Consider the following 56,495-nt stretch of genomic DNA (forward strand, 5'->3'; position numbering starts at 1 on the left):
AGGCTTCACGGGTAAGGATAATCCGCACCGCAGCAACCGGTGCGATCCGGGTGCATCGCGTTCACCGGGGGACAGGCGTTATCCTCTGCCGCGAAGACAGGAGCCAACAGATGAAGATGGTCATGGCGGTGCTCAAGCCGTTCAAGCTCGATGACGTGCGCGAAGCGCTCGCCGAACGGGGTGTCACCGGGATCACGGTGACCGAGGTCAAGGGCTTCGGGCGGCAGAAGGGGCACACCGAGCTGTACCGGGGTGCCGAGTACGTGGTGGATTTCCTGCCGAAGGTGAAGATTGAAGTGGCGGTCACCGACGGCCAGGTCGACGAGGTGGTGGAAGCCATCGTCAAGGCCGCCGGCACCGGCAAGATCGGCGACGGCAAGGTGTTCGTCTACGACCTGGGCAGCGTGGTGCGGATCCGCACCGGCGAACTGGACGCCGACGCGCTTTAACCCTTGAACCACCGGTAGAACCGCTTCCAGGCCACCCGCACGCTGGCCACCCAGCGCGGGTCGGCCACCTGGGCCGCTTCGACTGCGCTGGGGCGGGTGCCGGTCAGGCGCTGGCGCATCTTCAGCAGGTTCTTGCGGTCGCTGCGCCGGAGCTGGCGCGACACGGGATGCACCGGCAGCCAGCGCGGGCTGCGCCACGCCGATGTGAAGTCCACCAGCACCGGTACATTGCCGTTGACCATCACGTTGGTGCCATGCAGGTCGTTGTGGGTGATGCCGGCCGCATGCAGGCGTTCGAGCGCCTGCTGCAGCTGTTCGAACACCTCGATGCCGACCGAATGGGCCGCGCTCAGGGTCTGGCCGGGAATGAACTCCATGCCGAGTGCCAGCCCGCCGATGGTTCCCAGCAGGGCCGGGGCATGCTTCCAACCGGCCAGGCGCTGCAGGATGCGCGCCTCGCGGCGGACCAGCAGGCGCGCGATGGGCGACAGCGGGGTACCACGGTAGCGGGTGTAGTCCTTGACCACGGCCGGCTGCCCGTTGAGGCAGGTGCGGTAGACATCGGGTTCCAGCAGTCGTTCACCGCGCTTGAGCAGCTCGGCGGGGGCGGTGTCGTCGACACACGAAGCAGTGAGGGTAGTCATGACGTTCTGGGGCGACCCGGCGGTCGGCGCAAAGCGTCAGGCGTACCGGTGCTGCTGAATGGGGGAACAGGAAGATTTCGTTAATTTTAGTACTCGGCAGTACACGAAACCAGCCTCTGTCGGAGAAATGTCGTAATCGGACGTGGAACAGTTTGTCGCGTCAGCGCGGCGTGAAACCCGGCCGGTTCGGATATCTTCTTTTAAATCAATGAATTGAATGGAAGTTACGGCGGGGCCGGAATCGCCGCAGTCGCGCGTTGCACTTCCATGCGCGCCCACCCGTGGGCAGGAATGTCCCGCGCGGCCAGCTTGACCGGGAGCGGGTGGGTGCGGACCATAGCAGTGTTGAACACGGCCTGCGCGGCAGCACCGCACCTGACGGCACGTCTCCGTCGCGCCCGGCTTTCCCCCTCTTTTTTTGGCCCCTGTGGCCGTCCGGCAGCGGCCGGTGGATGCTTGATGATCAAGATTATTGTGGTGGCCCTGTTCGTGGCATGCGTGCTTTACGTGCATTACCGCGGCAGGGTGCGCGCGCGCTGGTCGCGCCAGCTGCTCGACCATTCCAGTTTCATGGCGCCGATCAACGTGGTGATGTACCTGTTCTCCAAGGTACCGACTACACCGTTCCTCGATCCGGGCAAGGATTTTCCCCAGCTGGAACCGTTGCGCGCCAACTGGCAGATGATCCGTGACGAGGCCTTGGCGCTGCGCGATGCGGAGAAGATTGCTGCCTCCAGCTCGTACAACGACGCCGGCTTCAATTCGTTCTTCCGCCGTGGCTGGAAGCGCTTCTATCTGAAGTGGTATGGCCCTTCGCATCCGTCGGCGAAGTCGCTGTGCCCAAAGACCACCGCGCTGCTGGAGTCGATTCCGGACGTACGCGCGGCCATGTTCGCCCAGCTGCCGCCGGGCAGCGAGCTGCGCCCGCACCGCGACCCGTTCGCCGGTTCGCTGCGCCTGCACCTGGGCCTGGCCACGCCGAACGATGACCGCTGCTACATCGAAGTGGATGGCATCCGCAAAAGCTGGCGCGATGGCGAGTGGATGATGTTCGACGAAACCTACATCCACCACGCGCACAACGAGACCGATGCGGACCGGGTGATCCTGTTCTGCGACATCGCTCGCCCGCTGCACTTTGGCCTGCCGGGGCTGTTCAACCGTGCGGTGGCGGCGACGCTGCTGGCCGGTGGCGCTTCGCCGAACCTGCCCGGTGATCCGACCGGTGGGGTGAACAAGGCCTTCGGCGGCCTGTACAAGGTGCGCCTGAAGGCCAAGGCGCTGCGCGCGCGCAGCGCGTTTGCCTACCACGCGATCAAGTGGGGGCTGGTGCTGCTGGTGATCGCGGGCATCTGGGCTCTTTGAGACCCGTATCGACCCACGGTCGATACCTGCCGAAATGAAAAACCCGCGCTGTCGCCAGCGCGGGTTTCTTTTTTGGGCGTGTGACGACCGACGGTCGTCACCTACCCGGTAGGTACCGACCAACGGCCGTCACACACCCGGTAGGTACCGACCGTTGGTCGGTACGCGGTTCCATCAACCCTTCAGGGCTGCCGCCACGAACGGCGGGGTGACCAGCACGCCGGTGTGCAGCGCGGCGGTGTAGTACAGCGTGTCGAACGCCTTGGAGGCCGCATCGGCCTGGCGGAAGTCGAAGCTGCTCTGGCCCTTGCGCGCCAGGGTCACGCTCCACCAGCCGGTGGGGTAGCACGGCTGCGGGAACGGCAGGGTCTTGAACGACTGGAAGCCGGCCTTGCCCATTTCGGTACGCATTTCGTTGATCAGGTCCAGCTGCATCAGCGGCGATTCGGACTGCTGCACCAGGATGCCGTCTTCCTTCAGCGCCTTGAAGCAGCTCTCGTAGAAGGCCTTGTTGAACAGGCCCTCACCCGGACCGACCGGGTCGGTGGAATCGACGATCACCACGTCCACGCTGCCGGCCGGGCAGTTGGCCATGTAGGCCACGCCGTCATCGAACATCAGCTCGGCACGCGGGTCGTGGTTGGAATCGCACAGCTCCGGGAAGTGCTTCTCGGCCATGCGGGTGACCTGCTCGTCGATGTCGCACTGGGTCACGCTCTCCACGCCCGGGTGCTTGAGCACCTCGCGCAGGGTGCCGCAGTCGCCGCCGCCGATGATCACCACGCGCTTGGGGGCGGCGTGGGTGAACAGCACAGGGTGGCTGATCATTTCGTGATAGAAGAAGTTGTCCTTGCTGGTCAACATGATGGCGCCATCGATGGTCATCAGGTTGCCCCAGTCGGTGGTGGCGAAGATCTCGATCTTCTGGAACGGCGACTGCACTTCGTCCAGCTTGCCCTTCAGGCGGTAGCCGATGGCCGAGCCGGTGCGCTCGAAGTGCTCGATGTACCAGTTGTTGTTGTCAGTCATGGGATGACGGTCCTGTTGGGAAGGGGGGATTAAGCCGGGCAAGCCTGTTCAGGTTTTAGCCTGGGCACGGGCGCGGGCGCGCATGATAACGGAGCTGTCGCCATATAGGCGTTATCATGCACCCCCTTTTTTACCAACCAGGCCGACTGCAATGACCGATTGGTCCCTCGACCAAGCCCGCAAGACCTACTCGATTCCGCATTGGGCGGATGGCTACTTCGACGTGGATCAGGCAGGACACATGGTGGTGAGACCGACTGGCCAGGACGGCCCGGTGGTGTCCCTGCCCAAGGTGGTGGACGCTGCGCGCGCCGCCGGGGCCAAGCTGCCGCTGCTGGTGCGCTTCCCGGACATCCTGGGCCAGCGCCTGGGCAAGCTGCAGGCCGCCTTCGGGCAGGCCCAGGCCGACTGGGACTACGCAGGTGGCTATACGGCGGTGTACCCGATCAAGGTCAACCAGCACCGTGGCGTGGCCGGCACCCTGGCCAGCCACCACGGCGAAGGCTTCGGGCTGGAAGCAGGCAGCAAGCCGGAGCTGATGGCGGTGCTGGCGCTGTCGCGCCCGGGCGGCCTGATCGTCTGCAACGGCTACAAGGATCGCGAGTACATCCGTCTGGCCCTGATCGGCCGCAAGCTGGGCCTGCAGACCTTCATCGTCATTGAAAAGCCCTCCGAGCTGAAGCTGGTGCTGGAGGAAGCCAAGGCGCTGGACGTGAAGCCGGGCCTGGGCGTGCGCATGCGCCTGGCTTCGCTGGGCGCGGGCAAGTGGCAGAACAGCGGCGGCGACAAGGCCAAGTTCGGGCTGTCCCCGCGCCAGCTGCTGGACCTGTGGAAGTCGCTGCGCGACACCGAATACGCCGACTGCCTGAGCCTGCTGCACTTCCACATGGGCTCGCAGATCTCCAACGTGCGCGACATCGCCAACGGCATGCGCGAAGCCACCCGCTACTTCGTGGAGCTGTCGCGCCTGGGCGCGAAGATCACCCACGTGGACGTGGGCGGCGGGCTGGGCGTGGATTACGAAGGCACCCGTTCGCGCAGCTTCTGCTCGATCAATTACGGGCTGGATTCGTACGCTGGCAACATCGTGCAGCCGCTGGCAAATGCCTGCGAGGAACACGGCCTGACCCCGCCGCGCATCGTCACCGAGTGCGGCCGCGCGATGACCGCGCACCACGCGGTGCTGATCGCCAACGTGTCCGAAGTCGAAGAAGCGCAGGAAGGCCGCGTGCCCGACCAGCACGACGACGAGCCGGCCGCGATCCGTCACCTGCGCGAGATCCATGACGACCTGGACCAGCGCCCGGCTGTGGAGCTGTTCCAGGAAGCACAGCACTTCCACGCCGAGGGCCTGACCAGCTATGCGCTGGGCCAGATCGACCTGCCGCAGCGGGCGCGCATCGATGACCTGTTCTACGCCATCGCCCACGCCGTGCGTGCACGCCTGAGCTATGACGAGAAAAGCCACCGCCCCGCACTGGATGAGTTGAACGAACGCCTGGTGGACAAGTACTTCGTCAACTTCAGCGTGTTCGAGTCGATCCCCGATGCCTGGGCGATCGACCAGGTGTTCCCGATCGTGCCGATCGAGCGTCTGGACGAGCAGCCGCAGCGGCGCGGCATCATCGCCGACATGACCTGCGATTCGGACGGCATGGTCAAGACCTATGTCGAGAACGAGAGCCTGGATACCTCGCTGCCGCTGCATGCGGTGCGGCCGGGCGAAAGCTACCGCATCGGGTTCTTCATGGTCGGTGCCTACCAGGAAATCCTGGGCGACATCCACAATCTGTTCGGCGATACCGACGCGGTGGAAGTACGGGCCGATGCCGATGGTTACGCGATCACCCAACAGCGTCGCGGCGACACCACCGACGTGATGCTGGACTACGTGGGTTACAGCCTGGCGGACCTGCGCGCCAGCTATGCCGAGCGGGTGGCGGCGGCCAGGCTGTCGCCGGAACGCGCGCAGGAGCTGTCCGAGGCGCTGGAAGCGGGCCTGACCGGTTACACCTATCTGTCCGACGAGCCGCTGATCTGATCGGCGGGGTTGCCATCGCGACGTGCGGCGCGGCTGCCTGATGAGCAGTCGCGCCATTTTCCATCTGTTCCTGCACGCGGCCGTGCCGGCATTGCTGGCGTGGATGTTCTGGCGCAAGCGGTTCCTGTCGGCCTGGGCGCTGCTGCTGCTGGGTTGGATCATCGACCTGGATCACCTGCTGGCCGATCCGATCTATGCACCGAACCGCTGCAGCATCGGCTTCCATCCGCTGCATACCACCCCGGCCATCGCAATCTATGCGGGCTTGTGCCTACCGAAGAAGACGCGGTTGTTCGGGATCGGCTTGATGGTGCATATCGTGCTGGATGCCATCGACTGTTGGTGGATGCACTCAACCCGGTAGCGCCGTCAACCCGCTGGCAACGTCAACATCGCCTGCAACCCCGGCGTGCCATTGCGCAGCACCAGGCTGCCGCCGTAGCTCTCGGCAATATCGGCCACGATCGCCAAGCCCAACCCGCTTCCCGCGGTGCGTTCGTCCAACCTTACGCCACGCCCCAGCACGCGTTCGAGATCGTCTTCCGGCAGCCCCTTGCCGTCATCGTTGACGTCGATTGTGAGGCTGCTTCCACTCCGCGCAACCGTTACCTCCACCCGCTGCGCAGCCCACTTGCCTGCGTTGTCGAGCAGGTTGCCCAGCATCTCTTCCAGGTCCTCGCGGGCACCGGCGAACACACCAACCGCGTCGGCGTCGCAGGCGAACGCCACCTCGCGCTCGCCATGCACGCGCTGCATCAGCGAACACAGCGCCGCGATGACCGGCGCCACCGGCGTGCGCTGCTGGTGATCGGCGGCGACACCCACAGCGAGATAGCGGTCGATGCTGGTCTGCATCCGTGCGGTTTCGCCGCGCAGCGTGCTGCGCCAGTCCGCGCCGTCGCCCGCCGCCTCCGTGGTCAGTACCGTGAGGGGTGTCTTCAACGCATGCGCCAGGTCTTCAGCACTGCGCCGCGCACGCAGCACCATGCGCCCGTGATGGTCCAGCAGCGCGTTGAGCTCGCCGGCCAACGGCGCCACTTCCTTCACCAGGCCCTGCTGCGGAAAGCGCACGTTCTCGCCGTTGCGTACCTGCTCGGCGATGCGCCCCAGTTCCGCGAGAGGGCGCAGCCCGTAGTGCACCTGGGTGACCAGCACCGTGAACCACAGCGCGATCAGGACGATCAGCGCCAGCGCGGTGCGTTGGCGGAAGGCCGTCACCTGCGCATCCAGCTGGCTGCGGTCGGTGGCCACCACCACCTGCAATGGGGTGGTCGCGCGGGGCAGGGTGACCTGCTGGGCCAGCGCACGCAGCGGCTGCTGCAGAGGACCGGTCGTGTCGAATGCCTGGGCGGGCCCGGTGCGCAGCGTGGCCGGTACCGGGAGCGTTTCATCCCACAGCGAGCGCGATTGCCCAAGCGCGTGGCCCTGCGCGTCCTGTAGTTGCCAGTACGCGCCGGAGAACACCCGTCGATAGTGTTCGTCGCCCAGCTCGCCGCGCACCTGCACGCCACCGTGCGCATCGGTTTCCACCAGGGCCAGCACCGCGATCAGGTCGTTGCCCAGCTGCTGGTCCATCGCGGTCCGCGCCGACCGCTCGTACATGGCGCCCAGCCACCACGTGGCCAGTGCCGAAACCAGCACCATGCCCACGCCACCGGCCAGCAGCAGGCGGCTGCGCAGCGAGCGGGTGTTCATGGCTGCGCCGACAGCCGGAAGCCCTGGCCGCGATGGGTATGGATGAGCGTGCTGCCGAGCTTGCGGCGGATCCGCCCGATCAGCACATCGAGCGTATTGGAATCGGGATCGAAACCGGCGTCGTACACATGCTCGCCCAGCCGCGAGCGGCTGATCACCACATCGGGGTGGTGCATGAAGTAGCTCAGGATGCGGTGTTCCTGCGGGCTCAGCGGCAGCAGCACGCCATCGAGCTCGAAGCGACCGGCGTTGACGTCCAGGCGCAGCGGTCCGCATTGCAGGCGCGGGCTGGCATGGCCGGCGCTGCGGCGGATCAACGCGCGCAACCGCAGCAGCAGTTCCTCGGGCTGGAACGGTTTGGTCAGGAAGTCATCGGCGCCCGCGTCGAAGCCGGCCAGCTTGTCGTGCCAGCGCGTGCGCGCGGTCAGCACCAGCACCGGGAAGTCGCGCCCGGCCTCGCGCCAGCGTTCGATGACGCTCAGGCCATCCAGGCCCGGCAGGCCCAGGTCTACGATCGCCGCGGCGATGTCCTCCACCTGGCCCTGGTACTCGGCGTCGCGGCCCTCGCTGCTGTGGATCACCACGTAGCCGGCGTCCTCCAGCAGCAGCTGCAGCTGGCTGGCGAGCAGGGCATCGTCCTCGGCAAGCAGGAGTCGCATCAGTCCTCTTCCATCTTGAGCAGGCGGCCGCTGGTCGCATCATAGTCCAGCTCCATCACCACGCCATTGGCACAGAGGATCTCGATCTCGTACTTGCCATCATCCAGCTCCACCTCAAGCAGCTGCCCGGGGTAGCGGCGCAGGGCGTCCTGGACCACGGACTTCAGCGGCACGTAACGACCCTGCTCGACCGCCTGGCGCACCGCCTGCTGCTGGCGCGCGCCGCCATCGAGGACCCGCATGGGGTCCTGCGCGGCGGCGGTCAATAGCAGGGGCAGGAGCAGCGACAGGGCGGTCATGGCATTGGGGCAGGGAAGGGCTGGATACGGTATACGCGGCGCCCTTAAACGTTTCCTGACAATCAGGCTCATGGTCCGCTTAAGGGCGCTTGGCAGACTGGCGGCGCCGGGATGGTCCGGTGCCCCTTTCAGGAACTCCCCCATGAACAAGCTGATCCTTGCCGCCGCCCTGGCAGCCACCTTCACCACCGCTCCGGCCTTCGCCGCCGATCTCTCCGCTGCCGACGTGCAGGCCAAGCTGCGTGCCGCCGGCTACACCCAGGTCCACGAACTGGAACGCGACGACGGCGTGTGGGAAGCCGATGTGACCCGTGCCGATGGCAGCGTGGACGATGTGGTCATCGACCCGGCCACGGGCGAGATCTTCGATGCGCGCGACGGCCGTGCCCTGCTCGATGCCGGGCAGATCCTCTCGCTGGCCGGCAAGGCCGGTCTGACGAAGATCGAATCGGTCGAGCGCGACGGCGCGACCTGGACCCTGGAAGCGCGCAATGCCCGCAACCAGCGCGTCGACGTGCGCATGAGCGGTCACGATGGCCGCGTGTTGTCCAGCCAGCGCGATGGCTGGTGGGACTGAGCCGGATGGGCTCGGCAGCACATGCAGACGGCCAGGTTACCCCGGCCGTTTCGGCTGATGCACGTGGCGCTGGTTACCAGCCCACCGGGCCCGGGCCGTCCCAGTACCCCCGACCGTACCCGCCATATCCCCCATACGGTCCATAGAAGCCCGGGCCCTTGCCCTCGCTGATCTGGATGTTGAGGTTCATGTTGCGGGTCTTGCCGTCGTCGTTGGTGTAGTTCTTGTTGAGGTTCAACTCGGCCGCGTTGTAATGCGTGTTGCCGAATCCCTTGGCGTAGCCGATGCCGGTGGTGATGCTGCCGTTGACCCGCAGCTTGTCGTCGGTGACCTCGGCGATGCCGTTGGCCGCGCCATCGCGCGCAAGCGCGCGGCGGCCGCTCTTGTCGCCATAGAAGGTGCCCGGCGGGTCGCCACGCAGGGTGGGATCGTTGAGGTACTGCATCGGCTTCTGCGGCACCGAGAGGTCCAGATCGGTCGCCGACTGCGGGCCGGTGGCACCGGCAGCGGACTGCGCCAGCGCGACACCGGGGGCCAACAGGCACAGCAGCAGGGAAAGCGGGCGGATCATGGGAAGCTCCGGGGCAGGCAAGGCGGCCGACAGCGCTGACGCTAGCAGGGGTTGCTTGAATGATGCCTGTCGTGGCCCTGTAATTGAACGGGTACCGACCAACAGTCGGTACCTACCCATCTTGCGGGTCGCCGCGTTCAATCCAGCCGTTCAAACCCGAACAGGCCCGCCAGCGGGTGCTTTCGGCGCTCGATCCGGGCACGCAGCAGGCCGGCGCCGATCATCGAATAGGTGATGCCGTTGCCGCCGTAGGCCATCGCGAACAGGACCCGCGGCCCCCACTGCGGGTGCGGGCCGAAGAACGGCAGGCCGTCCTCGGTTTCGGCAAAGGTGCCGCCCCAGGAGAACGCCGGCTGCAGCGGCAGGTGCGGGAACAGCCTGGCCACGTGTTTGAGCAGGGTGCCGGTCTTGCCGGCCACCCGGCTGTCGCGCCGTGCCGGGATGTCCACCGTGTCGTCCTCACCGCCGACCAGCAGCCGGTGGTCGCCGGTGCTGCGCATGTACAGGTAAGGACGCGCGGACTCCCAGACCATGGTGTCGGCCAACGGCCCCAGCGTGGCCGGGTCGATCGGGTCGGTAATGAAGGCATAGCTGCTGCGGTTGCGGGCCACCTTCTGCTTCAGCCAGCGCTGGCCGGCATAGCCGGTGGCCAGCACCACGTGCCGCGCACGGATGCGCAGGCCTTCCGGCGTGGTGGCGGTCACCCCGCGTGCGGTGGGCTCCAGGGTATGCAGCACGGTGCGGTCGTGGACCGCACAGCCGGCCTTGGCCAGCTTCATCAGCAGCCGGTAGGTGAGCTGGTAGGGGTCCACGCGCGCGGCCAGCGCGCTGAGGATCGCGCCGGGCGCGGAAATGCCGTACTCCGCCCGCACCGCATCGGCATCCAGCCAGCGCACGTCGAAACCATGCTTGTGTCGCAGCGCGTACTCGTCCTGCAGGGGCGAACGATGGCGGCGCTTGCTGGCGTAGTACAGGCTCTGCATGGGGTGGCAATCCACCCCGCGGAAACCGGCGGCCACCTCGCGCAGCGCCGGGATCGCCTCGGCGCAGGCGCGGTAGGCGAGCACTGCATCGCGCTCGCCGTAGCGCTTGGCCAGGTCGACCAGGTGCGTATCGATCTCGTACTGCAGCAACGCGGTGCTGGCGGCGGTGCTGCCCCAGCCGATGTCGCGCTGCTCGATCAGCACCACGTCATGGCCGTGCGCGCACAGCTCGTTGGCGATCAGCGCGCCGCTGATGCCGCCGCCCACCACCAGCACGTCGCAGCTGCGGTCCCCGCGCAGTGGTGGGAAGGCGTGCATCAGCCCGTTGCTGACGGCCCAGAAGGGGTACCCGCTTTTGAGGTCCATTGGCGATCAGGCAGTGGGGTGGCCGGTCTGCGGGGTGTGAATCAGTGGCGTGAGGTCGAAGCCCTGCTGGCGCGCCTGCGCCAGGTAATGCTCCTGGGTGGTGGCATCCAGGTGCGGCTCGCGCGCCAGCAGCCACAGGTACTTGCGGTCCGGGCTGCCGACCAGTGCCACGCTGTAGTCCGGCGCCACCTGGATGACCCAGTAGTCGCCCTTTGCGAACGGAAGCCAGCGAAGTCCCTTGGGCAGGAAGCTCACTTCCAGCCGCGCCGGGTCGTTCTCGTCGACCGGGCAGGCCTCGCCCTCGGCCTCTTCAACTTCACCATCCACGCGGCATCGGTTGACGACCTTGACGTGGCCCTTGTCGTTGAGGCTGTAGTTCGCCGTTACATCGGTGCAGTCGACCGGCTCGTGGCTCATGGGCAGCCGCGCAATTTCGTACCAGGTGCCCAGGTAGCGCGGCAGCTTGAGGTCGGGAACGGTCTTCAGGTCGGGATGGGCGGTCATCGTGGGCATCGTTGGAGAGGTGGAGGCCAACATGCCCGGGCTGCCGCCATGGCGGAGTGAAGCCGCGGTGCAAGCTGGAACGGTACGTTGTGGTGCCGTCATGCCGGGAGCGCCGGCGCGGCGCTATGCTGGCCGGGACCGGTTCAATGGAGGTGCGGATGTACCAGGTGATCCTGCTCAAGAGCGACAGCGGCTTCGCCCGCGCACAATGGGAAACGGTGGACGATGTGGTGGACCACGAGGGCGTGAGCTACTCGCTGCGGGCCGGCCCGCGCCAACCGCTGCCGACCGACCATGCGTGGGACGAAATCGTGGTGTATGCGCCGGAGGAGATCAGCGAGGAGGAATTCCAGGACTGGTACGCGGCCCTGCAGCCGCAGGTCGAGGAACTGCGCCTGAAGTACTGAGCTGCATACCCGGTGTGAACGAGACCCGGTTTATAGTCCGCTGCATGTCCGCGTGAACCCTGGGTGCTGGTTTGTCCTTCCGTCATCGTTTTCCCCTGCTGCGGCCGCTGGCCGGGCTGTTGCTGTCCACCTGGCTGTGCATGGCCCCCGGGGCATGGGCGCAGACGCCCGACGACCCGGCGGCCCAGGCCAAGACCCAGCTCAACCAGGCCGACAGGGAGCTGAAGGCAATCCGCACCGCGCTGCCGGACGCGGAAACCCGCGAGACGCTCACGCCGTTGTTCGAACGGGCCATGGCCGTGCAGCGCGACGCCGACGATGCACAGGCTACGCTGCAGCCGGAGCTTGACCAGCTCGATACCCGCCTCATGCAGCTGGGAACGGTGCCCGAAGGCACCGTGGAAGCGCGCGACGTGGCCCAGCAGCGCAGGTCGCTGACCCAGCAGCGCGCCGATATCGCCGCCGCCGTGGCGCGGGCCAGGTTGCTTGCGGTGGATGCCAGGCAGCTCGGCGCGGACATCGAAAAGATGCGCGTCACCCAGCTCAGCGAGGACCTGGCCCGCAAGGTCAATTCGCCGCTGTCGCCTTCGCTGTGGCGCAAGTTCGCCCGGGATGTGCCTGCCGACCTGCAGGAACTGGGGCAGATCTATCGGCAGGCGGAAACCACCGCGCGCAAAGCGATCGCGCAGCATGGCTGGACGGCGCCGCTGACCGGACTGGCGGTGGCGTTGCTGCTGTTCTTCCCGCTGCGCCTGTGGCTGCGTGCAGCCGGACGCCGGTACGCGCAATCCGAACGGGCGCCGGATGGGCGCCTGCGCCGCTCGGGTCTGGCGGTGTGGCTGCTGCTGGTCGGCACGATGCTGCCCGGCCTGGCCTGCGTAGTGTTCTTCGGGGCGCTGGATGCGATCGGCGCGATTCCGGCGCGGCTGGAAAAAGTGGTGTTCGCCATCCAGGTGGCCACTTATATCGCGGCGTTCATCACCGCCCTGAGTGCCGCGCTGCTGGTGCCCAAGCGCCCCTCGTGGCGCCTGCTGAACCTGGATGACGCCGCCGCGTGGCGCCTGCGCAAGTACGCTTGGGGTGCGGCCGCGTTGACCTGGATCAGCATCGTGCTGATGGCGCTCAACCGCGCCGCGCGCACCAGCGCGATCACCACGGTGGCGGTAGACGGCCTTGTTGCCATCACCTACATGGCGTTGATCGTCGCCATCCTGGTCTCGCTGGCCCGCCTGCATCGGCACCAGACCGACGAGGCGGCGGCCAAGCTGGAGGCGCAGGCGCAATCGGACGGCAAGGCCAAGGGCCCCGCGCGACGCAGCGGCTGGATCGTCATCGCACGCCTGGCGGGCCATATCGTAGTGGCCGCTGCGGTGATCGCCACCCTGCTGGGCTACCTCAACCTCGCCCTGTTCGTCGCCCAGCAGCTGGTCTGGGGCGCCGTGGTGCTGCTGGCCGCATCGCTGTTGATGAAGTTTGCCGATGATCTTGCGACCTGGCTGCTGTGCCCGACCAGCAGCGTAGGCCGCACGGTGTTGCTGACCACCGGGTTGAGCGAGTCGCGGGTGGTGCAGGCCGGCGTGCTGTTGTCGGCGGGGTTGCGTATCTGCGTGATCCTGCTGGCCGTGATGGCGCTGACTGCGCCGCTGGGCAACCTCAGCGCGCTTTACGGTGGCCTGGACACGCTGTCCAAGGGCATCCCCCTCGGCAAGAACCTGACCCTCAAACCCAGCAGCGTGCTGTATGCCGTGATCGCGTTCCTGCTGGTCTGGGCGGCGATGCAGACCTTCCAGCGCTGGCTGACCGACACGTATCTGCCCAAGACCGAGCTCGATGCCGGCGCACGCAACTCCATCAGTACGGTGACGCGTTACCTGGGCATCATCGCGGCCGTGCTGTGGAGCCTGACTGCCCTGGGAATCGGGCTTGAACGGCTGGCGCTGCTTGTCAGTGCATTGTCGGTAGGTATTGGTTTCGGCCTGCAGGCGATCACCCAGAACTTCGTCTCGGGACTGATCCTGCTGGCCGAGCGGCCGGTCAAGATCGGCGACTGGGTGAAGCTGGGCGACCAGGAGGGCGACATCAAGCGCATCAACGTGCGTTCCACCGAGATCCAGGTGGGGGACAAGTCCACGCTGATCGTGCCCAACTCCGAGTTGATCACCAAGACCATCCGCAACATGACCATGGGCAGCGCGCAGGGTCGGATCCAGATCCAGTTCACCGTGCCGCTCAATACTGACGTGGCCGCGGTTCGGCAGGTCCTGCTGGATGCATACGCCGAACACGTGGGCGTACTGACCGATCCGGCGCCGTCGGTGTTCATCGACTCCATCGCCAACGGCCAGGTGGCGATCAACAGCTTCGCCTATACCTCGGGTCCGCGTGCGGTGTACGGGGTGCGCAGCGATCTGTACTTCACCCTGCTGCAGAAGCTCGCGGCGTCCGGCATCGCGCTGTCTGCGCCGACCGATATCCACCTGGTCGGCGAAGCACACGCCCCGCGTGAACCGTGACGACCTGCAACAGGACGCGCATCAGGTGCGCGCATCGCGCGGAAGGCGGCCCGGTTGGTCCGGCAGGACAATCACGGGGGGCTGGAGGGGCGACCGGTCGTCGTCGAGCTGTTCTTCGGACGCCTTGGGCCCCTGCTTGATCGGCTTGAGCGCCTTGCCGGGGGAGACATGCGGGGTGCGCGGACTGCCGCCCACCTTCATCAGCATGCCGGCGGCGCCGCTGCCGCCTTCGCCGAGTTGCTCCTGCAGCGCCGGGCCGTGCAACGTAAGCGTGCCGGGGTCGACCAGGTGCAGGCTGCGGCCATCGCCGGCCGCCGGCGCCACCAGGACATGGGGGATGTCATCCACGGTGCGGATCCTGATCTCGTGAAGTGGCGATGCCAGCGAACCGTCCTCCCTGGCAATGGCCATGCCCTCGCGCATCGCCCAACGCACGCCCACGGCACGCGCGTGCGGGCGCTGTGGGTCTACCATCGCCCAGAGAAAGCGCAGATTGCCGGCTGCAGTTCGCTGCACCACGCCCGAACCGATCCGCAGCAACGCCAGGCTGCCGGCTGCGGGGTTGAGTGCATCGAGGGTGCCGTGCCCGAGTACCCGCGACAGCTCGGCGAAGCGCGGCAGGGTCAGTTTCAGACCCGGCCGCATCAACACCTTGGCCATGCCGCCGACGACCGGGCCGACCACGATGATCGCCTCCAGGTAGAGCCCGAAAACCGCCATCGCGAACGTGTTGCGGTTCGGCGATGAGATTCCGCGCAGGTTCTCCACGAAGGGAACGAAGAAGTCCACGGTCTTCAGCCACAGCGGTGCATCCTGCAGATGCTCCTCGTAGTGCGTGGGGGCCCAGCCTTCGTGACGAAACGCGGCCGCGTCCAGCCAGAAGAAGCCGTTCCGCACCGGCTCGACCAACGCGTGGAAGGGTGATCGGGTGGCGTTGGCGTTGGCGTCGACGTCTGCCGCGCGTGACAGCAGCGGCTCGACGATCACATCCGAACACCTGCCACTGACCGGTGCGCGGTCAGATGCATACGCTTCCCAGTCCACCTCCAGAGGCGTGCCCCGAAGCACGCGGATCGTCGCGACGTTGCCGCTGCGCAGGCGCACCTTGCGGTTCTGCAGCTGCCCGCCGATGGGCAGCGGCCCGTCCAATGCCAGCGGCACGATCCTGCTCTGCAGCGGGAACAGCTGGAAATGGCGCGGCCGCCCGTCCACCTGCAGGGTATACAGCACGCCGAAGCGGCCACGGTAGGGATCGGTATCGTTGCGGGTTTCCTGCTGCGCCTCCAGATCCGGTTCATGCGTGCGTAGAGTGAATATCTCCACATCGCCACGCCGCAGTGCCGCACGCTCTTCTTCCGGCCGCTGGAACAGCGCTTCTTCGATCAGCACCCCATAGCCGCGCTGCGCCTTGCGGAAATAGGCATCGAAGCGTTTCTGGTAGCGGGCGTTGATGTCGGCCATGCGGGCCAGGCCGGGCTTCATGAGCGCAAAAGCGTCCTGCTGGGCGGCCTCGAAGCGCGGATTGCCCTGGCCCGGATTGAGCGGTGAGGGGGGCGCGAACCTTCGGCAGGGGCGCCAGTGCCCCGTCCCGTTGCGCAGCGCGCCGGCCGCCACGATCTCGAAAAACGGAAAGCTGCTGGCGAAGTGGTTCTCGTCGTCGCAGAGGCGGAAGTCCGTGGAGTTCCAGGCCTGGTCGGCGAGCACGCCGGGAAACCGTGGGAATACCCGCCGTATTTCCGCTTCGACCAGGGGCATGCGATAGGGCAGGGGTGCCAGCACATCGGTGATGGCGCGCTCGATCTCGGCCACGCGCAGGTCGAAGGCGCGCAGCGCGGCCTCGATGCGGTCCCCGACCGGCACTGGCAGTGCCGAGGCGTGCTCCAGCTGGCGCAACACATACCAGTCCAGGGTCGGCAGTCGGCGGGCATCCAGGATCAACTGCCTGACCAGGTCGGGCGTTCCGCTGTCCGCGGCCAGGTCGGCGGCGAAGCTGACCAGTTCACTGAACCGCATCTGCTGGGACAGGCCGCGCCGCAACCGTTCCGCCAGGTGCACAGCGCTGGCGTAGTGCACCGAGGCGATCGTGCTGCCGTAGACCAGATTGGCTGGAACGTCGCCGGGGAGCAGCTCCGGTGCCAGGTCCTGCAGCGCCAGGGTTTCTGCCAGCCCCAGCAGCGAGTCCGGGATGCGGCCCATGCCGCGCAGGTACTCGCGGAAATCCTCGCGGATCTGCACGAAAGTGCGTCCCTGGTTGGTGTATTTGTGCAGCCGGTAGCCGAGCAGGATCCCCGCATCGCGGCGGGACGCGGGGCCCAGGTCCAGAATGATCGCTTCGCGGGTCAGGCTGCCCAGCAGCGTCGGCGAGGTGGGCGCGGCCGCGGTGCCCATGTACCAGCCGAGATCGCGCAGCAGCGCGGTCTGCAAGGCCAGGGCCCGCGGTGTGCGGGCCATGCTCGCCACGTAGTGACTGCTGCGGTGCAGCTGCTCGGGCGCGATCTCTCCGCGCTGAAGCAGTGGAAGGGCCAGATACTCCAGCAGGGTCTGGCCGGCGGGGGCGCGCTGGGCCAGGAAGCGGGTGGTGGTCTGGCGGACCTGCTCGACATCCGTGGCACTCAATGCGTCGGCCGCGTGCAGGAGCTCGGGGCGCATGCCGAGCCGGAGTTCGCCGAGCAGGCGCTCGGCGCAGCGTTCGGCGCCATCAGGATGGGTTACCTCGTCGGGACCACACCCCCCGTGCGCGGCCAGGCTGTCGGACACGACAACCCGGCCATCAGACCGGACCTGGCCGCCGAGTCGGCCGGCCACCTCGCGAAGCCGCGCCAGGGCGCCGCCGTGCTGCCAGGACGCGCTATCGTTGAACGCATGCGCGTTGCCGAGCCGGTCCTGCAGGCGCACGTGCCCGGCTGCGTTGACCGCCACCCAGCGCAGTGGCAGGGGCAGCTCCGCCGTTGCCTCCAGCACCTCCGGGCTGGCGATGAGCTGCGCCAGGGGCTGCAGGGCGGTCTGCAGCACTGCCGCGGTCGACGTGCCCAGTGCTGGGCGATAGAGCGCCGTGCCTGCGGACGGCCGGTGCATCAGTACGCGGCCCAGGTCCTGGAGTTCATTGCTTGCCTCCTGCCAACGTGGCAACGGCGCTGCATGCTGCTGCCAGTGCTGGTGAATCCGCGCCATCGCATCGAGCAGTTGCGCCTGCGTACATGCCGCGGCTGGAGCGCAGGGTTGGCGCACGGGCAGCGGGATCGCGCCATGGAACTGCAGGGCATTGAGAAGTGGCACCGACGTGCCCGGTGAAAACCTTCCCAGGCGGTCGGTCATCCGGTACAGCGCTTCGCGTGGCTGGGCCAGTGAAGGCGCGAGCGCGGCACTGAGACCACCGATGATCACCACGCTCTGCCCGGAGCCGCGCACACTGGCGGTCAGTCCATCGGTGTTGGCCCGCAGCGACTGGTAGGACGCGTTGACCCGGCGCATCTCCAACCATACCTCGGTCTGTTCAAACACCCGCTGCAGCTGCTGCTGGGCATCGCGCCATGCCGCATGCAGTGGGGAGGGGAAGGTCGGCAGCAGGATCTGGTGTGCCATCGCGTCATCCAGGGTTGGCGGCGCAGCATCGAACCGCGCCCACAGCCGGTCCAGCAGTCGCTGGTGGTCCTGCTGCGCCGGCGAGTCGCTGCGCACGTCCCACTGCACCTCGACCCGTGCGCTTGCCCGCGGCGACGGATGCTGCAGTGCCAGCTGGGCCTCGAGCCTGGCCAGGCTGGCGTCGAAGTGGTCGTCATCCATTGGAATGGCGGGCAGTGGCGCGGCGTAGTAGGCCAGCATTTCCGGGACACGCAGGCGGCCGTCCGAGCGCACAGGCGCATGCAGCAGGGTGGCGATCCCGCGCAGCATCGTGTCGAGCGCCGCCAATGCGGCCGGGGGATGGCCCGCTTCGAACAGGGCCACGCTGCGCGCGCCCTGCAGGGCGTGGGCTTGAACCGGGCCATGCGCAGGGTAGACCAGCTGTGCCGGATCAACGTGGTGGTGCCAGCACAGGGCGATGACCTCGGCATGCTGCGAGACCTGCAGCAGCAGGCTGCGGGCCAACGCCGTGTTGTGCCCCAGGTGCGAGCGCGGGTCTGGTCGCCAGCGGCTCCACGTTGGTTCGAGCCCTCGGATCGGTATGCTCCGGGCCTGCCGCACCTCCGCGTGCAGTCGCTGCAGCGTCACCGTCTCGTTGGTGGGGGCGATATGGCCGTCCGGCAACTGCTGCACCGCGCGCTCAAGGCGTCGGATGAGCGGGTCCAGCGCGGAAGGAGTGTATGTCTGCGTGGCCACCTCCTGCCCCAGATAGAAGCCCAGCGCACAGGCCAGGCGTGCCTCGACCGCGTTGTCGAAGCAGCCGCCCGCGTCCAGTACGTTGCGGTGCAGGTCGTCCAGCAGCACCTGGGTGAGTGACGACCATGCAGGGCGGTCGGTCCCCGCCGGCGCTGGATGCAGAGCGACCACCGTTCCCGACGTGGCGCGCGTACCGCTCAGGGTGCCATTCCAGACCACCAGCGAGGCCGGGGGCAGGCGCTCGGCATACAGGGTCGCAAGGAAATCGTCCTGGCGGTACAACCATCCGAGCTGCCCGTGCACGGACAGCAGCGCACGCGCGAACGGCGAGTCCGGCGCAGGATTGAATGCAATGCGGGAAAGTGCGGCACTGCCTGCAGCGGATGCGGCATCCCGCAGCGACCACAGGGCACCGATCAGCGCGACCTGATCCTGGACGGCGGCCTCGTCCTGCACGGTCGGGCTGGACGGCTGCTCCGGTTCGGACGTGGCCAGCGAGCGGGTCGGCCGGCGCAATGCCCAGCCTGTCGCGGCGTCGATCAGCGGCCCGTCGACGTCATCGCCAAGCCCACAGAGGGCGCGCAGCGCCTGGCGGAAGTCCGGTGCACCGCGTGTCACGGGCAGGTCCAGCACCACGCGGGCCCGCGCCGCGATGTCCTCGCCCACCGGCAGCACGGCTGCGCGCAGGGCGAGTGCCTCGCCCAACGCCCTCGCTTCCCGGCTGGGTGGCTGCAGGAACAACACACGCTCGATCCGTTCGCCGATCTGCGCCACCGCTGTCTGGTAGGCGCTGTGCAGCGCCCAGGCGACCAGGCCGCCGCCCGCCGCTGCAGTGGCCAATGCACACGCCGCGGTGGCGGCGCGTGGATGCCGCAGGAGCGGAGATATCGCAGGCGACAGCGCGGCGGCCGCCAGTGCGGGCAATGCGGGGCCAAGCAGACGTGCGCGCTCTCCGGCCGAGCGTGCGGCGGGCGGAGCGGGCGGCATGAGTGTATCCGGCAGCAGCGTTACGGCTGCAGGGGGTGCCGTGAGCAGGCGGCGGGCGGCGCCGCCGATCAGGTCCAACTGGTCCAGGGCGGCCGGCAACCGCGTCAGCTGGCGGCCAACGGCCGTGGCCGGCGGGGCGGGCGGCTGCTGGCGGAACCACAGCGCCCATGTGGTGGCCAGCAGGATCACGCGCAGCGGGGACGTCGGGAGCTGCAACTGCCGATGCAGTGCGTCGTGGGCGCTGTCAGCATGCTGAAGCAGCGGTTCCAGGGCACCGGGGAGCAAGGCGATCAAGGGCTCCACCCAGGCGCCGCCGCGCAGTGAGGGCAAGGGAAGCTGGCACAACCAGCGCAGCCATGCCAGCGGTGAACCTTCCTGCAGCAGCCGGGGCAGTGCCATCGCCTGCTGCGACCACGACAGCCACTGCGCACCCTGGGCACCCACGGCAAGGTTGGCTACGGCATGCAGTGCAATGCCGGCCGCGCGCTGACACTGCAGACGGCCAATGCCGCTGACAAGGCTGGCCACGACCCGCGCGCACTCCTGCCGCCATGCATCCGTCGCACACAACGGCCCCGCATCCCGGTTGAAAAGCGCCCGCTCCAGCGCGCCCGGACGCTCGGCCAGCGGCATGTCCTTGACGACCTGCGAGACATACTTGCCCAGCGCATCGGGCGACCCCTCGCAAAGCAGATGCCGCAATCGGCCTTCGAGCAGGGAGAGTTCCGAGGGCAGCAGCGGGCAGCGTCGCAGGAAACGCGCGAGGGCCGGCGACAGCGTGTCGGTGATCGCAGGCGGTGCCGCATGGCCGGGCGAGGCGTTCGCCACGCTGGTGGGCGCGACGCAGTGCGTCGCTGCGTGCGAGGACCGCGAATGATCAAAAAAGGCGTGCGGCAGGGATTCCGCAGCCCGCAGTGGAACCACGATGATGGGCACTCCCCCGGGTTCAGTTGGGGCGCACGATTGTGCCGGTCCATTCGCGCTCAGGCTGTGCGGCGGTTCGCAGAATCAGCCGCGATTTCCACGTCGTGACGGGACCAGCGCGAAGTTGTCGACCGCCAGCTTCTCGGCATGGTTGAGCCACGCGCGGATCTCCAGATCATCCACTTCGTGGTCCAGCCCGAACGGTACGCTGATGCGACCTTCCGCATCGGGCTGCACCCACTGCTGGGCAACCACGACCTTGCGCTTGGACGACACGGCCTCGATCCAGAAACCACGGTCGGGCGACTGCTTGGCCACGAACTGCAGCATGTACTGGCCCGCACGCGTGCGCCGGCCTTTCTGCGTGATCATGTGCGCCTGGCGGATGCTCGGCCGCGGGCCGTTGAACGGATCCAGTGGCGCATCGACCGCGAAGCCGTCGCGCAGCTGGTCGTCGCGGTAGAGCTTGATGCCCTTGTCGCGATTGACCAGCATGGCGCACCAGTCACCATCGGCCGAGCCGTCTTCGAAGGCAGTACAGCGGTCCACGTAGGCCAGCGTATTGTCCGGATCGGCCAGGTCGAACTGCTTGGAGGTGTTCTCCAGATAGACCGATTTCAGGTCCCACTGCTTGTCGTACTCCAGCAGTACGGGCGGCTGCACGTGCTGCAGGCCGATCACCACCTGGTTGTCGTCATCGATGCGCAGCTGACGGGTCTTCTCGCCGAGCCACAGCGAACGCGAGAAGGCCAGGTATCGTGGGAAATCCCTGCCGTCGTCGCGGAACGCGGCCGCGCTGGCGCTGGCCGGGCGCCCGGGCTGCAGCAGCGAGCGGCCAAAGCCGATCTCGCCGATCTCCGGCTCGATCAGGCTGAGAAGCGTCGCGCCAGAATCCAGTGTGGAGCCGTGCTGCGCGTCCAGCTGACGCGGGGCGATGTCCTTGCCCAGGAACAGCAGGAGGTTCTCCCGCTCCTGGTTGGCCAGGATATGGCTCAGGTCATTGGGCATGGCCAGGTGGTCGGACGCGATGACGATCAAGGTGTCTTCGCCATACGGGCTGGCCTGGATGCGGTCGACCAGCCTGGAAATCAGGCCATCGGTGCACTTGAGCGCGTTCAGCAGACCGATATCGCCGTAGTCGCTCTTGTAGCGGGTGCGCCTGCACGCCACCGGCAGATGCCCGGCGGGGTGGTGGGTGTCCATGGTCAGCGTGGTCAGCATGAACGGCTGGCCGGCCTTGGACAGTTGCATGAAGCGGTCGTACGCCTTGTCCAGCAGCACGTCATCATGCACACCCCAGGTGGAGAAGTGCGATCGGGCGATCTTCTGCTGCTTGAACCACGCCAGGTCATCCACCGCATCGAAACCGTGGGTGGCCAGGAACTGACCCTTGCCCGCGAACAGGCCATTGGCGCCGCCCAGGTAATGGTTGGTGTAGCCCTGCTGCTTGAGGTAATCGCCCAGACACACTGCCTGCGGCAGGAAGCTGCCCATGCGGTCCATGCTGTTCTCATCGCCCTGCGCGGTGGTCAGCGGCACACCGCACATCGACGACACCAGGCCGGCGATGGTCCAGCCACCGCCTTCGGCCGAGATGAGCCCGCGCACATCCAGCGCCTGCCCGGCCAAGCGGTTGAGGTTGGGCATCAGACCGGGGAACGTGGCCTCATCCAGATACGTGCGCTCGAGGCTTTCGCCGTAGATCCACACGATGTTGCGCGGCGTGCGCAGCGGCTGTTTCGGCACGCGGTATTCCGGGGCGACCATGCTGTAGTCGACTGGACGCATCTGTTGGTAGAGGCGTTGGCCGTCGCGGTACAGCGGGCTGACGCCGATTGCCAGCACCCACACGGCGAGGAAGCCGGCGAACACGCCACGACCATGCGCGTTGCGGTGCCAGCGCGTGATACGGGGGGCCAGCAGCGGCAGCAGCGAGAGCAGGGCCAGCGCGATGAAGCCGGCGATGTACCCCTTGAAGTCCGAGACGCCGGCGCCTTCCATGTCCGCACCGAGGTGGTACAGCGTTGCCGCATTCAGGCCATCGCCGGAGAGCTTGTTGATCAACCACCATGCGCTGAGCGTCAGCAACAGCACCGTCATCAGGCTCGCCTTCCACCACGCCCAGCGACCCGACGCAAGCAACAACCCGGTGAGCAGCAACAGTGACAGCAGCAGGATCCAGAGCATGGGCATCATCGGCAGCGGAGACAGGTGCGATCGGCTGTCCAACCACACCTGCATGACAGACCGATGACTGGATCATGCCTGCACGAACCTGACTGAAATGTTTGCTGGAAATGGATTGGGCGCGCCTACACCGCGCTGCATTCAAAAGGGTAAAACATGCGTGAAGAAGGCGCGCGGACGCGCACCTTCTGCAGATGCCCGCCGGGGCGGGCAGGCCTGCTATCGATGCCCACGCTCTTCCCTGGAACGCGCGCGCCGGTCAAACAACAACGCGCTGAGGATGATGCCCAATCCAAGCAGTACGCCGATCGACATCAACATGAATGCGATGGCGGGATAGCCGAACAGGTGCCAGCCGGTGTCAACCTTCATCATCAACGCCGCCGCAAGAATCAGTGCCGCGGTGACGATGCCGGCCGACACCCGGTTGGCGATCTTCTGCAGGTTCTCCATCAGCCTGGATTCTTCCAGCCCGGTCACCTTCATCTGCAGGCGGTTCTCGGCCAGCAATGCCAGGATGTCCGACATCTTGCGCGGCCCCTCACGCAGAAGCTGCTGAACTTCCATTGCTTCGCTGGCCAGGTTGGCCGCCGACAGCGACTTTTTCAGGCGTGCCCGCATCACATGCTGGAGCTGGCGTTCGACGATGCGACGCGTGTCCAGGTCCGGCGACAGCAGGCGGCACACTGCTTCAAGATTCAGCAGCGCCTTGCCGAGCAGGCTCAGTTCCGGTGGCGTGCGCAGGCCGCTGGCGGTGGCGATGCGGACCAGGTCCAGCACCACGCGACCTTCCGAGAAGGTGCCGCTTGCGGCATAGCGCGCAATGACCTGCCCGGTCTCGCGCAGATAGCGTTCCTCGTCGAACGCTTCCAGCCGCGTACTGATACCGATGATCTCGTCCGCCACTTCTTCACCACGCCCATCCACTGCGGCGAACAACAGCTTGAGCAGCCGTTCGCGTAACCGTGGCGGCATGTGCGCGACCATGCCGAGGTCGAAGATGGCCAGGCGGCCCTCCGGGGTGACGCGCAGGTTGCCCGGATGTGGATCGGCATGGATCTCGCCGTGCACGAAAATCTGGTCGATATAGCCGCGGATCAGCGCGGCGGCCAGTGGTGCCATCGGCTCCTCGGTGCGGCGTACGTCCGGGATCATGTCCACCCGCACGCCCTGCGCCAGTTCCATGGTCAGCACGCGATGGCTGCAGTAGTCCCAGATCGGCTGCGGCACCCAAAGCGGCTTGAACGGCCGCAGATGTTGGCCGAAGCGCTGCAGGTTTTCGGCTTCAGCGTGGTAATCCAGCTCCTGCATCAGGGTCTTGGCGAACTCGTTGAGCCAGTCGCGCAGGCGTACCCGCCGACCCACTTGGGTGAGGTGGTCGGCAGCCAGTGCGAAGCTTCGCAGCACCTCCAGGTCCGACCGCAGCTGCGCCGCTACTTCCGGCTTCTGCACCTTTACGGCGACCTCGCGGCCATCGTGAAGCTGCGCGCGGTGCACCTGCGCGATGGAGGCGCAGCCCAGCGGCACCGGGTCAAAGCTGGAAAACAGCTTGGACACCGGCGCACCCAGTTCCTGCTCGATGATGGTGTAGATGCGCTCGACCGGGATCGGGGCAACCTTTTCCTGCATGCGCTCCAGCGCCGTGGCGAACTCCACCGGAACCATGTCCGGGCGGGTGGACAGCATCTGGCCCAGCTTGACGAAGGTGGGACCCAGCGACTCCAGATCGGTGACGAACTGTTCCGGGTTGCCCTCCGGCGGCAGGTCATGGACGGCGCGGGAATCCAGGTTCATTCCCGAGAACACCCCCGAATGCCGGTAGCGCAGCAGCAGGCGCAGGATCTGGCTGCGGCGGTTCATGCCTTTGACCAGCGACGGCGAGCCGGGAACAACGGGCGTGGTATTCAAGCAGGGCTCCGTGACGGGACGAACCGGCAGTGTCGCCGCAGGGCAGTGGTGGGGCGGTGAATCCTGGCGATCTTCCCCGAAGGTGGCCGGATCGGTCAGAATCGGCGCCACCCCCCGATTTCTGGATTGCCATGGCCGGTGCCAGCCTGTTTGCGTTGCTCGACGATATTGCCGCCCTGCTGGATGACGTTTCGATACTGACCAAGGTGGCGGCCAAGAAGACCGCCGGCGTTCTGGGCGACGATCTGGCGCTGAACGCGCAGCAGGTGACCGGGGTCAGCGCCAACCGTGAACTGCCGGTGGTGTGGGCGGTGGCCAAGGGCTCGCTGGTGAACAAGGCGATCCTGGTCCCGGCGGCGTTGGCGATCAGTGCGCTGGAGGCCTGGCTCAAGGGCAAGGGCTATCCCATCCCGATCGTGGTGCCGCTGATGATGATCGGTGGCGCGTTCCTCTGCTACGAGGGCGTGGAGAAGCTGGCCCACCGCTTCCTGCATTCGAAGGAGGAGGACGAGCAGCAGAAGGCCGCGCGGCTCAAGGCGCTGGCCGACGAAAAGGTCGACATGGTCGCGTGGGAGAAGGACAAGGTGAAGGGGGCGATCCGCACCGACTTCATTCTGTCGGCCGAAATCATCGTGTTGTCGCTGGGCGTGGTATCGGCCGCGCCGTTCCTCAACCAGGTCACCGCGCTGGTGGTGATCGCGTTGGGCATGACGGTGTTCGTGTATGGGCTGGTGGCCGGCATCGTGAAGCTCGACGATGCAGGCCTGTATCTGTCGCGCAAGGGCGGCGGGTTGGCCGCCTTCGGCCGCGGCCTGCTGGTGTCGGCACCGTGGCTGATGAAGTTCCTGTCGGTGGCCGGGACCCTGGCCATGTTCCTGGTCGGCGGTGGCATCCTCGTGCACAACGTGCCGGCCATGCATCACTTCGTGGTGGGCATCGCCGCCAAGGTCGCGCCGTGGGGCTGGCTGGTGGAAGCGGGCGCGAACCTGGTCGTCGGCGTGATCGCCGGTGCGGTGGTACTGGCCGCCGTGACCGCTGTCCAGAAGGCGCGCGGCAAGACTGCGGCGCATTGAGGGCGCGGCTGTGCGTGGTGATTGAATCAGCCTGCCTGTACGCGGTTCTTGCCCACCCGCTTTGCCGCGTACAAGGCTGCATCGGCGCGCTTGAGTAGTGCTTCGCCGCCTTCGCCCGGCTGCCATTGGGCCAGGCCCGCGCTGAAGTGCACCAGCACCCGGTGCCCGTCCAGCTCCAGCGGCCGCTGCGCCAGCGAGCGTTGCAGGCGCAGCACGGTGGACATGCTGTCCGCGCCCGGCGTTTCCGGCATCAACAGCACGAACTCGTCACCGCCGATACGCGCGATGGTGTCGGTGCTGCGCAGCAGCAGTTGGCAGACCGTGACCAGGTGGCGCAGGATCGCGTCGCCACCGGGGTGACCATAGCTGCTGTTGGTCTGGTGGAAATCGTCCAGGTCCAGCAGCGCCAGTGCCAGCGGATGCGAGTGCCGCTGCGCACGGGCCAGCTCACGTTCCAGCAGCTCGTCGAATCCGCGGCGGTTGAGTGCGCCGGTCAGCGGATCAGTGCGCACCAGCCCGGATACATCGCGCAGCTCCTGCTCCAGCTCGGCAATACGTGCCTCGGCCTGCTCGACCTCGCGCCGCGCGTTGCCCAGATGGTCGCGCGCCTGCAACGCCTGCTCCTGCACACGCCCGGTGTCCTGCAGCACCTCCTGCAGGAGCTGGTTGAGATCGGCGATGCTGCGAGCCTCCTTCAAGGCGAGCGCGTAGCTGCTGATCCGGTCGTGGTACTCCCCCGTGCTTACCGCCATGCCATCCAGGCGTTCGATGAAGCCGCCCATCAGGCTCTTCATGGCCGCCTTGGATTCGACGATGCCCTGCTTGAGCAGACCCTGCTTGTAGATCACTTCGCGCAGGTTGGCGCGTGCCTGGTCAACCGAATCGCGGTCCAGCGGTCCGCTGATCAGGGCACGCACCGCATGCACCTGCCCGTGCAGCCAGCTGCTGTCGTCGAGCAGCTCGCCGATGTTGTCCAGCAACAGGTCGAACAGGCTGAGCAGCAGTTCCTGCTGCTCCTGCCAGCCGTCGCTGCGTACCCCGATCTGGTGGGTCAGCTCGCGCAGCCGCAGCTCCAGCGGCTGCAGCGGCTGGCCGGGGTGCCACTGGCGCAGCTCGGCGGCCAGCTGCACCGGCTCATCCTTCAGCTCGGGCATGTTCTGCAGCAGGCTGGCCACGGTGACGCCCAGGGTCAGGCGCAGCAGCTCGCGCAGGCGCAGGCTGTCGGGCTGGCCGTCGGGGCTGTCCTGTTCGATGGTGCGGATGTACTTGTCGATCAGCTGGCGCATGGCGCGGCCATAGCTGACCCAGTCGGCACTGCGCTGCGCCGACTGCAGGCGCAGGCCCATGTCGCCCAGCTCACCGGGCAGGGTGGACATGCCGTGGGCAAACGCGGCCAGCAACGGCTCGGGCTGGTCGGCCCCGGCAAACAGGCGCTGCAGCATGGCGCTGCTGCCGCCCTTGACCGCCGCGGCGTCCACGCGCGCGCCGACCACGGTGGCCGATGCCTGGCGGCGCGACAGCAGCCGGCCCACGGCGGTGCCGGGGCTGGGGTGGGCGTCCTGCGGGTCCTTCATGCGGCGGGTCCTGGCAATGTTGGAACGATATCGGCGCCGTTGTCGCCGGCTTGAACGACAGGCTGTGCCACGATGGTAGGCAATCCGGTGGCGGGAGTATGCGATGAAGGTGATGCTGGTTGGGGCAACCGGGCTGGTGGGCGGGCACGTGCTGCGGCAGCTGCTGGACGATGACCGCTGCGATGCGGTGGTGGCGCCCACGCGGCGCCCGTTGGGGCTGACCGCCCCGGCCCTGTTCAACCCGGTGGTGGACTTCGAGCAGCTGCCGCTGGACGCGGACTGGTGGGCGGCGGATGCGGTGATCTGCGCGTTGGGCAGCACCATCAGGCAGGCCGGCAGCCGCGAGATGTTTGCCCGTATCGACCATGACTATCCCCTGCAGGTGGCAACCCAGGCCAGGGCCCACGGTGCGCATGCATTCGTGCTGAACTCGGCGATGGGGGCCGACGCCGGGTCGCGGATCTTCTACAACCAGGTGAAGGGAAGGCTGGAGCAGGACCTGCGTGGCCTGGGCTATCCGTCGCTGACCCTGGTGCGACCTGGCCTGATTGGTGGCGAGCGCAGCGAACGCCGCACCGGCGAGCACCTGGCCAGCCTGGTGCTGGGCGCGCTGGGGCCGCTGCTTCCCCGCGCGTGGCGGATCAATCCCGCCGAGCGCATCGCCGCCGCGATGGTGGACGCTGCGTTGGAACCCCGCCCTGGCGTGCACATCGTGGGATCCGCCGACCTGGCGTGACCCGGGGCGCCAAACGATGACGGCCACCCTGGGGTGGCCGTCATCGCATCCAACACATCCAGGGGATGGATCAGTTAGCCAGCGCCAGGTCGTCCAGCATCGCGCGCAGGAAGCGCGCAGCTTCGCCGCCGGTGGCGGCGCGGTGGTCGAACGTGACCGAGAGCGGAATCACCTTGTGCGCTTCCACCCCGCCCATCACCGGGGTCATCTGGTGGCGGGCGCGGCCGGCACCGACGATGGCCACGCACGGCGGCACCACGACCGGGGTCGCGTAGCGGCCGGCGAACATGCCGAAGTTGGACAGCGAGATGGTGTAGCCGCTCAGCTCGGACGCGGCAATCGACCGTGCTTCGACCTGCTCGCGCAGGCGGTTCACGCCCTCGCGGATGCCGCGCGCATCGAGCACGTCGGCGTTGCGCAGGGCGGGCACGAACAGGCCATCGTCGGTGTCCACCGCGATGCCCACGTCCACGTGCGCGTGCAGGGTGCGGGTCAGCGCATCGCCATCGAACCAGGCATTGAGCGCCGGCACCTTCTGGCAGCCCACCACGATCGCGCGCACCAGGCGGGCGGTGACGTCGTTGCCCGGCACCCAGGCGTGGATGTCGGCATCGTCGTTGAGGGTGGTCGGCACGACCTTGCTGTGCGCATCGGCCATCACCCGCGCCATGTTGCGGCGCACGCCCTTGAGCGGTTCCGGCTGGCCCTTGGCGACCACGCCCGGCGGCTGGGTACGCATCGGCTTGCCGGCGGCCGACAACGGTGCGCGGGCCTCGGCGGCGCGGGCCACCGGTGCCGCAGCGGCGACCGGGGCAGCGGCCACGGCTGCCGGCGCAGCGCCGACCTTGGCGCTGCCATCGGCGGCGGCCTGCTTGACGTCGGCCATGGTCACCGCGCCATCGGCGCCGGTGGCACGCACGCGGCTCAGGTCCACGCCCAGCTTGCGGGCGGTGGCACGTACCGCCGGCACGGCCTTCACCCCGCCGACCGCCACTGCCTGTTCGGCGTGCACGGCATTGGAGCTCTGCATCGCGCCGACCACGGTGCCGGCGTCATCGCGCTCGGCGCCCGGCTTGGCGATCTCGCCACCGTCATCGGAGGCCACCACCTTGTCCGGCTGGGCCGGGGCGGTCTGGCCGGTGCTCGGCGTGGGCGCCGGTGCGGCATGACCGTGGCTGTGGCCGGTGTCCTGGCCATCGGCGCGCTGCGGCAGGTTCGGGTCCAGTTCGAACTGGGCCAGCACGCTGCCGGTGGGAATGATGTCCCCGGCACCGCCGGCCAGCTTCAGCACCTTGCCGGAGAACGGCGAAGGCACTTCAACCACGGCCTTGGCGGTCTCCATTGAGACCAGCGGCTCGTCGAGGGTGATCACGTCGCCTTCCTTGACGAACCATTCGACGATGGTGGCGTCGGGCAGGCCTTCGCCGAGGTCGGGCAGGTGGAAATTCTTGTTCTCACTCATGTGCAGTTCTCTTCCAGCAGTTCGAGATCGCGGGCCGGCAGCCAGCCCGTCGCGCCGTTCGCGCGTTCGGACCACCACCAGCCGCCGTGTTCATGATGCAGCTTGACCATTTCACCGCTGTCCACGTCCAGTTCGCGGGCGTCATAGTCGCGCAGGGCCTCCGCGCGACCATCGTCCAGCAACTGCAACCACGCCACCGGTGCCCAGCCGGCACGCCCGTCGTCGGTACGTACCCAGGCAAACGCCGGCCATTCCTCGTCACGAACACCCAGTTCGACGATCTGGCCGGTGCGGAACCGGAGCGGGTTGGGATACTGGCTGCGGTACGGGCCCAGAAGTCTGGCCCGCATGTCAGCCCGCCGCCACCGCGCGTTTGGCCGCGCTCACGATCCGGTCCACGCTGGGCAGGTACTTCATTTCCAGGCGGAACAGCGGAATGTGGGTGTCGTAGCCGGTGACACGTTCGACCGGTGCCAGCAGGTCGTACAGCGACTCCTCGGCCAGGCGCGCGGCGATCTCCGCGCCGAATCCCGCGGTCTTCGGGGCCTCCTGCACGATCACGCAGCGGCCGGTCTTGGCCACCGATTCGGCGATGGTGGCGAAGTCGAGCGGGCGCAGCGTGGCCACGTCGATCACTTCGGCACTGATGACTTCGCCGGCCAGCTTGTCGGCCGCTTCCAGCGCTTCCTTCACCTGCGCGCCCCAGGTCACCAGGGTCACATCGGTGCCGTCGCGCAGCACGAAGCAGACGTCCAGCGGCAGCGCTTCGCCATCGTTGACCACCACTTCCTTGTACTGGCGGTAGATGCGCTTGGGCTCCATGTAGATCACCGGATCCGGCTCGCGGATCGCGGCCAGCAACAGGCCATACGCGCGCTGCGGCGAGGACGGCAGCACCACGCGCAGGCCCGGCACGTTGGTGAAGATCGCCTCGTTGGCTTCGCTGTGGTGTTCCGGCGCACGGATGCCGCCGCCCCACGGCACGCGCAGCACCATCGGGCAGTGCAGGCGGCCACGGGTGCGGTAACGCAGGCGCGCGGCGTGGCAGATGATGTGGTCCACCATCGGGTACATGAAGCCATCGAACTGGGCTTCGGCCACCGGCTTCATGCCCTGCGCGGCCAAGCCGATGGTCAGGCCGGCGATGGTGGTTTCATCCAGCGGGGTGTCCAGGATGCGGTCGGCGCCGAAGCGCTGCTGCAGGCCGGCGGTGGCGCGGAACACGCCGCCGTTGACGCCGACGTCCTCGCCCAGCACCAGCACCGACTTGTCGTGTTCCAGCTCCCACGCCAGCGCCTGGGTGATGGCTTCGATGAGGGTGATGGGCGTGGTGGTCATGCTGTCTTCTCCGCGCGCGATGGCGGCGCTGTCGGCGGCGTTGGTCTGCGCGCCGGGCGCGCCGTTCTTGATCTCATCCATGGCGCTGCTCCAGGGCAATGGCCTGTGCACGCTGGGCCAGCAGGTCCTGCGGCGGATCGGCATACAGGAAGTCGAACATCGCCTCGACCGGCTGCACCGGAGTGTTGAGGTACAGGTTCACCTCTTCATCCACGCGCTTGCCGCATTCCACGGTCCAGGCCTGTTCCTCTTCCTCGCTCCACACGCCGGCAGCGATCAGGTACTTGCGCAGGCGCAGCATCGGCTCGCGCTGCCAGGCATCCTTGACCTCGGCATCGTCGCGGTAGCGGCGCGCGTCATCGGCGGTGGTGTGGTCGGACAGGCGGTAGGTCATCAGTTCCAGCACGGTGCCACCGTCGCCGGCCAGCGCGCGTTCGCGTGCCTGCAGCATGGCGGCCATCACCGCGATCAGGTCGTTGCCGTCCACCTGCAGGCAGTGCAGGCCACCGGCCAGGCCTTTCTGCGCCAGCGTTTCGGCGCCGGTCTGGGCCGAACGCGGAACCGAGATCGCCCAGCCGTTGTTGACGATGCACAGGATCAGCGGGAGCTTGTACGCACCGGCCGAGTTCAGCGCAGCGTAGAAGTCGGTCTTGGAGCTGCCACCGTCACCGCAGACTGCCACGGCGATCTGTTTTTCCTGGTTGAGCTTGAACTTCAGCGCCGCGCCGGCGGCGTGCAGGCACTGGGTGGAAATCGGCACGCAGAACGGGAAGTCCTTGGCGGCGTTGCCGCCGTAGTCGTTGCCCCGCTCGTCACCGCCCCAGTACATCAGGACGTCGCGCGGGCGCACGCCACGCATGAACATCGCGCCATACTCGCGGTAGGACGGTGCGAACACGTCGTCCTTCTGCATGGAAGCGCCGATGCCGACATGCGCGGCTTCGTGGCCCAGGCAGGCGGCGTAGGTGCCCAGCTTGCCGGTGCGCTGCAACGCGATCGACTTGCCGTCGAACACACGCACGAACAGCATCTGCTTGAACATCGGCAGCAGCGCGCGTGGGTCGCGCAGCGCCTCGGGCAGGTCATCGCGGACGAGCGTGCCGTCCGTGTCCAGGTACTGCAGGTATTCGATCTTGAACTCAGCGGCAACCGTCATTGCGTACTGCACCTTCGACAGGAAGTTACAAATGATATGAATTGCCATGTTAAGGAAGGCGGACGAAAAAGCCGTCCTGCGGCGCAGCAACTGTCCCGGGGACATGGGCCCGGTATACCCCATGGGGGGCACCAAACGCCAATGACTTCAACGTATTCAGGTGCATCAACCGGGCATGAGTGGCCGTGGGTCGGTGGCTGTTTCGCACGCGAGCCATCCTGCCTGCAGCGCAGATTCCGGTGCCGGGCCGCCCACCACACGCCTGCGCATGGAATCGCCCACCCGCCGGCGCGGGCGGTGCGCTACCCTTTTGGCCCCCTCCAGCGGCCCCCGCCATGTCTGTCGACAAGAACCAACGCGACCTTGAAGCCGGTATCCACACCGACCTGGAGGGGCGCCTGACCTATGGCGGCTACCTGCGACTGGACCAGCTGCTTTCGGCGCAGCAGCCGCTGTCCACCCCCCCGCACCACGATGAAATGCTCTTCATCATCCAGCACCAGACCTCGGAGCTGTGGCTGAAGCTGCTGGCCCACGAGCTCCGTGCCGCGATCGGCTTCCTGCAGCGCGACCAAGTCTGGCAGTGCCAGAAGGTGCTGGCGCGCAGCAAGCTGGTGCTGCGCCAGCTCACCGAGCAATGGTCGGTGCTGGAAACCCTGACGCCTTCCGAGTACATGGGCTTCCGCGACGTGCTCGGCCCGTCGTCGGGCTTCCAGTCGCTGCAGTACCGCTACATCGAGTTCCTGCTGGGCAACAAGAACGCGCAGATGCTGCAGGTGTTCTCGCACGACCCGGCCGGACAGGCGCAGCTGCAGCAGGTACTGGACGCGCCCAGCCTGTACGAGGAGTTCCTGCGCTACCTGGCCCGCTTCGGGCATGCCATCCCGGCTGGCTACCTGGACCGCGACTGGCAACAGCCGCACGTGGCCGACGACGCCCTGCACCCGGTGTTCGAGCGGATCTACCAGAACACCGACCGCTACTGGCGCGAATACGCGCTGTGCGAGGACCTGGTAGACCTGGAAACCGCGTTCCAGCTCTGGCGCTTCCGCCACATGCGCACCGTGATGCGGGTGATCGGCTTCAAGCGCGGCACCGGCGGTTCCAGCGGGGTGGGGTTCCTGCGCCAGGCCCTGGAGCTGACCTTCTTCCCGGAGCTGTTCCAGGTGCGCACCACGATCCGCAACGACGACCCGATGCCGCCCGACGCCTGAGCCGACGAGCCGGGTCCCCAAGCCTATTCATGTATCCCCGGGGGATCCGCCGTACGGTGCTGGAAGCCCCGCCATTGCTGCGCTGGCGGCGGCGGGGCGGTAGTTGCAGATGCAAGTTCAGCGACCACGCGGCGAGCTGCACAGATCGGTGTGTATTTGACGTGAACGCCGTTGTTCTGGGATTCTCCCGCGCTGTTTCGCACATCGGACGTGCATGTCTTCCACCGAACCCAGGAATCCCGCATGAGCGTAGACGCCGCCGCGAAATCCGTTCCCGAACCGGCGTTGCCGGAGTTCAAGACCACGCTGGGCCACCCGCGCCCGCTGTGGATGCTGTTCATGACCGAGTTCTGGGAACGCTTCGCGTTCTACGGGATCCGCTGGGCGCTGGTGCTGTACATCGTGGCCCAGTTCCACAACGGCGACTCCGCCGGCGAGGGTGAGGCCGGCGTTACCTACGGTGCCTACCTGGCACTGGTGTACGCCGCCGCGATCTTTGGCGGCTATGTCGCCGATCGGGTCCTGGGATACCAGCGTTCGATCCTGACCGGCGCGCTGATCATGGCGGCGGGTCTGTTCATGATTTCGGTGCCCAACAAGGAAGTGTTCGAGCTCGGCCTGGCCACGATCATCATCGGCAACGGCCTGTTCAAACCGAACATCTCCACCATGGTGGGCAAGCTGTACGGCCTGAAGGATGAGCGCCGCGATTCGGGCTTCACCATCTTCTACATGGGCATCAACATCGGTGCGATGATCGCGCCGGTATTGACCGACTACCTCGCCCGCAAGGTGTTCGGTACCGAAGCGATGCCGTCCTACAAGGTGGTGTTCATCGCCTCCGGTATCGGCATGCTGCTGAGCCTGGTGTGGTTCTATATCGGCCGCGCCGGCCTGAAGGGTATCGGCGCGCCGCCGGCCGGCGCCGAAGGCTTCGGTCGCATCGCCGTGGTGTTCATCGGCGCGATGCTCGCCATCCCGGTGGCCTACTTCCTGCTTTCGACCGGTTCGACCGTGCTGGCCTGGATCCTGGGCGCCTTGTTCGTCGGGTTGGGCGTGCTGCTTCTCGTGGAAGGCATCCGCGAGGGCAAGGTCCAGCGTGATCGCGTGATCGCGATGCTGATCATCTTCATCTTCAACGTGATGTTCTGGATGTTCTTCGAGCAGGCCGGCAGCTCCTTCACCTTCCTGGCCGACAAGATCGTCAACCGCGACCTCGGTGGCTGGACCTTCCCGACCGCGTGGTTCCAGTCGGTGAACTCGGTGGCCATCATCACCCTGGCACCGCTCGTGGCCTGGATCTGGGTGAAGATGGGCAGCGCCAATCCGTCCATTCCGCGCAAGTTCGGCCTCGGCCTGCTGTTCAACGGCGCGGCCTTCGCGCTGCTGATGCTGGCGCTGTCGACCATGGTCGTGGATGGCAAGATCCCGTTCTGGACGCTGTTCATGGTCTACGTGATCCAGTCGGTCGGTGAGCTGTGCCTGTCGCCGATCGGCCTGTCGATGGTGACCAAGCTGGCTCCGGTGCGTCTGGTCGGCTTCGGCATGGGCGGCTGGTTCCTGTCCACCGGCATCGGCAACAACCTGTCGGGCATCTACTCCAAGTTCATCAGTGGCGAAACCGGCATGTCGGTGGAGTCCGCCCTGCACGGTTACACGCTCGGCTTCTGGGCATTGATTGGCTCGGGCGTGCTGCTGTTCCTGATCGCCCCGTTGATCAACAAGCTGATGCACGGCGTCAAGTGAGGTCTGCAATGCTCGCAGCCGGCCAGCCGGTGGCCTCGGGCAACTGAAGGAATGGCGCCGTCCCAGGCGCCCTGACCGGAGGAAAAATGCCGCGGACATCGCGGCATTTTTTCTGGAACAGCGGACTGACCGTCCGCTCTACATTTTTTCCGCGCGCTGCCGCTATCTCCAAGGACCTCATGGATTGAACGCATGCAGCCCGGCGCCAGTGACAGCACCTCCGACACCCTTCTCGACGTCGCCGCCGGGGTAACCCTGCCGCCGACGGATGTGCTGCTGGACGACCACTCGGCGCACGACGCAGGCAGCGAGGCGGCTACCCCGGCACCCGGGGCCACGCTCTATCGCCTGCCGCAGGTGTCGGTGCCCGACAACGTGCTGCTCAAGGCGGCAGTGCAGAAACTGGTTGAACAGAAAACCCAGCTCGATCAGCTGGCCCGCAACCCGGCGCTGGTGGGTCTGCTGCCCAGCGAATGGCAAGGCACCGGCTCGCGCGGCGTGGACCTGCAGAGTTTCGTGCTCTCGGTGCTGCCTTACCTGCATAACGCCACCAAGGCCGAAACCGCGCCCGCGCGACTGCCGCTCAAGCATGTGCTGGGAGACAGCGGGCGCTGGGACCAGGCCGACGTAGCCGAGCCGAAATCGCTGGCGTTCTTCCTCGCCAGCGACGATCGCGCCACCGCAGGGGTGAAGGATCCGGCCGAGGCCTGCCTGGTCGCGCCGCTGGGCCTGGCCTGGGCACACGAGGGCCGCACCCGGCCAGGTTTCCTGCGCGATATGGGGTACACCAGCATGGCCGCGCGCGTACATGTGCTGCCGTACCCGGAACCGGGCCAGCTGGCGCTGTACAGCGTGGTAGCCAATGGCATCGCCCAGGTCTGGTGCGTGCTGGACCGGCGCAAGCTGCGGCCGCTGCTTGCACCGTGGCTGAGCGTGCCCCTGCTGACCGCCTATGGGGTCGCTGCGCCGGTGGCGTGGCCAACGTCGTATCCGCCGGTCGACGAGGTGGCACGCGCCCTGGCCACCGCGCGCACCGGCAGGGCCCCGGTGGAAGTGGACCTGCCCAAGGTGGCCGCCAAGATCGCCGAAGATGCCTCGGGCGAAACCTGGATGCCGGTGAGTCTGCTCCAGGTTGGGACCTGGGCGCCGCGCTGGCGCTATTTCCTGGCCACCTTCATCGCGCTGCCGGCTGCCTTGCTGGTGATTGCGGCGCTGGCGCTGCCAGGTGCGCTGGAAGCAGCTGCGGTGGCGGCGTCACTGGGCCTGGCCGCCGGCGCCATCGGCGCGTTGGCTGCGCCTTGGGTGCATGCGCGGCGGAAACACCTCAGCTGAGGTAACGACCAACGGTCGTTACCTACCGGAACAATCACCGTCGCTATGCCCGTCGGCGGCGGACCCGCGGAACAATCACCGACGCCATGCCCGTCGGCGGCGGACCCGCGGGCAGGTACCGACCGTTGGTCGGTAGTCCTCAGCCTTCATCCATCCGCTGCAGGCCTTCGCCCGCCAGGCGCAGGATCAGCTTCTCCAGCATCTGCTCCTCATCCTCGCTGAGCACCGACATCAGCTTGCGGGTGATCTCGATCACCAGCGGGGCAATGGTCTCGTAGACCTCGAACCCGGCCGCCGACAGCGCCAGCACCGAGCGCCGGCGGTCATCGCCATGGGTTTCACGCTTGATGAAGCCGCGTTCGAGCAGTCTGGCCACGGCCCGGCTGACCGCCACCTTGTCCATCGCGGTGCGGTCGGAAACCTCGCTTGCCGATGAGCCGGGGTACAGCGCCAGGATGGTGATCACCCGCCATTCGGGAATCGCCAGGCCGTAACGGTCTCCGTAGAGCTTGGCGATGTTGCCGCTGACCCGGTTGGACAGAACGCTCAGCCGGTAGGGCAGGAACTGTTCCAGGTCGAGCAGGGCGTGCGTGGCTCGGATGGTCTGGCTGCTGGGATCGGGTGGGCTCATGCTGCAGTGCACCTTGATGGTGGTTTCATGTGAAACTATAACCTTCTTTCCGGACTCCGCATTCTCGCGGGTCTGCCTTCCGCCCGCACCTGGTTTTTTTCCGGGGGTGGGCCGCTTTGGAGCCACGTCATGAGCAGCCAGCCCGCAACCGCGTCGCACGCCCCCAACCCGGGCATGCAGGTCACCACCTTCGAGAACCCGATGGGCATCGATGGGTTCGAATTCGTTGAATTCGCCGCGCCGGCCGGACGTGGCGCCGAGCTCCACGACTATTTCCGCAAAATGGGCTTCACTGCGGTGCTGCGCCACAAGCAGCGCGCCATCACCGTGTACCGCCAGGGCGGGGTGAACTTCCTGGTCAACGAGGAGCCCGATTCGTTCGCCTCGGACTTCGCTGAAAAGCACGGCCCGTGCGCCTGTGGCTTCGCCATCCGCTTCCAGAAGCCGGGCGATGAAGTGTTCAGGATGGCGCTCGGCAACGGTGCCGAAGCGATCGACTTCAAGCCGGAAACCAAGGCCGTGCCGGCCCCGGTCATCAAGGGCATCGGCGACTGCATGCTGTACCTGGTGGACCGTTACGGTGCTGCCGGCAGCATGTTCGATACCGACTACGCACCGATCGACGGCGTGGACCAGAACCCGGTCGGGTTCGGCCTGACCTTCATCGACCACCTGACCCACAACCTGTACTTCGGCAACATGCAGCAGTGGTCGGACTACTACGAGCGCCTGTTCAACTTCCGCGAAATCCGTTACTTCGACATCAAGGGCCTCAAGACTGGCCTGGTGTCCAAGGCGATGACCGCTCCGGACGGCATCGTGCGCATTCCGCTCAATGAATCGTCCGACCCAAAGAGCCAGATCAACGAATACCTGGACGCCTACAAGGGCGAGGGCATCCAGCACATCGCCTGCTTCACCGAAAACATCTATGAGACCGTCGAGGCGATGCGTGCGCAGGGCGTGGAGTTCCTGGATACGCCGGACACGTATTTCGAGGTGATCGACATGCGCGTGCCCGGACATGGCGAAGACGTGCCGCGCCTGGCGAAGAACAAGATCCTGATCGATGCCGATCCGGAGACCAAGCAGCGCAAGCTGCTGCAGATCTTCACCACCAACTGTATTGGCCCGATCTTCTTCGAGATCATCCAGCGCAAGGGCAATGAAGGGTTTGGCGAAGGCAACTTCACCGCGCTGTTCGAAAGCATCGAGCGCGACCAGATCAAGCGCGGCGTGCTGTAATTCACCAAAACGGACCCCGACCATGCCCACCTTCCTCGAATCGCGCGGCTACCAGACCGGTTTCGGCAACGAATTCGCCACGGAAGCGGTTCCCGGCGCACTGCCGGTGGGCCGCAACTCGCCGCAGCGGGTGGCGCGTGGGTTGTACGCCGAACAGCTGTCGGGCACGGCGTTCACCGCGCCGCGTGGCAGCAACCGGCGCAGCTGGTTGTACCGGATACGCCCGGCGGTCACCCATGGGGAATTCCAGCCCTATGCGCAACCGCGCCTGCACGGCGATTTCGAGCATGGGGCGGTGTCGCCGAACCAGCTCCGCTGGGATCCACTGCCGCTGCCCACCGCGCCGACCGACTTCGTCGATGGCCTGTACACCATGGGCGGCAATGGTTCGCCTGACGCGCACGGTGGCGTCGGCATCCACCTGTATGCCGCCACTGCGGACATGCAGGGGCGTTACTTCTACGACGCCGATGGTGAACTGCTGATCGTGCCGGAACTGGGACGCCTGCGATTGCTGACCGAGCTGGGCGTGATCGAGATCGAACCGCAGCAGATCGCGGTGATCCCACGCGGGGTGCGGTTCCGCGTCGAACTGCCGGATAGGCAGGCGCGCGGCTACGTCTGCGAAAACTTCGGTGCGCTGCTCAGATTGCCGGACCTGGGCCCGATCGGGTCGAACGGACTGGCCAACCCGCGCGATTTCGAAACGCCGCACGCGGCGTACGAAGACGTCGACGGCGCCTTCGAGTTGATCGCCAAGTTCCAGGGCCAGCTGTGGCGTGCGGACATCGATCACTCACCGCTGGATGTGGTGGCCTGGCACGGCAACTACGCACCGTACCGCTATGACCTGCGCCGCTTCAACACCATCGGCTCGATCAGCCACGACCACCCGGACCCGTCGATTTTCCTGGTGCTGCATTCGCCCAGCGATACCCCGGGCACCAGCAACATGGATTTCGCGATCTTCCCGCCGCGCTGGCTGGTGGCCCAGGATACCTTCCGGCCGCCGTGGTTCCACCGCAACATCGCCAGCGAGTTCATGGGGCTGATCCACGGCGCCTATGACGCCAAGGCCGAAGGCTTCGTGCCCGGTGGCGCATCCCTGCATAACAGCATGAGCGGCCACGGGCCGGATGCCACCACGTTCGAGAAGGCGTCCGCGGCCGACCTGAGCCGGCCGGACGTGATCAAGGACACCATGGCCTTCATGTTCGAAACGCGTGGCGTGATTCGCCCCACCGCGCAGGCGATGGACGCGGCGCACCGCCAGCGTGGCTACCAGCACTGCTGGCAGGGCCTGAAGAAGAACTTCCAGGCGTAATCACACACGGGCAGCGGCGATCAGCCGGCGTCGGCGCCGGCCTGCTCCAGCTGTGCCAGATGCGTCTCCGGCAGCACTTCGAAGAGACGCTGGCGTACGCGCTCGCAGTAGCCGGGTGAGGTCAGCCCAGCCAGCGCATCGAGGGCACTGCGCAGCGCGGCGACCACCTGCTCGTCGCTGCGCGCCTGCTGCAGGGCGTACAGCAGCGCGGCGGCCTGCGGGTGCCGTTGAAGTTCGAGAATGCCGAGCAGGTAGATGCGTGCGGCCACCAGCGAACGCCGGCGTTCGGTGACGGGAGCGGCACTTCCCGGCGCGGGGCTGGCCGCAGTTGCCGCAACGGGCTCGGGCGCGGGCACCGGTTCGGGCGGCGCAGTAGACACCAGATAGCCGCTCTGGATCAGCTGGATCACCATTGCCGACGCTTCCGGCCCGATCATCGCGGTGAGCTGGGACAGGTCGCGCTGGCCATCGCACAGGATCAGCAGGCGCCGTTGGCGCATGTCCAAGGGCGCGCGGTGGGCCTGCAGGGCGTCGCGGGCGAGGTCGGTCTTGCGCGGTTGCATGGTCGTGGGGTCGAAGCGGTGCAGGCCGAGCCTGAACGCTGCAGGTGTAACTGTGATGACAGGCACGCTATGTATGCACGCGCTGCACGGCCTCCGCGCTAGCCTGCGAACCACTCACAGGAGGGCGTGCAGATGAAGCAGCTGGCAAGCGTGTTGGCATTGGGTATCGCAATCGCGTTGGCGGGCTGCGACCGCCATCCAGAGCCCCCCTCGGCCGACGCCGAGGCTGCGGTGGTGGAGCCGGCTGCGGGCGCGGCGGCAACCGCAGCACCTGCGAGCACGCCCACTGCACCCGCGGCCGATCCAGCCGCGCAGGGTCCTGCGCGGCTGGATGGGTATGGCCCGTTGACCCTGGGTGCCAGCCTGGACGAAGTCCGCGCCGCCTGGAAGGAGCCCCTGCAGGGCGACGTCCCCGATGACTATTGCCACGCGCTCCGCCCGCAGGGCAGCCAGGCCGATGACGTGATCCTGATGGTCGAAGGCAAGCGGCTGGTGCGTTACGACGTCCGCAACGACCGCATCGTGGCGCCGGGTGGCGGCAAGGTCGGGATGTCGCTGGGCCAGCTGCAGACGCTGTATCCCGATCGCGGCGACCTGACCCCGCACAAGTACGACGAGAAGGGCCACAACCTGCGCGTGCGCCCGGCCAGCGAGGGCGGGGCGATCGTCAACTTCGAGATCAACGGCGATGGCACCGTCACCGCCTGGCGGGTCGGCAAGACCCCGCAGGTGGATTACGTGGAAGGCTGCTCCTGAGCCACCGCACGGGGCCGGGTCTCCCGGCCCCGTGCGCACCGCCTGTGCGCCGGGCCTGAACTGGCCCTAGAATCGGGCCACGCCACCTGGGGATGCACTGATGATCGCTGCCACCGCCTGGTTCCTGTTGGGCCTGCTGCTGCTTGCACTTGGGGGCGACTCCATCGTCAAGGCCGCCTCCGGGCTGGCCCAGCGCTTCGGTGCTTCTCCTTTCGTGGCGGGATTGCTGCTGGTGACCTTCGGTACCTCCCTGCCCGAACTGGTGGTCAATGCCCGCGCGTTCGTGGTGGGCGCCCAGGAGCTGGCGCTGGGCAATGCGGTGGGAAGCAATATCGTCAATGTGGGCCTGACCCTGGCGCTGGCGGCGCTCGCCGCGCCGCTGCTGGTGCGGGCACGCCTGCTCTCACCGTTGCTGGTGCTGCTGGCGTTGGCCAGCCTGGCGCTGATCGTATTTGGACTGGACGGGGTGATCGCGCGCTGGGAAGGGGCCTTACTGCTGCTCGGCTTCGTGGCGCTGCTTGCCTTCGTGCTGCGCCAGGCCCGACGCGAATCCGAGCCGGTACGCGAGGCGATTGCCGGTTACGCGATGACCCGTACCGGCCTGTTGCTCAACGTGCTGCGGGTAGTGTTCGCCGCCGTGTGCCTGTACTACGGCGCGCGGTGGGTGGTGGGTGCCGCGCCGGTGATGGGGGCCAGCCTGGGCTGGTCGCCCTTGCTGGTGGGCCTGTTGCCGGTGGCCATCGGCACCGCGCTGCCGGAAGTCGCTGCCGCGATCGTCGCCGCGCGCCGTGGCCAGGGTGACATGGTGCTGGGTCACGTGATCGGTTCGAGCCTGTTCAACCTGCTGGTGGTGGTCGGCGGCATGGCCGCGCTGCGCCCGCTGGCGCTGCCCGAGTCGTTCGTGAAGCTGGAGTTGCCGGCAGCGATCGCCTTCGTGCTGGTGCTGTACCCGATGCTCAAGGGCGACCTGAGGATCAGCCGGCGCGAGGGCGGGATCCTGTTGCTGGCGTTCGTGGCGTGGATCGCGCTGGAGCTGGCGTTGATCGGCTAGGGACACGCATGGCGTGTCCCTACGTCTCCGGGGGGGCGGTGGAATCCGCGCGCGTGGCGAGGCGTTCGTCGTCATCGCGCCCTTCTGTCATCGTGCGCGGACGCGGTGGCGGCAGCTGTTCTTCCTTCGCGGTCTCATGCCCGGGCAGGCTCGGCCGCTTTTCCATCATCAGCGACAGCGCGGCCTTGGCCATCATGTGCGCGCTGATCGGTGCGGTGATGAACAGGAATACGGTGATCAGCAGCTCACGCGGCTGCGGGTCTTCACCCAGGAAGATGTGGTACAGCACTGAACCGGCCAGTACGCAGCCCACGCCCAGCGTGCTGGCCTTGGTCGGCGCATGCAGGCGCTTGAAGAACGTGGACAGCTTCACCAGCCCCAGCGCGCCAACGAGGATGAAGAAGCAGCCAAACAGCAGCAGCAGCGACAGCGCGACCTGGATGAAGGTGATCATTCGACGATGTCCCGGCGCAGCACGAACTTGCTCAGCACCACGGTGCTGCCGAAGCCCAGCATCGCGATCACCAGTGCGGCTTCGAAATAGACGGCCGAATTGAGGTACATGCCGAACAGCATCAGCTCGGCGATGGCCGTTACCGACAGCGTGTCCAGCGCCAGGATCCGGTCGGGCACGGTCGGCCCGCGCAGCAGGCGCCAGGTGGCCAGCAGCATGGCCAGCCCGACCACGTGCATGCACACCGCCATGGTGGTCTGGATGAAGGTGAAACCGGTCATGGGAAAATCTCCATCAGCGGGGCTTCGTAGCGGCTCTTGATCTGCCGGATCAGTTCGTCTGGATCGTCCAGGTGCAGCACGTGCACCAGAAGATGGCGACGATCGTCGGACAGCGCGGCCGAGACCGTGCCCGGGGTCAGCGTGATCATGCTGGTGAGCGCGGCGATGCCATGGATGTTGGCGATATCCAGCGGCAGCCAGATGAAGCCGGGGTGGATGCGGCGTTCCGGGCCGAGCACCTGCACCGCCACGCGGATATTGGAGACCAGGATGTCCCACAGCGTCACGCAGATCAGCTTGGGCAACGGTCGCAGCGAGCCGATGCGCGCGAACTCGCGGTCCAGCCGGGCGGCAAACAGCGGGACCACGACGCCCAGCAGCATGCCGAGCAGGATCTGGCCGAGGGTGAAACTGTCGGACATCAGCACCCAGAAGCCGGTGACCATCACGCTCAGCGAGGTCGACGGGAACAGGCGGCGAAGCAGCGGGCGGCGGCTCATGGCTGGCGGATCTCCGGCGTGGCGGCGCGCAGTTCGCCCACGTAGTCCTGCGGGGTGAGCAGCTGCGTGGCCATTGCATCGGTGTATTGCATCAACGGGTTGGCGAACAGGCTCATGCCGATGCCGTAGCAGAGCAGCAGCGCGGCGGCGAACAGCTCCACGGTACGGGTGGGGGCCTTGCGCGGCGGCGGCACGCCTTCGTCCAGCACCGGCACCCGCCAGAACAGGCGGATACCGCCCCGGGTAATACCGACGATCACCATCAGGCTGCTGCCCAGTACCGCCGCCCACGCCACGCCGGTGTACGCCGCCGGCATACCGGCCAGCATCGCCGCCTTGGCCAGGAAGCCGGACAGCGGCGGCAGGCCGGCCACCGACACCGCTGCGATCAGGAACAGCACCGCCGGAGTTTCCTTGCCGGGCATCGGCGCGATGATTTCCTTGCGGTCACTCGCGCCACCGCGGCGGCGGCGGATCAGGTCGGCGATGAGGAACAGCGCCGCAGCCACGAAGGTACTGTGGGGCAGGTAGTACAGGCCTGCCGACAGCACCTGCGGGGTGCGTATCGAGAACGCGATGAACAGCGTGGCCGCCGATACCACCACCAGGTAGGAGATCAGCACGCGCAGGCGCGCGGCGGCAAGCACGCCCAGCCCGCCCAGGATCAGCGTGGCCACGCCGGCCCAGAACAGCCACTGGCTGCCGTAACCGGCCATCGCCCCGGCATCTTCGCCGAACCACAGCGAGCTTACCCGCAGCATCGCGTACAGCCCCACCTTGGTCATGATGGCAAACAGCGCGGCCACCGCTGCCGGTGCGCGTGCGTAGGCTTCAGGCAGCCACAGATACAGCGGCATCAGTGCGGCCTTGCTGCAGAACACCAGCAGCAGCAGGCCGAGCGTTGCCTTCACCAAGGTCAGGTGGGTGGGCGGCACCTCGGCGATGCGCTGGGACAGCTCGGCCATGTTGAGCGAGCCCAGCGAGGCATACAGCAGCCCCAATGCGATCAGGAACAGCGTGGAAGCGGTGACATTGAACACAACATAGTGCAGGCCGATGCGCATGCGCAGCCCGCGCCCGCCACTGAGCAGCAGGCCGTAGGAGGCGATCAGCATCACCTCGAAGAACACGAACAGGTTGAAGATGTCGCCGGTGAGGAACGCGCCGTTGAGGCCCACCAGCTGGAACTGGAACAGCGCATGGAAGTGCGGCGCCCGCCGGTCCCAGCCGGAACAGGCATGCAACAGGCACGGAATGGCCAGCAGCAGGGTGGTCAGCAGCATCCAGCTGGACAGGCGGTCGGCCACCAGCGCGATGCCCAATCGTGAGGGCCAGTCGCCAAGCAGGTACACCGCGATGGTCCCATCGGCAGTCTGCGCGAACAGCAGGGCCACCGCCGCCGCCAAGGCGGTGAGCGTGCTCCAGGCGACCGTGCGCTGCACCTTCGGCCCATAGCGGCGGTGTTCGACGAACAGCGAACACGCCGCACCGAACAGTGGAATCAGGATGGGCAGGATCACCGCATGGTTCACGGGCCGCCCTCCCGGCCGGGCGCGGTATCGGCCAGTTCTGCAGCCTCATCCTCGTGCGCGTCGACGTGGTCGCTGTGGTTGTCGCTGCGGCTGCGCATGGCGAGCACGATGCTCACGGCGGTCATGGCGAAAGCGATGACGATCGCGGTCAGGACCAGCGCCTGCGGCAGCGGGTCGGTGTAGTTGCGCAGGGTGCTGTCCACGCCTTCCTTCAGCACCGGCGCCTTGCCGGTGACCAGGCGACCGCCGGAGAAGATCAGCAGATTGGTGGCGTAGGACAGGAAGGTCATGCCGAGGATGACGTCGAAGCTGCGCGCGCGCAGCAGCAGGTAGATGCCGATTGCAGCCAGAACGCCGATCGCGCTTGCCAGGGCCAGTTCCATCAGTGGGTCTCCCCGGTGCGTGCCGAACGGCGGTTGGGATCGATCTCGCCCTTGCGCGAGTTGCGGGTGCGCGACGGCTTCACCGTGCCCATCATCGACAGGATCAGCATCGCCCCGCCGAACACCACCAGGTACACGCCGGTATCGAAGCCGATGGCGCTGGCCAGCGGCACCGTGCCGATCAGCGGCAGCGCCAGGTCCAGGTGCCCGCTGGTCAGGAATGGAACGCCGAACAGCATCGAGGCGCAGCCACTGACGATGGCGATGAGCAGGCCTGCGCCGATGCAACGGATGTAATCGAAGCCGAAGCGCGATTCCACCGAGGTGGTGCCCTGGATGACGTACTGGATCAGCAGCGGCACCGCCAGCACCAGACCGGCGATGAAACCGCCGCCGGGCGCATTGTGGCCGCGCAGGAACAGGAAGATCGATACGGTAAGCGTCAGGGGGAACATCACCTGGGCCAGATCAGCCGGCACCGGCAGCTTGATCGGCGGGCCGGGCATGATCTGTTCCGGTGCCATCCGCGATCGCCGCAGCATGGCGTGCACCACCAGCGCGGCGATGCCGAACACGGTGATCTCACCGAAGGTATCGAAGCCACGGAAGTCCACCAGGATCACGTTGACCACGTTCTCGCCATAGGCTTCAGGCAGTGCGCGCGCGAGCAGTTCGCCGGCCATGGTGTTGGGCGGCAGGGTCATCGCGCTGTAAGCCATGGCCGCAAGGCCACCGCCGCCAATCACCGCGATCAGCGCATCGCGGCGCTTGCGCCAGCGCGACTTCTCCGGCGGGGACTGCGCCGGCAGGTAGTTCATGCCCAGCAGCATCAGCACCAGCGTCACCATTTCCACCAGCAGCTGGGTCAGCGCAAGGTCCGGCGCGGACAGGAACACGAAGGTCAGCGACACCATCAGGCCGACGCCACCGACCACCAGGACCGCCAGCAGGCGCTGGCGGTAGACGAACAGTGCGCCCAGCGCGCAGGCCATCATCACCGCCCACAATGCCCAGCCCAGCAGCGGGATGGGCTGCGGCGAGGGCCAGTTCGGCGATACGGGGTTGGCTACGAACGGCGCGGCAGCCACGATGATCGCCACCACTACCAGCGCCATCAGCATGCGTTGCAGGCTGCCGTTGGCCAGCCCCTGGGTCAGCCGGTGGGCAAAGCCGAACACCAGGTCCAGCTGTTTGTGGAACAGGTTGCGACCGATGGCATGGCTGACCACCGCATGCAGGTTGATGAGCCGACGCAGGCCGAAATACAGCGCGATGCCGCCCAGCACCCCGGCGATGCTCATCATCAGCGGCATGTTGAAGCCGTGCCAGACCGACAGGCTGTACGCCGGCATGGCCGGGCCCAGGATCGAGGAGGCCGCTGCGTGCAGGATCGGGGCCACGGTGAGCGCCGGGGCCACGCCCACCGCCACGCACAGCACGACCAGGACCTCCACCGGCACTTTCATGAAGCGCGGCGGCTCGTGCGGCACCCGGTCAAGGTCATGCGGGCCCTTGCCGAAGAAGGTGTCGTGCACGAAGCGCAGGCTGTAGGCCACCCCCAGGACGCCGGCCAGCAGCGCGGCGATCGACACCGCGATGCGCATCGGCTCCGGCCCCTGCGCGGTGATCGCCTCGGCAAACAGCATCTCCTTGGACAGGAAACCGTTGAGCAGCGGAATGCCGGCCATGGCCAGCGAGGCGATGATCGCCAGCGCGCTGGTGAACGGCATCAGCCGGCGCAGCCCGCCCAGCTTGCGCATGTCGCGGGTGCCGGTTTCGTGGTCGATGATGCCCGCGGCCATGAACAGCGAGGCCTTGAAGGTGGCGTGGTTGAGAATGTGGAACACGCCGGCCACCACCGCCATCGGCGTGGACAGGCCGAACAGCAGGGTGATCAGGCCCAGGTGCGAGATCGTTGAATAGGCCAGCAGCCCTTTCAGGTCGTGCTGGAAGATCGCATTCCAGGCCCCGATCAGCAGGGTCAGCGCGCCGATGCCGCTGACCGTATAGAAGAACAGGTCGCTACCAGCGAGGGCCGGGTGCAGCCGCGCCAGCAGAAACACGCCGGCCTTCACCATGGTGGCCGAGTGCAGGTAGGCCGACACCGGGGTCGGCGCGGCCATGGCATGCGGCAGCCAGAAATGGAACGGGAACTGCGCGCTCTTGGTGAAGATGCCCGCCAACACGAGGAACAGGGCCCATGGGTACAGCGGGCTGGCACGGATCACATCGCCGGCGGCCAGCACCGCATCCAGCTCGAAGCTGCCGACGATGCGGCCGATCAGCAGCACGCCGCCCAGCAGCGCCAGCCCACCGCCGCCGGTCACCACCAGCGCCATCCGCGCGCCCTCGCGGGCGTCCTGGCGGTGCGACCAGAATCCGATCAGCAGGAACGAGCTGATGCTGGTCATTTCCCAGAACACCATCAGCAGTAACAGGTTGCCCGACAGCACCATGCCCAGCATGGCGCCCATGAACAGCAGCAGATAGCAGTAGAAGCGGTGGGCGTTGTCCTTCGCACTCAGGTAGTAGTGCGCGTACATCACCACCAGCGCGCCGATGGCCAGCACCATGCCGGCGAACATCCAGGCCAGCCCATCCAGCCGCACCGAGAACGCCAGACCGATCTGCGGCAGCCATTCCCCGAAACTGCGCACGACCCCGCCCTCAAGGATCGCGGGGGTCATTGTCGCGAGCAGCGCCAGACCGCCCACGGGCGCGGCCGCGGCCAGCCAGGCCGCCGCCGCGCGGGAGCTGTGGCGGAACACAATGAGCGCCACCGCCAGCAGGAAGGGCAGGGCGAGCAGCAGGAGAAGGCTGGGATTCATGCAGGGAATGCGGGATTCACGAGCAGGCCTTTCAGTCTAACAGGCAGGGATTTGTCGCCGATATACCCGATTACGCCACCAATTGCAGGCAACGTGCTTGATTCATCTTTTTGCCTCCAGCAGCGGGCTCCATTCGGCCGCGTTCAAGGCCGTATGGAAACGTTGCCGGCACTTTGCGATCTGAGTGGTCTCGCCACCGTTCAGCCCAGCAACGACAGGGCCTCCGCCCGCCCGTCAGCCACCTCGCAGATGAACGGAAGACGCGCCCCGGATCCTGCCCAAAGCCATGCTGGACCCGCTGCCGTGCAGCAGGAGTGAGCATTCATTTCGTTCAGGTTGGGCGCCAGTTGTCGACGTCTCGTAGTGCCAGGCCGTGCGTGGCAAAGCCAACCGTCAGTAAGCCAGGTCGAACTTCCGATAAGCCTTCGCCATCACCCATGCGGGCCCGATCAACAGATAGGTCAGATCAGTCAGGAAGCTGGGCTTGCGCCCCTCGAACTTGTGGCCGATGAACTGCGCGACCCAGGCCACCACGAACACGCCCAGCCCCAGCCAGGCCAGGTTGGCCAGTCCGATCTCGGCTTCCAGCAGCCGGCAGGTGCAGCCGCATACAAAGAAGAAGGCGAGCATGCCCAGGCCCAACCGGCGCGACAGGCGGTTGTAGAAGCACCACGCGGTAAACATCGCCAGGCCGGCCCAGACTCCGTACTGGAACCAGGTGATCAGCGGTGGCAGGCACCACAGCAGGGCAATGACCGACCACAGGATTGCCGGCACCGCCACCACGTGAATGCGCTGGTTCAGCGTATTGCGGTGGTCGTCGGAATAGCTGGCGAAATAGCGGTCGATGGGCCGCACAAGCTGGGTGGTCGTGGACATTGAGCCTCCGGATTGGGCACAGGATACTCCCGGAGACCCCGATGCAACGGAGCCGGCCTGCCGGCCGGCTCCGGGCATCTGATCAATCCACCGAGATCCCGGCCAGGCGCTGCAGCGCCTCGGCGTACTTGGCGCGGGTGCGCTCGATGATGTCCGCCGGGATGTTCGGGCCCGGGGCGGTCTTGCCCCAGTCCAGCGTCTCCAGGTAATCGCGGACGAACTGCTTGTCGTAGCTCGGCGGGCTGGTGCCCACCTCGTATTCGTCGGCCGGCCAGTAGCGCGAGGAATCCGGCGTCAGCATCTCGTCCATGATGTACAGGCGGCCATCGGCATCGGTCCCGAACTCGAACTTGGTGTCGGCCAGGATGATGCCATGCTCGCGCGCGTAATCGGCGGCGAACTTGTAGATGCGCAGGGTGGCATCGCGCACGCGCTCGGCAAGGTCCGCTCCGACGGTCTTCACCATCGCATCGAAATCGATGTTCTCATCATGGTCGCCCACGGCGGCCTTGGTCGAAGGAGTGAAGATCGGCTCGGGCAGCTGCTCGGCCTGGCGCAGGCCGTCGGGCAGTTCAATGCCGCTGACCTTGCCGGTGCGCTGGTAATCCTTCCAGCCGCTGCCGATGAGATAGCCGCGGGCGATGGCTTCCACCGGTACCGGCTTGAGCTTGCGGGTCACCACCGCGCGCTTGGCGTACAGCGCCGGGTCCACGCCGTCGGGCAGCACGCTGGCCACATCGATGCCAGTGAGGTGGTTGGGCATCAGGTGCGCGGTCTTGGCGAACCAGAAGTTCGAGACCTGGCAGAGCATTTCGCCCTTGCCGGGAATCGGATCGGGAAGCACCACGTCGAAGGCCGACAGACGGTCGGTCGCGACCATCAGCAGGTAGTCCCCCGGCGGAGTGCCGGCGGGCAGCCGTTCGCGCGGAATGTCGAAAACATCACGCACCTTGCCGCGATGGCGCAAGGGCAGGCCGGGGAGATCGGATTGCAACAACGTGGTCGGCACGGGCACTCCTGAGGCTTCGTCGAGACAGCTGTCCAGGGCACCCGGAGGGCCCGCAGGGACAGCGGGCGGCCTAGTGTAAAGCGGGTTGGGCCCGCTGTGACGTAAAATAAGGTCCCTTCGTTGCCCCGGCCGCCCCGACGACCATGCGCTGGTACGGAAAACTGCTCGGATTCATCGCCGGCGCCCTGCTGTTCAGGCCCAACCCGCTGTTCGGGGCCGTCATCGGCCTGCTGATCGGCCATGCCTTCGACGCCGACTGGTTCCGCCTGAACAGGGAGAACCCCTACCGGGAGCTGGGGCTGACCTCCGAGGCCACCGACGCCGAAGTCGATCTGGCCTACCGCCGGCTGATGTCCCAGTACCACCCTGACAAGGTGGTGGGCGCGGCCCCGGAGCTGCGTCAGCAGGCCGAGCGCAGATCGCGCCAGCTCAACGCCGCCTACGACCGCATCAAGACCCTGCGCAAGCGCTGAGCGCGCGCCGCCCCTCTCTTTACGTCCCCAAGGCACCGGCCATGTCCAACTGCATCATCGCCCCGTCCATCCTGTCCGCGAACTTTGCCCGCCTCGGCGAGGAAGTGGACAACGTGCTCGCTGCCGGCGCCGACTGGGTGCACTTCGACGTAATGGACAACCACTACGTGCCCAACCTGACCATCGGCCCGATGGTCTGCCAGGCCCTGCGGAAGCACGGGGTGACCGCCCCCATCGACGTGCACCTCATGGTGGAGCCGGTGGACCGCATCATCCCGGACTTCGCCGAAGCCGGCGCGACCTACATCAGCTTCCACCCCGAAGCCAGCCGCCACGTGCACCGCACCATCCAGCTGATCCGCTCGCTGGGCTGCAAGCCGGGCCTGGTGCTCAACCCGGGCACTCCGGTCGACATCCTGGACTGGGTGCTGGATGACCTGGACCTGGTGCTGCTGATGTCGGTCAACCCCGGTTTCGGTGGCCAGGCCTTCATTCCCTCGGCGCTGGACAAGCTGCGCGTGGTGCGCCAGAAGATCGATGCCAGCGGCCGCGACGTGCGCCTGGAGATCGACGGCGGGGTCAAGGCCGACAACATCGGCGCGATTGCCGCGGCCGGTGCCGACGCCTTCGTGGCTGGCTCGGCGATCTTCAACGCCCCGATCAGCTACAAGGACGTGATCGACCAGATGCGCCACAACGTGGCCAAGGCCCGGGGCTGAGCATGGGCGCGGCCGGCCTGCAGATCCGCGACGCCACGGCTGCCGATGCCGCGCTGATCCTGCGCTTCATCCGCGAACTGGCCATCTATGAAAAGGCCGAATCGTCGGTGCAGACCGACGAGGCCGGGATCACTGCCAGCCTGTTCGGTGCCGACGCCAAGGCGCGTGCGCTGGTCTGCGAAGCCGATGGGCAGGCCATCGGGTACGCGGTGTACTTCTACAACTATTCCACCTGGCTGGGCCGCAACGGCATCTACCTGGAAGACCTGTACGTGAGCCCCGCGCAGCGCGGCAGCGGCGCCGGCAAGGCGCTGCTCAAGCACATCGCCCGCATCGCCGTGGCTGAAGGCTGTGGCCGCTTCGAGTGGTCGGTGCTGGACTGGAACGAGCCGGCGATCAGGTTCTACGAAGCGGCCGGCGCCAAGCCGCAAAGCGAGTGGACGGTGTACCGGCTCGAAGGCGAAGCACTGAAAGCGTTCGCCCAGAACCGGTAGGTATCGACCGTTGGTCGATACGCCGTCTGCGCGCGGATAAAAAAAGACCGCACTCTTGCGAATGCGGCCCTGGGAATAGCGGGAGGCTGATCCTGCCTCCATCCATCGTCCCTGCTATGGACTCCCATTCTCCGGGCCATCGGTGACCGTTTGATGACGTTCACCGCCCCTGACACATCGCACTGCTAGCCTGCGCCTCCCCCTACCGTGGAAGTGCTGCATGCGTGGTCCCCGCTGGCGTCTGATCCTCAACGGCAAGTCCACCGGCAACGACGACCTGCGCGCAGCCGTGCACGCGCTGCGTGACGAAGGGGTCACCCTGGAGGCGCGCGTCACCTGGGAAGACGGCGACGCCGAGCGCTACGTGGCCGAGGCGATCGAGCATGGGGTGGATACCATCATTGCCGCGGGCGGCGACGGCACCCTGAGCGAGGTGGCGGAAACCCTGGCCCACCGCGATGAGGCCGCCGACGCCCTGCCTACCCTGGGGCTGGTGCCGCTGGGCACCGCCAATGACTTCGCCACGGCCGCCGGCATCCCGGACGAGCCGTTGCAGGCGCTGAAGCTCATCCAGGCCCAGGCGGCGCGTCCGGTGGACCTGCTGCGCATCGATGCCGATGGCGAGCTGTGGTGGTGCGCGAATGTGGCTAGTGGTGGCTTCGGTACCGAGGTGACGGTGGAAACCGACGAGGGCCTGAAAAAGGTCCTCGGCGGGCTGGCCTACCTCGTGACCGGCATCTCCCGGCTGGGCCGGATCGACCCGATCCGGGCCCGATTGCGCGCGCCGGACTTCAACTGGGAAGGGGGCTTCATTGCGCTCGGCATCGGCAATGGTCGACAAGCCGGTGGCGGCCAGGTGTTGTGCCCTGATGCCCTGGTCAATGACGGCCTGCTCGATATCACCGTGATCCCCGAGCTGAGTGGCGAAGTCGCCTCGACACTCGGCGCGCTGATCCGGGGCGGCAAGCAGGGCGCATTGGAACAGGTCGCCGAACGCACCCGCGCGCCGTGGGTGGAGATCGAAGCCGACGAGCCGATGACGCTCAACCTGGATGGCGAACCAGTACGCGCGCGCCGCTTCCGCATCGACTGCGTGGCAGCACGCGTGCGCATGCACCTCCCGCTCGACAGCGCGCTCCTGCAGTAGCCGCTGGCGCACCGCCGTAGAGCCGGGCTCTGCCCGGCTGTTCAGAGCAGCGGAACATCCTCTTCCCGCGATGGAAACTTGAATGCTTCACGCTTCTTGCGAATGTGCTCAGGCATCGGCGGACGCGGGATGTTTCGCTCGACCAGCCACTCCTGGCACTTCTTCTGCCACGGCAGAAGGTCGGGCGTGGTGATCTCCCAATAGATGTCCTCCACCATCATCTGGCGCGCGGGACTGTTTGATCCCGACGCAGCGGGTGCGGAAAGGGTCGGGTCCGCGCCGTGCTCCAGCAGCCAGTAGGCTGCGTCGAAACCACCGCGGGCGGTATACCAGCTCAATACCGTATCGGCCTTGCCGAGGTTGTTTTCGTTTACCTTCGCGCCTGCTTCAACCAACTGCTGGACGTTCTTCCATTGATTTCCGTTGATGAACGCCTGGAACAGCAGCGTTTCCCCGCCGCTGCTTCGCGTATTCGGGTCGCCGCCGTGCTTGAGAAGCAGTTGCAGGAAGGCCGGGTCCTCCAGTCGGACGGCATACACCATGGCGTTATTGAACTTGAAGGGCTTGCCGTCGATTTCGCGGACTTGTCGTGCATTCGGATCAGCGCCGTTGTCGAGCATCGCGCGCAAGCCTTCCACGCTGCGGGTGCGAAGCGGCCATGCCAGCAGGGGAATTCCGTCACGCTTGGCAAACTCGACGTCCGGGTTGACCCCCTTGTCCTTGATCAAGCGCCGCACTTCGTTGGCATCACCGCGTTCACTTGCGTTGGCCAAGGCCAGCGCGTTGCCTTCGAAGTACTGGGCCGCGCCCTGGGCCGACGAAGCGGCACAGCCGCTAAGCGCGAAAACTGTGAACCAAACCGCAAAAAGAACGGCGTTCGTTGTCATCGTGTGAAGGCGCGTCGGCATGTGCTTCCTGGAATTCAGCCCGTGAAGGGGTGACAGTAGCAAAGTGTTCTAGTATTCGATAACGCGGGCGTCTCAAGGGGATCGCGCGCGTTCACTGTGCAATGGAGCATGCCATGAGTGGTCTCGACAACGAGGCGCGTACCCGCGCCATCCAGGAACAGAATCGTCTCGTCCAGCAGCTGCGCGACAGCGGCAATGAAAATGAGGCAGACCGACTCCAGGAAACCTATCACGCGCGCGAGATGTCCGGTCTCGCTGCGGACGTCTATCTTTCGGCCAAGCACGATGGTGAACCGCCTGCGGGATGGACGCGTGCGAGTCTTGATCCCGCAGCGCTGCGCGCCGCCGGAATCGAGATGTCAGATGCCGAGATCCGTACCCGCCTGCAGCCGCCCGATTCCGGTTTCCGTGCGGAAATCTATGTGCCTGACAAAAGCGTGTTTGGCGAGAACGCCAAACCGGTGGTGGTGTTCAAGGGCTCGACCGGTGAAATCGTCGACCCTGGCGCGCCGAACGGTCGGCGGGAGTCCGGTGGTGAGGACTTCCTCAACAATGGCCAGCAGGGCATCGGCATGCGCAGCGATTACTACGATCGCGCGATGCAGTTGGGCGCGTTGCTGAATCAGAAGACGGGGGGCAACTTCGAGATCGCCGGTCACTCCCTGGGCGGTGGCATGGCATCCGCCGCCTCTGCCGTTACCGGCGTCCGCGCCACCACCTTCAATGCGGCCGGCCTCCACCCGGACACCGCTTCGCGTTACGCAAAGGACAATGGGCTGCCGACGTTCAACCCACAGCAGACCGTGCATACCTACCAGACCAGCGGTGAGGTGTTGAACGATGTGCAGAATGGCCTGCAGCGTTTGAACGAGCATCAGCGTAACGGTTACGGCCTGCTGGCCAACGAAACCAGCAAGCTGTTGCAGGAGCCCTTGATGCAATCGCTGGTGACCGAGAAGATGCGCGACATGTTGCCGCCGGGCGCACAGACCGCTGCGGCGCAGTTCGTCGAGCAGCTGGGCTCCAAGCCCGGCAATGAAGCGCTGCGCAACGTGCCAGTGGCTGCCGGCCACATGGAACTCGTGCTCGAGGCCAAAACGCGCAATGCGCAGGGCGAGCTGGTCGATCGCGCCCGCACCGCCGCACCGAGCCAGGTTGCAGAGTTGGCCGGGCCGCTGTCCACCGTGCTGCATGCCGGGGCGCAGGGCATGCGCGCTGGACGAGTGGCTGGCGAACAGGTCGAGCGCGCCGGGTCCGGCGTGGCCTACGCGTTGGACAAGACCGGCGATGGTCTGGAGCAGGTCGCGCGGGTCCAGGGCATGGTTGTGGGCAAGGTGGTGGAAACAGGCTCGGCCACGTTGCGCGTCGGCGTGCAGGGCGGAACCACCGTGATCGCCAGCGGGCGCGAACTGACGGGCATGGTCGAAGCCACACGCGACCGCGTGCGCGGCCATCTGATGGCCGGCCCGCTGTCGGCATTGTCGGCGGGTGCGGATCTGATCGGCCTGGATGACGTGTCGAAGCGTCTGCAGGCCAATGCCGACCACATCCGCACCACCCAGGAAGGTCGTGCGGTCGCTGCCGAGCGCGAGGCTCGTGAAGACGCTGCCACCGTGCGTGCGGCGGGCCAGCGTGTGGCTGACGGCATCGATCGCCAGGGCCAATGGGTCGCCGGAACCCTGCGCAATGGCTATGCCACGGCCGGTGCCTACGTGGACCAGGGCTACGACTTTTCCGCATACCACGTGAAGAACGTGACTGCGCAGGCGCCGGCGGTACTGGCCACAGTCGGAGGCGTCGGCACCGCAACGGTGGCGGCCGTAGCCACCCATGTGCCCACCGCCAACCGGCCACAGAACCTGCTCAACCTGGCCGAAACCGTCGTGTTCGCCAATCGCATCATGCCGTCCTTTGGCGAGGCAGCCGCCCGCCACGGCATGGCCGATACCGTCATCCCCAGTCTTGACGCCGAACTCGGCAAGCAGGAAGCCAGGGCCCGCGCGCTGCTGGAACAACACGAACGCATCCAGCGCCCGGCGGAGAAGCACGCCGCCGTCGCCGCCGAGCCCGCCACGCTGGTGGTCGGCATCAACGATCCGGGCCACAGGCAATACCACATGTTCCAGGGGGCCCAGTCCGGCATCCACGGCATCGATGCCGCCCACAACCGTGTGCCCGACCTGCAGAGCGACCAGCTGGCCGGTGCGCTGGCGGCGAAGGCCACGCAGGAAGGCCTGGAACGCATCGAGCGGGTGGTACTCAGCGAGGACCGCACCCGCGTGTTCGCGGTCGATACCCAGGACCTCACCTCCGTGCACCGTCACCTGGCGCAAGTGGACGTGGTGGCCGGCCGGCAGCAGCCGCTCAGCGTGAGCACCGAGCAGGTGGCCGAGGTCAATCGCCAGCAGGAGCGCGCCGCTGCGGCCCCGGCGCTGGTGGCCGACCTGGGCGCCGAACAGCGCGAGCAGGAACAGCAGGCCGCGCGCCGCATGGGCTGACGCCTCCGGCCCTGTTGGCGGCTGAACCGCCAGCAGGGCCGGGCGTGGACCGCGCGCACCCGGGTTCCATCCGGTGCCGCCTATGCGGTACAGTCCCCGGGTGTCCATTCTGACGACCCCGCATACCCTTTCTTCCGCTCGCCGTTGGTGGCGATGGTGGCCTGTTGCCGTCGTCCGTCCCGCCACCGCCGTTTCCCGGAAGGAAAGTCGTCTTGATCACGCTCGAGCAGTTCCAGCAGCAGGCCGCTGAAGGCCACACCCGCATCCCCGTCGTCCGTGAAGTGCTGTCCGACCTGGACACGCCGCTTTCGGTCTATCTGAAGCTCGCCGACGGCCCGCATACCTATCTGTTTGAATCGGTCGAAGGCGGCGAACGCTTCGGGCGCTATTCCATCATCGGCCTGCCGGCCCGCCGCGTGTACGCCTTCCACGGCCACACCCTGACCGTCAGCGAAGCGGGCCAGGTGGTGGAAACCCGTGAGGTGGCCGACCCGTTCACCGAAGTGGAGGCGCTGCGCAGCGCCCATTCGGTGCCCAAGCTGGCCGGGCTGCCGGGCTTCACCGGCGGCCTGGTGGGCTGGTTCGGGTTCGAGTGCATCGGCTACATCGAACCGCGCCTGGCCCCGCCGCGCGGCCGCGATGAACTGGGGACGCCGGACATCCTGCTGCTGCATTCCGAAGAGCTGGCGGTGTTTGACAACCTCAAGGGGCGCCTGTACCTGATCGTGCATGCCGACCCGGGCCAGCCCGGTGCGTGGGACGAG

At 66.9% G+C, this 56,495-nt stretch carries 48 protein-coding genes and 1 pseudogene (1 of these 49 cut by a window edge); 22 read left to right on the forward strand and 27 right to left on the reverse strand.

The genetic code is table 11. The annotated features are described in order from the left end of the window. Nucleotides 1–110 precede the first annotated feature (110 nt). Nucleotides 111–449: a P-II family nitrogen regulator gene (locus ACGFZ3_RS14625; protein ID WP_068854331.1), complete on the forward strand. Its 339-nt coding sequence runs from the start codon at nt 111–113 to the stop codon at nt 447–449. Here ACGFZ3_RS14625 and ACGFZ3_RS14630 read toward each other — a convergent pair. Beyond that, the gene (locus ACGFZ3_RS14630; protein WP_392922565.1) at nt 446–1,093 is read right to left on the reverse strand and encodes an RIO1 family regulatory kinase/ATPase; all 648 of its coding nucleotides are present in this window, start codon (nt 1,091–1,093) and stop codon (nt 446–448) included. The two genes, ACGFZ3_RS14625 and ACGFZ3_RS14630, sit on opposite strands and share 4 nt — an antisense overlap. A 459-nt stretch (nt 1,094–1,552) precedes the next feature. Between ACGFZ3_RS14630 and ACGFZ3_RS14635 the strand changes: the two genes are divergently transcribed. Further along, the gene (locus ACGFZ3_RS14635) at nt 1,553–2,458 is read left to right on the forward strand and encodes an aspartyl/asparaginyl beta-hydroxylase domain-containing protein (RefSeq protein ID WP_392922568.1); all 906 of its coding nucleotides are present in this window, start codon (nt 1,553–1,555) and stop codon (nt 2,456–2,458) included. Nucleotides 2,459–2,632: 174 nt separating this feature from the next. Here the strand turns inward: ACGFZ3_RS14635 and speE are convergent, their stop codons facing one another. Next, nucleotides 2,633–3,487, reverse strand: coding sequence for a polyamine aminopropyltransferase (gene speE, locus ACGFZ3_RS14640; RefSeq protein ID WP_392922571.1), 855 nt, complete (start codon nt 3,485–3,487; stop codon nt 2,633–2,635). 151 nt (nt 3,488–3,638) lie between these two features. Here speE and speA point away from each other — a divergent pair, with 151 nt between their 5' ends. Both speA and ACGFZ3_RS14650 read left to right on the forward strand, forming a co-directional pair. Further along, a complete protein-coding gene (speA, locus tag ACGFZ3_RS14645; protein ID WP_392922574.1) occupies nt 3,639–5,528 on the forward strand; it encodes an arginine decarboxylase in 1,890 nt (629 codons plus the stop codon). A gap of 40 nt (nt 5,529–5,568) precedes the next feature. Next, nucleotides 5,569–5,892, forward strand: coding sequence for a DUF6122 family protein (locus tag ACGFZ3_RS14650; protein WP_392922577.1), 324 nt, complete (start codon nt 5,569–5,571; stop codon nt 5,890–5,892). A 5-nt stretch (nt 5,893–5,897) separates the two neighbouring features. On the opposite strand, the gene ACGFZ3_RS14655 is transcribed toward ACGFZ3_RS14650, so the two are convergent. Genes ACGFZ3_RS14655 through ACGFZ3_RS14665 form a run of 3 tightly spaced genes read right to left on the reverse strand, consistent with a single transcriptional unit; the run spans nt 5,898 to nt 8,181 of the window. Further along, entirely contained in the window at nt 5,898–7,223 is a 1,326-nt protein-coding gene (locus tag ACGFZ3_RS14655; protein WP_392922580.1) for an ATP-binding protein, read from the reverse strand. After that, nucleotides 7,220–7,882 (reverse strand): response regulator transcription factor, encoded by a 663-nt coding sequence (locus ACGFZ3_RS14660; RefSeq protein WP_282243195.1) that lies wholly within the window; start codon nt 7,880–7,882, stop codon nt 7,220–7,222. Before ACGFZ3_RS14660 ends, ACGFZ3_RS14655 begins: the two co-directional genes overlap by 4 nt. Then, nucleotides 7,882–8,181 (reverse strand): PepSY domain-containing protein, encoded by a 300-nt coding sequence (locus tag ACGFZ3_RS14665; protein WP_392922584.1) that lies wholly within the window; start codon nt 8,179–8,181, stop codon nt 7,882–7,884. The genes ACGFZ3_RS14660 and ACGFZ3_RS14665 overlap by 1 nt, the downstream gene beginning before the upstream one ends. A gap of 142 nt (nt 8,182–8,323) precedes the next feature. Between ACGFZ3_RS14665 and ACGFZ3_RS14670 the strand changes: the two genes are divergently transcribed. Continuing rightward, nucleotides 8,324–8,758, forward strand: coding sequence for a PepSY domain-containing protein (locus tag ACGFZ3_RS14670; RefSeq protein ID WP_392922587.1), 435 nt, complete (start codon nt 8,324–8,326; stop codon nt 8,756–8,758). Nucleotides 8,759–8,831: 73 nt separating this feature from the next. Here the strand turns inward: ACGFZ3_RS14670 and ACGFZ3_RS14675 are convergent, their stop codons facing one another. From ACGFZ3_RS14675 to ACGFZ3_RS14685, 3 genes are all read right to left on the reverse strand, one after another. After that, the gene (locus ACGFZ3_RS14675) at nt 8,832–9,329 is read right to left on the reverse strand and encodes a hypothetical protein (protein WP_392922590.1); all 498 of its coding nucleotides are present in this window, start codon (nt 9,327–9,329) and stop codon (nt 8,832–8,834) included. 137 nt (nt 9,330–9,466) lie between these two features. Continuing rightward, nucleotides 9,467–10,678, reverse strand: a complete 1,212-nt coding sequence (locus tag ACGFZ3_RS14680; protein ID WP_392922593.1) for an NAD(P)/FAD-dependent oxidoreductase — start codon at nt 10,676–10,678, stop codon at nt 9,467–9,469. A gap of 6 nt (nt 10,679–10,684) precedes the next feature. Next, nucleotides 10,685–11,182 carry a lipocalin family protein gene (locus tag ACGFZ3_RS14685; RefSeq protein WP_392922596.1) on the reverse strand — a complete coding sequence of 166 codons (498 nt, stop codon included), beginning with the start codon at nt 11,180–11,182 and terminating at the stop codon, nt 10,685–10,687. Nucleotides 11,183–11,340: 158 nt separating this feature from the next. Here ACGFZ3_RS14685 and ACGFZ3_RS14690 point away from each other — a divergent pair, with 158 nt between their 5' ends. Together ACGFZ3_RS14690 and ACGFZ3_RS14695 are read left to right on the forward strand one after the other, a co-directional pair. Beyond that, nucleotides 11,341–11,589 carry a hypothetical protein gene (locus ACGFZ3_RS14690; protein ID WP_392922599.1) on the forward strand — a complete coding sequence of 83 codons (249 nt, stop codon included), beginning with the start codon at nt 11,341–11,343 and terminating at the stop codon, nt 11,587–11,589. Nucleotides 11,590–11,729: 140 nt separating this feature from the next. Next, the gene (locus ACGFZ3_RS14695) at nt 11,730–14,102 is read left to right on the forward strand and encodes a DUF3772 domain-containing protein (RefSeq protein WP_392922914.1); all 2,373 of its coding nucleotides are present in this window, start codon (nt 11,730–11,732) and stop codon (nt 14,100–14,102) included. Nucleotides 14,103–14,123: 21 nt separating this feature from the next. Here ACGFZ3_RS14695 and ACGFZ3_RS14700 read toward each other — a convergent pair whose 3' ends face one another. From ACGFZ3_RS14700 to ACGFZ3_RS14710, 3 genes and pseudogenes are all read right to left on the reverse strand, one after another. Then, nucleotides 14,124–20,234: a hypothetical protein gene (locus ACGFZ3_RS14700; RefSeq protein WP_392922602.1), complete on the reverse strand. Its 6,111-nt coding sequence runs from the start codon at nt 20,232–20,234 to the stop codon at nt 14,124–14,126. A 180-nt stretch (nt 20,235–20,414) separates the two neighbouring features. Beyond that, nucleotides 20,415–22,517, reverse strand: coding sequence for a phosphoglycerol transferase I (locus tag ACGFZ3_RS14705; protein ID WP_392922605.1), 2,103 nt, complete (start codon nt 22,515–22,517; stop codon nt 20,415–20,417). Between the two features lie 219 nt (nt 22,518–22,736). Next, nucleotides 22,737–24,380, reverse strand: a pseudogene (locus ACGFZ3_RS14710) (ABC1 kinase family protein); the annotation flags it as partial. Nucleotides 24,381–24,556: 176 nt separating this feature from the next. On the opposite strand from ACGFZ3_RS14710, the gene ACGFZ3_RS14715 reads away from it, so the two are divergent. After that, nucleotides 24,557–25,498 carry a DUF808 domain-containing protein gene (locus ACGFZ3_RS14715; protein WP_392922608.1) on the forward strand — a complete coding sequence of 314 codons (942 nt, stop codon included), beginning with the start codon at nt 24,557–24,559 and terminating at the stop codon, nt 25,496–25,498. Between the two features lie 26 nt (nt 25,499–25,524). Here ACGFZ3_RS14715 and ACGFZ3_RS14720 read toward each other — a convergent pair whose 3' ends face one another. After that, nucleotides 25,525–27,072: a GGDEF domain-containing protein gene (locus tag ACGFZ3_RS14720; RefSeq protein ID WP_392922610.1), complete on the reverse strand. Its 1,548-nt coding sequence runs from the start codon at nt 27,070–27,072 to the stop codon at nt 25,525–25,527. Between the two features lie 103 nt (nt 27,073–27,175). Between ACGFZ3_RS14720 and ACGFZ3_RS14725 the strand changes: the two genes are divergently transcribed. Further along, nucleotides 27,176–27,808, forward strand: coding sequence for an NAD-dependent dehydratase (locus tag ACGFZ3_RS14725; protein WP_392922613.1), 633 nt, complete (start codon nt 27,176–27,178; stop codon nt 27,806–27,808). Between the two features lie 70 nt (nt 27,809–27,878). Here the strand turns inward: ACGFZ3_RS14725 and ACGFZ3_RS14730 are convergent, their stop codons facing one another. Genes ACGFZ3_RS14730 through pdhA form a run of 4 tightly spaced genes read right to left on the reverse strand, consistent with a single transcriptional unit; the run spans nt 27,879 to nt 31,764 of the window. After that, a complete protein-coding gene (locus ACGFZ3_RS14730; protein WP_392922615.1) occupies nt 27,879–29,270 on the reverse strand; it encodes a dihydrolipoamide acetyltransferase family protein in 1,392 nt (463 codons plus the stop codon). Continuing rightward, a complete protein-coding gene (locus tag ACGFZ3_RS14735; RefSeq protein WP_068854313.1) occupies nt 29,267–29,620 on the reverse strand; it encodes an SH3 domain-containing protein in 354 nt (117 codons plus the stop codon). Before ACGFZ3_RS14735 ends, ACGFZ3_RS14730 begins: the two co-directional genes overlap by 4 nt. 1 nt (nt 29,621) lies before the next feature. Next, nucleotides 29,622–30,689, reverse strand: a complete 1,068-nt coding sequence (locus ACGFZ3_RS14740) for an alpha-ketoacid dehydrogenase subunit beta (protein WP_392922619.1) — start codon at nt 30,687–30,689, stop codon at nt 29,622–29,624. Beyond that, nucleotides 30,682–31,764: a pyruvate dehydrogenase (acetyl-transferring) E1 component subunit alpha gene (gene pdhA / locus ACGFZ3_RS14745; protein ID WP_392922622.1), complete on the reverse strand. Its 1,083-nt coding sequence runs from the start codon at nt 31,762–31,764 to the stop codon at nt 30,682–30,684. Before pdhA ends, ACGFZ3_RS14740 begins: the two co-directional genes overlap by 8 nt. Before the next feature lie 335 nt (nt 31,765–32,099). On the opposite strand from pdhA, the gene ACGFZ3_RS14750 reads away from it, so the two are divergent. The 3 genes from ACGFZ3_RS14750 (at nt 32,100) to ACGFZ3_RS14760 (ending at nt 36,056) form a co-directional block, all read left to right on the forward strand. Beyond that, nucleotides 32,100–32,978, forward strand: coding sequence for a tryptophan 2,3-dioxygenase (locus ACGFZ3_RS14750; RefSeq protein ID WP_392922625.1), 879 nt, complete (start codon nt 32,100–32,102; stop codon nt 32,976–32,978). A 243-nt stretch (nt 32,979–33,221) separates the two neighbouring features. Next, nucleotides 33,222–34,724: a peptide MFS transporter gene (locus tag ACGFZ3_RS14755; RefSeq protein ID WP_392922628.1), complete on the forward strand. Its 1,503-nt coding sequence runs from the start codon at nt 33,222–33,224 to the stop codon at nt 34,722–34,724. Nucleotides 34,725–34,916: 192 nt separating this feature from the next. After that, on the forward strand, nt 34,917–36,056 hold the full coding sequence (locus ACGFZ3_RS14760; RefSeq protein WP_392922631.1) for a hypothetical protein: 1,140 nt from the start codon (nt 34,917–34,919) through the stop codon (nt 36,054–36,056). Nucleotides 36,057–36,195: 139 nt separating this feature from the next. Here ACGFZ3_RS14760 and ACGFZ3_RS14765 read toward each other — a convergent pair whose 3' ends face one another. Then, the gene (locus ACGFZ3_RS14765; protein WP_068854306.1) at nt 36,196–36,687 is read right to left on the reverse strand and encodes a MarR family winged helix-turn-helix transcriptional regulator; all 492 of its coding nucleotides are present in this window, start codon (nt 36,685–36,687) and stop codon (nt 36,196–36,198) included. Between the two features lie 129 nt (nt 36,688–36,816). Here ACGFZ3_RS14765 and hppD point away from each other — a divergent pair, with 129 nt between their 5' ends. Continuing rightward, nucleotides 36,817–37,932, forward strand: coding sequence for a 4-hydroxyphenylpyruvate dioxygenase (gene hppD / locus ACGFZ3_RS14770; RefSeq protein ID WP_392922635.1), 1,116 nt, complete (start codon nt 36,817–36,819; stop codon nt 37,930–37,932). 22 nt (nt 37,933–37,954) lie between these two features. After that, nucleotides 37,955–39,256, forward strand: a complete 1,302-nt coding sequence (hmgA, locus tag ACGFZ3_RS14775) for a homogentisate 1,2-dioxygenase (RefSeq protein ID WP_392922638.1) — start codon at nt 37,955–37,957, stop codon at nt 39,254–39,256. 20 nt (nt 39,257–39,276) lie between these two features. On the opposite strand, the gene ACGFZ3_RS14780 is transcribed toward hmgA, so the two are convergent. After that, complete coding sequence (locus ACGFZ3_RS14780; protein ID WP_392922641.1) at nt 39,277–39,819, reverse strand: hypothetical protein; 543 nt, start codon at nt 39,817–39,819, stop codon at nt 39,277–39,279. 132 nt (nt 39,820–39,951) lie between these two features. Between ACGFZ3_RS14780 and ACGFZ3_RS14785 the strand changes: the two genes are divergently transcribed. Further along, nucleotides 39,952–40,575: a hypothetical protein gene (locus ACGFZ3_RS14785; protein ID WP_392922644.1), complete on the forward strand. Its 624-nt coding sequence runs from the start codon at nt 39,952–39,954 to the stop codon at nt 40,573–40,575. 100 nt (nt 40,576–40,675) lie between these two features. Beyond that, the gene (locus ACGFZ3_RS14790) at nt 40,676–41,626 is read left to right on the forward strand and encodes a sodium:calcium antiporter (RefSeq protein WP_392922647.1); all 951 of its coding nucleotides are present in this window, start codon (nt 40,676–40,678) and stop codon (nt 41,624–41,626) included. Nucleotides 41,627–41,645: 19 nt separating this feature from the next. On the opposite strand, the gene ACGFZ3_RS14795 is transcribed toward ACGFZ3_RS14790, so the two are convergent. The 8 genes from ACGFZ3_RS14795 to ACGFZ3_RS14830 all read right to left on the reverse strand — a co-directional run bounded on the left by ACGFZ3_RS14795 (nt 41,646) and on the right by ACGFZ3_RS14830 (nt 49,492). After that, entirely contained in the window at nt 41,646–42,080 is a 435-nt protein-coding gene (locus ACGFZ3_RS14795; protein WP_392922650.1) for a Na+/H+ antiporter subunit G, read from the reverse strand. Next, entirely contained in the window at nt 42,077–42,361 is a 285-nt protein-coding gene (locus tag ACGFZ3_RS14800; RefSeq protein ID WP_068854300.1) for a K+/H+ antiporter subunit F, read from the reverse strand. The genes ACGFZ3_RS14795 and ACGFZ3_RS14800 overlap by 4 nt, the downstream gene beginning before the upstream one ends. Beyond that, nucleotides 42,358–42,861, reverse strand: a complete 504-nt coding sequence (locus tag ACGFZ3_RS14805) for a Na+/H+ antiporter subunit E (protein ID WP_392922654.1) — start codon at nt 42,859–42,861, stop codon at nt 42,358–42,360. Before ACGFZ3_RS14805 ends, ACGFZ3_RS14800 begins: the two co-directional genes overlap by 4 nt. Further along, nucleotides 42,858–44,393: a monovalent cation/H+ antiporter subunit D gene (locus ACGFZ3_RS14810; RefSeq protein ID WP_392922657.1), complete on the reverse strand. Its 1,536-nt coding sequence runs from the start codon at nt 44,391–44,393 to the stop codon at nt 42,858–42,860. The genes ACGFZ3_RS14805 and ACGFZ3_RS14810 overlap by 4 nt, the downstream gene beginning before the upstream one ends. Beyond that, entirely contained in the window at nt 44,390–44,776 is a 387-nt protein-coding gene (locus ACGFZ3_RS14815; protein ID WP_392922660.1) for a Na+/H+ antiporter subunit C, read from the reverse strand. The genes ACGFZ3_RS14810 and ACGFZ3_RS14815 overlap by 4 nt, the downstream gene beginning before the upstream one ends. Next, entirely contained in the window at nt 44,776–47,604 is a 2,829-nt protein-coding gene (locus ACGFZ3_RS14820) for a monovalent cation/H+ antiporter subunit A (RefSeq protein WP_392922663.1), read from the reverse strand. The genes ACGFZ3_RS14815 and ACGFZ3_RS14820 overlap by 1 nt, the downstream gene beginning before the upstream one ends. Before the next feature lie 393 nt (nt 47,605–47,997). Continuing rightward, on the reverse strand, nt 47,998–48,483 hold the full coding sequence (locus ACGFZ3_RS14825) for a DUF962 domain-containing protein (RefSeq protein ID WP_095363152.1): 486 nt from the start codon (nt 48,481–48,483) through the stop codon (nt 47,998–48,000). 82 nt (nt 48,484–48,565) lie between these two features. Further along, nucleotides 48,566–49,492: a phosphoribosylaminoimidazolesuccinocarboxamide synthase gene (locus ACGFZ3_RS14830; RefSeq protein WP_392922668.1), complete on the reverse strand. Its 927-nt coding sequence runs from the start codon at nt 49,490–49,492 to the stop codon at nt 48,566–48,568. Between the two features lie 143 nt (nt 49,493–49,635). Between ACGFZ3_RS14830 and ACGFZ3_RS14835 the strand changes: the two genes are divergently transcribed. The 4 genes from ACGFZ3_RS14835 (at nt 49,636) to yegS (ending at nt 52,325) form a co-directional block, all read left to right on the forward strand. Continuing rightward, nucleotides 49,636–49,965 (forward strand): DnaJ family molecular chaperone, encoded by a 330-nt coding sequence (locus ACGFZ3_RS14835; RefSeq protein WP_392922671.1) that lies wholly within the window; start codon nt 49,636–49,638, stop codon nt 49,963–49,965. A gap of 41 nt (nt 49,966–50,006) precedes the next feature. Next, nucleotides 50,007–50,684: a ribulose-phosphate 3-epimerase gene (rpe, locus tag ACGFZ3_RS14840; RefSeq protein ID WP_068854293.1), complete on the forward strand. Its 678-nt coding sequence runs from the start codon at nt 50,007–50,009 to the stop codon at nt 50,682–50,684. Between the two features lie 2 nt (nt 50,685–50,686). Further along, entirely contained in the window at nt 50,687–51,178 is a 492-nt protein-coding gene (locus ACGFZ3_RS14845; protein ID WP_392922677.1) for a GNAT family N-acetyltransferase, read from the forward strand. 220 nt (nt 51,179–51,398) lie between these two features. Further along, nucleotides 51,399–52,325 carry a lipid kinase YegS gene (yegS, locus tag ACGFZ3_RS14850; protein WP_392922681.1) on the forward strand — a complete coding sequence of 309 codons (927 nt, stop codon included), beginning with the start codon at nt 51,399–51,401 and terminating at the stop codon, nt 52,323–52,325. Between the two features lie 41 nt (nt 52,326–52,366). Here yegS and ACGFZ3_RS14855 read toward each other — a convergent pair whose 3' ends face one another. Next, nucleotides 52,367–53,233 carry an ankyrin repeat domain-containing protein gene (locus tag ACGFZ3_RS14855; protein WP_392922685.1) on the reverse strand — a complete coding sequence of 289 codons (867 nt, stop codon included), beginning with the start codon at nt 53,231–53,233 and terminating at the stop codon, nt 52,367–52,369. A 113-nt stretch (nt 53,234–53,346) separates the two neighbouring features. Here ACGFZ3_RS14855 and ACGFZ3_RS14860 point away from each other — a divergent pair, with 113 nt between their 5' ends. Next, entirely contained in the window at nt 53,347–55,731 is a 2,385-nt protein-coding gene (locus tag ACGFZ3_RS14860) for an XVIPCD domain-containing protein (RefSeq protein ID WP_392922689.1), read from the forward strand. Between the two features lie 212 nt (nt 55,732–55,943). After that, nucleotides 55,944–56,495 carry the 5' end (the start) of an anthranilate synthase component I gene (gene trpE, locus ACGFZ3_RS14865; protein ID WP_093534930.1) on the forward strand. Its footprint extends 924 nt past the window's final position, so the window shows 552 of its 1,476 coding nt (coding positions 1–552); the start codon lies at nt 55,944–55,946; its stop codon lies beyond the right edge, outside the window.

The sequence above is a fragment of the Stenotrophomonas sp. NPDC047960 genome (assembly GCF_043204395.1).
Classification (GTDB): Bacteria; Pseudomonadota; Gammaproteobacteria; order Xanthomonadales; family Xanthomonadaceae; genus Stenotrophomonas.

Coding starts and splice junctions, on each gene's coding strand:
- ACGFZ3_RS14720 (WP_392922610.1), bottom strand. CDS start 27,072: ATGAAGGACCCGCAGGACGCCCACCCCAGCCCCGGCACCGCCGTGGGC.
- ACGFZ3_RS14855 (WP_392922685.1), bottom strand. CDS start 53,233: ATGCCGACGCGCCTTCACACGATGACAACGAACGCCGTTCTTTTTGCG.
- ACGFZ3_RS14685 (WP_392922596.1), bottom strand. CDS start 11,182: ATGACCGCCCATCCCGACCTGAAGACCGTTCCCGACCTCAAGCTGCCG.
- ACGFZ3_RS14670 (WP_392922587.1), top strand. CDS start 8,324: ATGAACAAGCTGATCCTTGCCGCCGCCCTGGCAGCCACCTTCACCACC.
- pdhA (WP_392922622.1), bottom strand. CDS start 31,764: ATGACGGTTGCCGCTGAGTTCAAGATCGAATACCTGCAGTACCTGGAC.
- ACGFZ3_RS14680 (WP_392922593.1), bottom strand. CDS start 10,678: ATGGACCTCAAAAGCGGGTACCCCTTCTGGGCCGTCAGCAACGGGCTG.
- ACGFZ3_RS14860 (WP_392922689.1), top strand. CDS start 53,347: ATGAGTGGTCTCGACAACGAGGCGCGTACCCGCGCCATCCAGGAACAG.
- speE (WP_392922571.1), bottom strand. CDS start 3,487: ATGACTGACAACAACAACTGGTACATCGAGCACTTCGAGCGCACCGGC.
- yegS (WP_392922681.1), top strand. CDS start 51,399: ATGCGTGGTCCCCGCTGGCGTCTGATCCTCAACGGCAAGTCCACCGGC.
- ACGFZ3_RS14765 (WP_068854306.1), bottom strand. CDS start 36,687: ATGAGCCCACCCGATCCCAGCAGCCAGACCATCCGAGCCACGCACGCC.
- ACGFZ3_RS14780 (WP_392922641.1), bottom strand. CDS start 39,819: ATGCAACCGCGCAAGACCGACCTCGCCCGCGACGCCCTGCAGGCCCAC.
- ACGFZ3_RS14660 (WP_282243195.1), bottom strand. CDS start 7,882: ATGCGACTCCTGCTTGCCGAGGACGATGCCCTGCTCGCCAGCCAGCTG.
- ACGFZ3_RS14690 (WP_392922599.1), top strand. CDS start 11,341: ATGTACCAGGTGATCCTGCTCAAGAGCGACAGCGGCTTCGCCCGCGCA.
- ACGFZ3_RS14630 (WP_392922565.1), bottom strand. CDS start 1,093: ATGACTACCCTCACTGCTTCGTGTGTCGACGACACCGCCCCCGCCGAG.
- ACGFZ3_RS14740 (WP_392922619.1), bottom strand. CDS start 30,689: ATGGATGAGATCAAGAACGGCGCGCCCGGCGCGCAGACCAACGCCGCC.
- ACGFZ3_RS14635 (WP_392922568.1), top strand. CDS start 1,553: ATGATCAAGATTATTGTGGTGGCCCTGTTCGTGGCATGCGTGCTTTAC.
- ACGFZ3_RS14730 (WP_392922615.1), bottom strand. CDS start 29,270: ATGAGTGAGAACAAGAATTTCCACCTGCCCGACCTCGGCGAAGGCCTG.
- ACGFZ3_RS14800 (WP_068854300.1), bottom strand. CDS start 42,361: ATGACCGGTTTCACCTTCATCCAGACCACCATGGCGGTGTGCATGCAC.
- ACGFZ3_RS14650 (WP_392922577.1), top strand. CDS start 5,569: ATGAGCAGTCGCGCCATTTTCCATCTGTTCCTGCACGCGGCCGTGCCG.
- hppD (WP_392922635.1), top strand. CDS start 36,817: ATGAGCAGCCAGCCCGCAACCGCGTCGCACGCCCCCAACCCGGGCATG.
- ACGFZ3_RS14625 (WP_068854331.1), top strand. CDS start 111: ATGAAGATGGTCATGGCGGTGCTCAAGCCGTTCAAGCTCGATGACGTG.
- ACGFZ3_RS14655 (WP_392922580.1), bottom strand. CDS start 7,223: ATGAACACCCGCTCGCTGCGCAGCCGCCTGCTGCTGGCCGGTGGCGTG.
- ACGFZ3_RS14705 (WP_392922605.1), bottom strand. CDS start 22,517: ATGCTCTGGATCCTGCTGCTGTCACTGTTGCTGCTCACCGGGTTGTTG.
- ACGFZ3_RS14695 (WP_392922914.1), top strand. CDS start 11,730: ATGGCCCCCGGGGCATGGGCGCAGACGCCCGACGACCCGGCGGCCCAG.
- hmgA (WP_392922638.1), top strand. CDS start 37,955: ATGCCCACCTTCCTCGAATCGCGCGGCTACCAGACCGGTTTCGGCAAC.
- ACGFZ3_RS14820 (WP_392922663.1), bottom strand. CDS start 47,604: ATGAATCCCAGCCTTCTCCTGCTGCTCGCCCTGCCCTTCCTGCTGGCG.
- ACGFZ3_RS14825 (WP_095363152.1), bottom strand. CDS start 48,483: ATGTCCACGACCACCCAGCTTGTGCGGCCCATCGACCGCTATTTCGCC.
- ACGFZ3_RS14665 (WP_392922584.1), bottom strand. CDS start 8,181: ATGACCGCCCTGTCGCTGCTCCTGCCCCTGCTATTGACCGCCGCCGCG.
- speA (WP_392922574.1), top strand. CDS start 3,639: ATGACCGATTGGTCCCTCGACCAAGCCCGCAAGACCTACTCGATTCCG.
- ACGFZ3_RS14675 (WP_392922590.1), bottom strand. CDS start 9,329: ATGATCCGCCCGCTTTCCCTGCTGCTGTGCCTGTTGGCCCCCGGTGTC.
- ACGFZ3_RS14725 (WP_392922613.1), top strand. CDS start 27,176: ATGAAGGTGATGCTGGTTGGGGCAACCGGGCTGGTGGGCGGGCACGTG.
- ACGFZ3_RS14790 (WP_392922647.1), top strand. CDS start 40,676: ATGATCGCTGCCACCGCCTGGTTCCTGTTGGGCCTGCTGCTGCTTGCA.
- rpe (WP_068854293.1), top strand. CDS start 50,007: ATGTCCAACTGCATCATCGCCCCGTCCATCCTGTCCGCGAACTTTGCC.
- ACGFZ3_RS14845 (WP_392922677.1), top strand. CDS start 50,687: ATGGGCGCGGCCGGCCTGCAGATCCGCGACGCCACGGCTGCCGATGCC.
- ACGFZ3_RS14815 (WP_392922660.1), bottom strand. CDS start 44,776: ATGGAACTGGCCCTGGCAAGCGCGATCGGCGTTCTGGCTGCAATCGGC.
- ACGFZ3_RS14750 (WP_392922625.1), top strand. CDS start 32,100: ATGTCTGTCGACAAGAACCAACGCGACCTTGAAGCCGGTATCCACACC.
- ACGFZ3_RS14795 (WP_392922650.1), bottom strand. CDS start 42,080: ATGATCACCTTCATCCAGGTCGCGCTGTCGCTGCTGCTGCTGTTTGGC.
- ACGFZ3_RS14785 (WP_392922644.1), top strand. CDS start 39,952: ATGAAGCAGCTGGCAAGCGTGTTGGCATTGGGTATCGCAATCGCGTTG.
- ACGFZ3_RS14735 (WP_068854313.1), bottom strand. CDS start 29,620: ATGCGGGCCAGACTTCTGGGCCCGTACCGCAGCCAGTATCCCAACCCG.
- ACGFZ3_RS14835 (WP_392922671.1), top strand. CDS start 49,636: ATGCGCTGGTACGGAAAACTGCTCGGATTCATCGCCGGCGCCCTGCTG.
- ACGFZ3_RS14805 (WP_392922654.1), bottom strand. CDS start 42,861: ATGAGCCGCCGCCCGCTGCTTCGCCGCCTGTTCCCGTCGACCTCGCTG.
- ACGFZ3_RS14755 (WP_392922628.1), top strand. CDS start 33,222: ATGAGCGTAGACGCCGCCGCGAAATCCGTTCCCGAACCGGCGTTGCCG.
- ACGFZ3_RS14760 (WP_392922631.1), top strand. CDS start 34,917: ATGCAGCCCGGCGCCAGTGACAGCACCTCCGACACCCTTCTCGACGTC.
- ACGFZ3_RS14715 (WP_392922608.1), top strand. CDS start 24,557: ATGGCCGGTGCCAGCCTGTTTGCGTTGCTCGACGATATTGCCGCCCTG.